The following is a 57,671-nucleotide window of genomic DNA, read 5'->3' on the forward strand; positions in this document are numbered from 1 at the left end:
GGAGAAACATTATCAATTAAAACGAAAAAACCCATTTCTTCTAATACTCGATGTACTTCCTGAATGAACTGAGATGGATTTTGGAAATGATGTGCTGCAATACGACATACTACTGTATCAAATGACGCATTAGAGAATGGTAAATTCTCAGCATTTCCAGCTACAAATGAAACGTTATCATGTCCATTAGAATGAATAAATTCTTTTGCTTTTTCCAACATTTGTTCCGTTAAATCAAGAGCAACTACACTTTTGAATAATGGTGCTAATGTATTCGCTACATGTCCACCTCCTGTAGCAATATCAAGAAGACGAGCATTTTTATGATCTTGAACTTGCTGCATTAAGTATTGCAAATCTGACCCTTCTGCATGAATTTGACTTTTGACATACTTTTCAGCGTTACTACCAAATTGAGTCTTTATAAGTTCTTCATTATTCATTCTGGATCAACTTCTTTCAACATATATTTACATATTCTTTTTCAGCAAGAATATATAAATATCCTCTTTTCATCGTAGTATAGAAGTTTATTTGTACCTTCTCTTTTTAACTTCGCCAAAATTCCCTCTATATTTTTATCACGCTAAGCATACACTCTTTACGCAACGAAACACCGTTTGAATAATAAAAAAATCCTGAGAAATAACGATTCTCAGAATTTTTACTTTAAAAATATTCTTAATTCAAATCTGTAAGCAGTTCGTTTTCCCATGCAATTGTATTCACGTATGAGTCCTTACTTCTAAACATTCTAAGCGTATAATTAAGATTGTACTTGTCCTGATTTATAAATTCTGTGTCCAATTTATTAAAATGACTACCGATATGAAAAGCAAGAAAATACTCGTTCCAATCCGAATAGGAGTTTTGGGCAAGTTTTGCTGCTTGCACCATGTAATGATTCGCTTCCTTTTTGGATAAATAACCTAATCTCCTACCAATCCGGCTCAAACAAATACACCATGCATAATCAAATGCAGCAATCCCCGAATCCGGTAACATATGTAACCCATGATTAGCGACATAAAGTTTTTCATAGTCGGGTTGATCTTTAGGTAACTGTTTCCTCCTCGCTTCTGAAAGAGGGCTTAATTGATTGCGCATAGAATTAAATTCGTAACGCGACCCCTCTTCTAAAAACCACTCAATTCTCTCTTTTAGCGCTGCTGGTTCTTGACAACCACATTTTCTCAGCGCTTTTTTTAAATGCTTTTTACCAAGTATACGGTCTCTTATGAAAGTAAATTCATATTCAGTATAATAATTCATAAGAAAATGAGTATCCAAACATACTGTGGACAAGCAGCGAAAATATTGGTCAATCTGCTTTCTTTTCCCTAGAACTAGCACCCTGTCTCCTCCTTATGCTTTAATTTTCAGTCTGCAAAATTTCCATAATTCCCAAATAATTGGAAGGAGAAAGAAATATTGAAGCGGCAACCGGGTTACCATTGTAATAATGAATAATACAACATAAATCCAAGTACGTCTTAAAAACATGAAAGTATAATACAAAATATAACTCATTATATGTTTCTTTGTTAACTTCTGCTTCTCTTCTTTTCTTCCATTTCTAACAAATAATTCATTGATATATGAAGCAAATTCCACGCGGTTCAAATCGATTTCTCGCGCCTCTTTCGCCTTATCTTCGGCTTTTTCTAACTCCCCTATCTTAGCTAAACATTTCGTCATCATCAACATAGCATCCATATGCTCCGGTTGAATCGAAAGCAGATGTTCACAATCCTTAATGGCAGTGTCAAATTGGCTACGGTTATAATTTATACGAGCGCGATACAATAAAGCATCTGGATCATCCGCATCAATTAACAATACGTCGCTAAATGATTGCAGTGCACGTTCCTGATTTTCTGTACGTAAATAATAAATACCTTGCATACGTAACAACTCTGGATCCTTTTGATACATTGAATATGCACGAGTTAACACTTCATCTACGGCTTCTAGTTCATCCGCTATAAGTTGCCTTTGTACTTCTTCTCGTAAATAAAAATACGTTTCGAAATCGAAATGATTGTCCTTCTCGAAAACGTCATAACGCATCCCCTTTAATCCGCTAATTCTCTCTAATAAAAACTGCACATTTTCTTCACCATATTCACTTTCCAAATCCTCTTTTTGCTCACTAAAACGGAAAACATTGTCGAGCAACACCCAAATTGAATGTGGAAAATAATAATGATATAAGAGGAATTCTATTAATTGATCTTGAAGTGCTGCTGCGTATTGAACATCCCATATCACATCAGAACGCAATAATTCTTCCCAGTTTTCCGATTCCATTCGTGCAAAGAAATCATCATAAAGTGCCTCAATCCTTTCCATAAATGAATAAACTGGGTGCTCTGCAATAACGGTAGTAGCGATTTCGGCGTTGCTGTCAATCCATGGAGAGATTATAGGCTCTCTATCATGCTCATCCATTTCTTCTAGTTGAACGAGCGGCTTGTCTTTCATTTGCTTCGCACTTTTAATCGCTTGATCGTATGCCTCTCTCAACCGTTGATACCCTTCTGGATCATCTTCTGGATGATGTATTTTTAAACGTTTTGCATAAGCTTTTTTTATAGCTGAAATATCATCGGTAGATTCAATCTCTAACGTACTCCAAATACTCATTAACGATTGATCCACCTTTCTATACTCTCGATATGTTCTTTTAAAATACTAGCAGCTTCTTTAATCTTTTTATCATTTTGTGTCATAAGTACACTTTCAAATTGTTGTAGCAATATAGCAATTTTTTTCCGTTCATCACCAAGAAATTCTTCATAAAGTCGTTCACCTTTTGCTAGAAGCAATCGATTTTCTTCTCGATCTCGTGGATGAATTTTAATGTCTCTCAATTCTAAAAGTCTAGACTCAATTTCTTCATCTGTAAGATTTCCAGCATTTTGTTGAATAACGACTCTTTTCTTCTCTCCAGTTGTTGTACTTATTACCTCAACTTCAAGAATACCGTTAATATCGTATGTATATCGGACATCAATAGACTCTTTCCCTGCAGGAGCTGGGGGTACTTTAATTTTGAGTTCCCCAAGTTTTAAATTGTTTACTACCATACGGTTTTCTCCCTGATACACATCTACAAGTATATATTGTTGCTTATCCATAATAGTATAAAGTCTTTCCACTCTACTTACAGGAATCGGTGTATTCCGCTCAATTATTGGGAGGAAATACCCAGACTCTTTCTTTCCATCACCTAATTCTTGAACAACACTTGTTCCTAAGGAATATGGACAAACATCGGTTAAGATAACTTCTTCTAACGCCTTATTTCGTTCTTTTAGAGCAACTTGAATTGCAGCACCTAAGGCAACCGTTTCATCGGGATTTATATTCGCATACGGCATACGTCCAAACATTTTAGAAATAACAGATTTGATAAGCGGCATTCTCGTCGCCCCACCAATTAAAATAACAGCATCTAAATCCTTCGGGTCCAGTGAGGCATCACGCAGTGCACGTTCTATAGGATAACGAAGTCGTAAAAGAAGTGGTGTTACGATTTTTTCAAATTCGCCTCTGTTAATACGAGTTTCGTATGTCTTATTATTTATCATAACCTTCATATTTGCAGCATGTTCATCACATAAAGTAAGCTTACAACGTTCTGCCTGTGTATAAATTAATGATAACGTTTTAGAATCAAGAGAATCGGAATCAAGTTGATGTGACTCAAGAAAAAAATTCATTAAACTTCTTGTGAAATCTTCGCCTCCAAGATAATTATCACCAGCGATTGATTTCACATCCATTATTCCTTCAAACAATTCCAAAATGGAGACATCGAAAGTACCCCCACCCAAATCAAATACAAGAAATTTTGTTTCTGACTCTTCTTGATATAATCCATATGCAATTGCAGCTGCTGTTGGTTCACTAATGAGGCGCTCAACCTTTAATCCGGCAATTTCTGCAGCTCGCTTTGTAGCTTTACGCTGTGCATCATTAAAATATGCAGGTACACTAATCACAGCACCCGTAACAACTTCATTTAAATAATCCTCTGCATCTTGTTTCAAGGATTTAATAACAAAAGATGAGAGTTCTTCAGAAGAAAAAGTATATGTACCTAGTTCATATTTTTTCTCTGTTCCTATGAAACGTTTAAAAGTTGATGCTGTCAGTTGTGGATGAGTAATTAATCGTTCTTTTGCAATACGCCCTACTAAAATTTCACCACTCTCATCAACACTGACTACCGATGGTGTAAGAAATTCGCCAAGAACATTCGGAATAAGGGTCGCACCATCCTCCGACCAAGAGGCTACTAAACTATTCGTTGTTCCTAAATCAATTCCAATTGTTGCCATACTAATCCCCTCTCTTTTTTAACTATATTTTACTATATCATTAGAATTAGGAAAAGTATGTAAAAACAAGGAATTCCAAAGGGATAAAACATTATATTAGCTTAGTTAAACACAATCTTGTTACGTGTAACTACTCCTCCATATACGAATGTTGAACGCATATTCGTGTTATCGAAAGTCAGCCTAATAAACTACAGTTTCGTCTTTCTAAACGTAAAGAACCAAGTAAGTCCTCTCTATTCAATGAACTAAACACTCTACTTCCTTCCGATCTTCTTGTTTTATATATTTATATACATTTAAACCATATGCTTGTACGACGAAGGAAAGTGACAATACAAATAGTTCTTTTAACACATCCTCTTCGTACTCATCGACCCAATCCTTTGTTTCTGCGCAAAAATTAAAAATCAACGTATAGAAACTTCCGCATTCAATTTCTGTTTTGCCTACACCTATTTCTCTTAATAGCTCTTTACATAATAACGAATGTCTATCAATAAAACGCGGGGAGTAATAAGCATAAATCATTTCACGGCACTTCTCCCTAATTATTTCCTCAAATTTAATATAGTATATTCTACTTTCAAAATTGAGCGCTCCTCTTGTTTTCCCACTATACTCCCGTAAAAAATCTTCAATTGTATCATATGTATAGCTTTCGTGCGTTTGATTCATATGTACTAGAATACCACTAGAGTTCACCATATATTTTGGGACTGATATGTAATAATATGCAATCCAGAAACAAAGCTTTGCTATTATCTCCTCTTTCTGCTCCTGCAAAAACTCATCGAACAATTTTTTAAAAAATTGTTGAATCATGAGTATCCCTCCCTCATACATTTTAAATTTATTCCAATGTATTTTCTAATATGTAAATTTGATTTTTTAGCTTTATAAATTCAATTTTTCATCCCAAACAAAAAGATTGAATTTCCGTTATCAAACACGTAATATAGACTCTGATTCAAAAAATAACGATTGAAATATATGAATAAAAGGAGGGTTTATATACAATTTTCCTATTTTATAAGACTGAGAGGTTTTGTTATGTGGCGTAATAAAAACGTCTGGATTGTTCTAAGCGGTGAGTTTGTTGCAGGACTCGGTTTATGGCTCGGTATTCTTGGTAATCTAGAGTTCATGCAAAAACATATACCATCCGATTTTATGAAATCAATGATTATGTTTATTGGACTATTAGCAGGTGTTCTTGTTGGACCAATGGCTGGCCGAATGATTGATCAATATGAAAAGAAAAAAATCCTTCTATATGCAGGGTTTGGTCGCGTTATAAGCGTTGTTTTTATGTTTTTTGCTATTCAATATGAAAGTATTGCTTTTATGATTGCCTTTATGATTGCTATTCAAATTTCAGCTGCGTTTTATTTTCCTGCATTACAATCAGTTATTCCACTTATCGTTCGTGAACATGAGCTATTACAGATGAATGGTGTTCATATGAATATCGGGACAATTGCTCGTATCGTTGGTACATCCTTAGGTGGCGTTTTGCTTGTTATGATGAGTTTGCAATATATATACGCTTTTTCAATGATTGCATATGCACTGTTATTTTTATCAACATTTCTATTACAATTTGAAGATCAAAAAAACAATACCCCAAATAAAAAAACAGAAAAAGACAACAGTTTTATGGAAGTATTCCGTATTTTAAAAGGAATTCCAATCGCATTTTGTGCACTTATTTTAAGCGTCATTCCCCTTTTATTCATTGGCGGTTTTAACTTGATGGTAATTAATATTAGTGAGATGCAACATGATACAACAATAAAAGGATTTATTTATACGATTGAAGGGATCGCATTTATGTTAGGAGCCTTCGTTATTAAACGTCTGTCCGAGTATTTCCCACCAGAAAAATTGCTATACTTCTTTGCGTTCTGTACTGCTTTTGCACATCTTTCACTGTTCTTTAGTGATGTAAATTGGATGGCACTTGTATCATTCGGGCTATTCGGATTTAGTGTCGGTTGCTTCTTTCCTATCATGTCGACAGTTTTTCAAACGAAAGTTGAAAAAAGCTATCACGGACGTCTTTTCTCATTCCGTAATATGTTTGAAAGGGTCATGTTCCAAATTGTCTTACTTGGAACGGGATTTTTCTTAGATACAATTGGATTGCAGTATATGGTGCTTATTTTCGGTGTCATTTCATTATTCATTATCCTTATGTCGTTATCAAAACAAAAGCAACCAACTAAAAATACTTCCAAAGTATCAAACATGTAAAATCCATCTCAACATTGAGATGGATTTTTTCTTATTGTAAGAGTTGTCCAAAGTCTCCGGTTGTTATACTCCCACTATTTGCTTCATCTGTATCGATATGCATATCTAATGCGTAAGTATCTTTTACACGAATTAGTACTTGATTAAAAACCAATCCTCTGCTTCCTTCTACTTTAACACTTACATATTGTCCATCTTTCACTTGAAAGGTATCAGCATCTTGAGGTGTCATATGTATATGACGCTCAGCGATGATTACGCCTTTTTCAATTTCTAAAGAGCCCTTTGGACCAATAAGAGTAATTCCTGGCGTTCCATCAATATTACCTGACGCTCGAATCGGAGCATCTACTCCTAACTTACGTGCATCTGTTTTTGAAATTTCAACCTGTGTAAACTTTCGGATAGGACCAAGAATACGGACTTTTGAGATTTCTGCCTTTTCAGTCTTAATCGTTACTGTTTCTTTTGCTGCAAATTCTCCTGGTTGTGAGAGATCTTTTGCAACCACTAGCTCATATCCTTCCCCAAAAAGTTTTTCTAAATCTTCGTTTGTCAGATGGATATGCCGATTTGATACGCCGATTGGAATTTGTTTCACCTGAAACACCTCTTCATTATATAGTAGCATTCATACTCTTTAGTCTTTCCTTCTTTTTCTTTTTACACAACTACATTTTGAATTCTGGCTCAAAAGTGTTAAAATATAATTATGTGTTTTCAGAATAATAAAAGAATATAAAAAGTAGATCATTGAAAACACAGTTTTTTAGGAGGGGTTTTGATGACTTATACGTTAGCAACTAGAATGAAAGCATTCCAATCTTCTATATTTAGTGAACTAGCAGCTTATAAAAAAGAAAAAATTGCAGCAGGTCACAAAATGATTGATTTAAGTATCGGCAATCCAGATATGCCTCCTGCTGATATTGTAAGAGAAGCTATGGTACATACAGCAAGTGGAAAAGAAAATTACGGTTATACTTTATCAGGTATTCAAGAATTTCACGAATCAGTAACTGAATATTACGATAACAATCACCATGTTAAATTAGATCCAAACAATGAAGTTTTATTATTGATGGGTTCCCAAGATGGGCTCGTTCACTTGCCGATGGTTTTTGCAAATCCAGGTGATCTTATTTTAGTACCTGATCCTGGATATACAGCATATGAAACGGGTATTCAAATGGCAGGTGCAAAACCTTACTTCATGCCTTTAAAAAAAGAAAATGACTTTTTACCTAAATTACAAGACATTCCTGAGGAAATTGCTAAACAAGCAAAAATGATGATATTGAACTTCCCTGGAAATCCAGTTCCAGCAATGGCACATGAAGATTTCTTCAAAGAAGTTATTACCTTCGCCAAACAACACAAAATTATTGTGGTACATGATTTTGCCTATGCAGAATTTTATTACGATGGAAAGAAACCAATCAGTTTCTTATCTGTTCCTGGTGCCAAAGAAGTTGGTGTTGAAATTAATTCCTTATCCAAAAGCTATAGCCTAGCTGGTAGTCGCATTGGTTATATGATTGGAAATAAAGAAATTGTAGGTGCACTAACACAATTTAAATCAAATACAGACTACGGTGTGTTCTTGCCAATTCAAAAGGCAGCATCAGTTGCCTTACGTCACGGTGCCGACTTCTGCGCCCAAAATCGTATCATCTATCAAGAACGCAGAGATACTTTAGTCGATGGTTTTGCTTCTTTCGGATGGCATGTTGATAAACCTATTGGTAGTATGTTCGTATGGGCGGAAATACCAATAGGCTGGACTTCATTAGAATTTGCTTATGCATTGATGGATCGTGCGCATGTTGTTGTAACTCCTGGTCATGCTTTCGGACCACATGGTGAAGGTTTTGTGCGTATCGCACTTGTCCAAGATAAAGAAGTGTTACAACAAGTTGTTGAAAATATAAAAAAGAGTGGTATTTTTTCTCTTGAAAAAGCAGATGTATTAGTCAAAAATTAATTACAAATCCCCTGCTTGCTTTTAGCAGGGGTTATTATTTTCCCATTTAAAGATTAAAGATCGGAGACCTTTATGAATATCAAGAATATTAACGATATACTTCCTCATCGCTACCCATTTTTAATGATTGATAGAATCACAGACATTGAAGATGGAAAATCCGTTAAAGGATATAAGTTCATAACAAATAATGAATGGTTTATAACCGAGTCGCAAAATAACATGCCTCATTTGCTAATTGTAGAAGCACTTGCACAGCTTGGTGCGTTCGTAGGAACAAACAATTCTACTGGATTAGGATTTCTCTCTTCATTAGACGGTGTAACATTTAATGGAACCGCTACACCTGGTGACAAACTAGATTTGCAATATGAAGTTCTGCGAAACAAACGAGGATTTATTCTTGGAAAAGGAATTGCTTCTGTAAACGGTAAACCAATTGTTACAGTTGAAAAATTATTAGTTTACATTTCTTCATAAAGAGTCAATGATAGATGTTCATTATTATTACACAATGATAAGGGGTGCAAAAATGAAGAGCGCCGTCGGTATTGATGCTGGAGGAACACTAACAAAAATCGCTTATTTTGATGATGGCAATGAATTGCATTTCGAAAAATTTTACTCACATGAACAAAACAAAATTAAAGATTGGTTCAATAAAAATAAATATATAAATAGATTGTCTCTGACTGGTGGTAAAGCTGAACAGTTACAAACAATATTTTCAGAAAAATACAATATAGAGTATGTTGCAGAATTCGATGCCACACTTGCTGGTGTTCATTATCTCATTGACCAAGAAAAGCATTCCATAAACAACTTTATTTTAACGAATATCGGCACCGGTACGTCCATTCATTATGTCCATAACAACAAGTATATTCGCACTGGTGGAACAGGGATTGGCGGAGGAACTATCATGGGGCTATCAAAATTATTAACAGATATAGATTGTTTTGAAGAAGTCATTCAACATACAAAACTAGGATCTAGGCGGAATCTCGATATTACAGTTGGAGATATTTATAACGGCATTCTTTCCCCTATTGATAGTAATTTAACAGCCAGCAATTTTGGAAAAGCTGTTAGCAGTGAAGTGGATTATAACAAATCTGATTTACTTGCAACCCTTCAAGGTCTTGTCGGTGAAGTAGTTACTGCATTAAGCCTTCAATTTGCAGAAGCGAATGATGTAGCTCATATCATTTATATTGGATCTACCCTTTCAAACAATAAAAAACTACAAGAGATTATAGGTGATTATACCGTGTATCAAAATAAAAAACCTATCTTCTTGCAAGATCACGGTTTTTGCGGGGCTATTGGGGCCTTATTGCGTACAACAAAATAAATTTATTATTAAGGAAGAGCTAGAGATCGACTTCACGGCTTAATTTAGCCTTTAATGTAACTTACATAATAAAAAGGGCCCCTGAATAAATATCATGTCATCCATTAATATTGTGGATGACATGATATTTCCCATATAATTGAAATACATTATGTAAAGGAGTGAAATTATGGATACTTCTGCGTTTTACTCTATTGTGATCATAGTTGCTGCGTTGGTCTTATGGCGTAGAACTAGAGCAATGTATCGTCCTATTAAAGGAAACGGGATCCGCATTCTCTTACCCATACTATTTTTGTTATTACCCTGCATTCCCATCATCTTAAATCCAAAAGCACATGCCTCAGGTTGGGAATTGATTTGTGCAGTTATCTTTGGGTTCCTTTTGTCAATTCCACTTATTTGGACCACTAACTATGAAATTCGATCCGATCAGCATATTTATGCTGTAAGAAACAAGAGCTTTATTATTACCTTTCTCATCGTACTTATTATCCGGTTTTTACTTCGTGATTATTTAAAATGGCTAGATCCAGAAACAAAAGCATCACTATTTATGACTGTAGCACTGGGTTATATCTTACCTTGGAGAATTATCTCTTTCATCAAATTTCGTCAATTATACAAAAGTCGAATCCAAACGAACGACAATATTGACTTACGGTAACACTGAATACGTGCCCCTTCAGTACTTCTGAAAGGGCTTTTAAAGTTTTTTAAACCTAATTGGACTTACCATTAAGAGCGCGAGGATTAAAGTAATCCATGCATTGCTATATAAAAACAACCCCATTCCAGCTAATGGCAATCCAGCGGCTGGGATAGGTAATCCCTTAAAATATCCAATGGTTGGTTTAACGCTAAATTTAGCTAATCTTAAGGCACCCATCGTTGGAAAAAGGATAAATGCCAAAGAAGTTAAAATAGATGGTGCTGCTATCGAATGAAATAGAAGTGCAGGAGCAACTCCGAAACTAACAATGTCAGCTAAGGAATCCAATTCTACGCCGAATTCACTGTTCACTTTCAATTTTCTTGCAATCCTTCCATCAAGAAGGTCTAAAACAGCAGAAAAGAAAATAAAAATAGAGGCTGCTTCCAAAAGGCCACTCATATTCAAGGTAATTGAAAAAACACCACACAATAAATTTCCGATCGTAAATAAATTGGGTATAGCTTTTACTATGTGATTGAACAAGGTTGTCCCCCCTAAATTGATCAAACTTCCCATATATGTAGCATTTTCTATATATTCTTCTGTTATTCTTTAAAATAGATGACTACTGTACGCTAAGTAAATTTCGACAAGAGAAAAGTATCCAAGAAGGTTACAAACTTGAGGTTTATAAATTAAATACTGCATAATAAGCAGTATTTCTAAAGTGCGCTTAATCCCGACAACAGAGAGAATAAAAGGATTTTCGTTTGTAGGTGAGATTAGCGTAACTGCTTCGCATGCCAATTTCACTCATACATCTTCTTCGTTAATAAAAGGCTTTGAGTGAGATTCTTGTAGTGGTTCTTCTTGTGTGAGAACGTTTTGTTTAATGTGGATATTTTCATAAATACCCCGATATAAAAGCCTTTATTTTCGTAATATTATATACTATCTAAAGTAAAACGAGTGTTGTAGTAAAACTATTTTTGATGTGATAGTACATAAGGTCATATAGAGTTCTTCTAAATTGAACTACCCCCACCTACCGTTACGCGCTTGAGGTAGAGGTCTTCTCGCTAAATATGACAAAAAGTACACCACTCTCTAATAAGTGATGTACTAACAATTATATAATGTTACAGAGTAGCCTGTTTTCTATTGAACCTTTTCATTTTCTAACATATACGTATCTGTGGATACCGACTGCAAGAACGCATTCATTTCCCCTACAGAATAAATATATAACTCATGCATTGCACGTGTACAAGCAGTATAAAATAATTTTCGTTCACTTTCTCGGTTATATTTTTTCTTTGATGCATCATAGATGATAACCGCATCAAACTCTACCCCTTTCGATAAATACGATGGGATAATCAAAATACCTGTATCAAACGAACTCGTTTCTTTCTTAATGAGACGAACTTGTAATGATGTTTGAAGTGCAAGATAAGCTTCTTTACTTTCCTCAGCTGTTTTACAAATAACCGCAATTGTCTTATGACCTCTTTGCTTCAACTGCTCGATTTGATCCACAATCTTTTTATGATGCGCTTTTCCTTCTTTCACTTCCGTTATACTTGGTTGTTTACCGTCACGTTGAAACGGTTCAATTTCATGCCCATCTGTAATTAACTGCCTTGTAAATTCAATGATTTGTTTTGTAGAGCGATAACTACGCGTAAGTACGATTCTTTCACTCAGCTCTTCTCCATACAACGTACTTAACTGTGAAAATTCATTCTCTGATGCATGTTCATAAATGGTCTGATTAAAATCACCTAGTATTGTCATTTTTGTATGAGGGAATATTCGTTTTAAGAATGCATATTGAAATGCAGAATAATCCTGCGCTTCATCAATAAATATGTGCTGCACAGATGTATTTCTTTGCAACTCTTCCAGTTGATCTTTTAAATATAAATAAGGTGTTGCATCTTCATATGACATATAAAAATCTTGTATTTTTTCTATTGTTTCTTTACATATTTCATTCCATCTTTGCGGTAATTTACTTTCCTCTACAAGTTGCTTAGCAAACTGCGGATCTTTAAATATTTGTATATAAATTGCTGGTGTATGAATAAATTGTAATTTTTTCACACGTCTTCGGAGTGGTTTAAAATGTTCTTTCACAACGATAGCCGCCAACATATTTTGTTCTCGTTCAAATTCATCAAACGCATCCTGGGAATATTCTTGCCTTTGCTGTAATTTCTGATGAACTTTTGCATATGTTTCCTTATCTAATAACTGTACTTCTTCTTCCACCCAAAGTTTTTTTCTCTCTATTTTTTCTTGTTCTTTCAGCTCTTTTAGTAGCCATTCAGAAATTAATTTTATTCGATTTGGAATCCGTATTGAAGAATCAAATTCATAAAATCGTTCTTTTATTTGTTCTTTGGAGATTAATACTTCTCCTCTAAATTTAATATCTTTAAATAACATACCTTCTCGTTTTAAGTAAGATATATACCGATCTACTACTTCAATAAAATCAGAACTTGCTTTATATCTAATTCCTTCTAATCGTGTTTCATAACTCTTTTCTTCCATTCTTGTCAGTACATATTCCATTTGTGTAAATGGATCTTCCAATTCAAACTTCTTATCAACATGACGCTCTAAGTATTCTTGGAATGTCGTTTGTTTCATATTGTCCTCACCAAGTTCCGGTAGCACTGTGGAAACATAACTATTAAACATCGAGTTGGGAGAAAAAAGAACGATTTGATCAGCGTGTAGAGAATCCCGATATCGATATAATAAATACGCGACACGCTGAAGTGCTGCCGATGTTTTACCGCTTCCCGCAGCTCCTTGCACAACAAGCAAACGACTTCTTTCATTCCGGATAATTTGGTTTTGTTCCTTTTGAATTGTTGAAACAATGCTTTTCATTTGTGTATTAGCGTTATTCCCTAATACTTCTTGCAGTAATTTATCACCAATCGTAACACCTGTATCAAACATACTTACAATTTGGCCATTCCGAATAACATATTGTCTTTTTAATGTCATTTCACCCGAAATCGTATCATTAGGTGCTTCGTATTTTGCTCTTCCTACAGAATAGTCATAATACAAACTTGATATAGGGGCTCGCCAATCATATACAAGAAATTGTTCTGTATTTTCATCGTAGAATGAGTGAATACCAAGATAAATAGCATCTTCACTTTTTTCACCATCTTCTAAGAAATCTATCCTTCCAAAGTATGGGGACTGTTGTAATCTTTGTAGTCCTTTTAGTTTTTGATAAGCATGGCGATGACTTTGCTCTCGTTCGGATAATAACTCTGCTTGTTGTTTAATACTCGCTGCCGTTTCAATAGCCTCTTCTGTATTATCAACATTCACTGTTACATCGTCCCAAAAATGTTTTCGAATCTGGACAACATCTTTCATTGCTGCACCCGTATATCGCTCTAATGTATCAATATGATTTTTTATCTTTCCAACTACTTCTTTCAGACGATGTTGTTCCTGTTTCCATTCTTGATTTGTTTTTTCCATATCGCCACTCCTTATCAACTAATCGTTCTAATACTCATTGTTTGATGCTATAACAAATTCAATAAAAAGTTTGACAAACAAGTAATCGATTTGTTATAATTAAATTGGATAATTATTGAGTTTTATATAAAAATAAACAATGAGCGTTTTTCCATTCTAACACATATATATGAAAAATCAATAAAAAGGAGATACAAATTTGTATCTCCTTTTTATTTTGGAAGTTCCACTTCAAATTCTATTATTGATTCTCCATCTTCCCCAATACGTTCAACACTTACTTTTTCAATTACACATTTTAAGTTGATACTTAAATCCGGTAGCTCCTCTGCTATTTCTTTTGCTATTTCTTTTGCTATTTCTTTTGCTATTTCTTTTGCTATTTTTTCATTTTCTTTTCTCCCGACCGTCACATGCGGTATATAAGAAATATCGCTTCGGAAAAATGCCGCTAAAGGCCCTTTATATAACTTTTCATGTAATGTACTTACTTTTTCACTTCCCTTTTCAGTAAGTAAAAACAAGTACTCTCCTTCATTACTAATTCGATCTGTAAACTCGATTGCTATCGGATCAACCCCTTCTAGACTTTCAATAATGTGCTTTTTAAGTTCATCGTTAGTAATCATGCTTTCAAAAGGGAATACAAGTGTAATATGAGGATTAATCAGTCCGAATAAAGGATCATGTTTTTTTCTAACCACTTCAATTTCATCTATTTGCGCCTCATTTAGAAAAAGTAAAATAGTACGCATTTTCTATTCCTCCTTCACCACAACCAAAAACAGCAATTTTATGAAACTGCACGAAATACTTTTCTAAACTTTATATAACAAGCAATTCTCCAAGGGATGATATAAGAAGCAGCAACAACATAAAACAATAAGCCTATTGTTCGCTGATCCAAATCGATTATATATTTCCTAGAAACATACCTTAAAACTACAATCCCTATAAAAGTAATGAGAAATGCTACACTTTTTTTCGTATATATATTCCCATCTTCTCTTCTCTCATAGTTTGTAAGTATAATAAGCGGAAGCGCAAAAAGAATCCCAAATAATATCGCAAAACTAATGTATAATACAGCTGGATGAATAGGACCAAAAAACATTAAAATTCCTGGTGATAAAAAAAGTAGTAGTAATAAAATTCGCTTTCCATTTCCCTTTATCGGTTTATGCATTGATCGATAACGTCTCCATAAAATTAACATTACAATACATAAAAATAAGGTTGTTAGTGAAGAAGTATACTCCATAGGTTTTCTCTTCTCTCCCAAAAATATTTATCTAACAATCATTTACTCAAAGGAAACTTTACGAATAAGAATACTACTAACTATGATATAGACTACAGTTAATCCCATTGAAATCATAATAAAATATGGTACGTCTATTAAGGTTTCACTATTTATAAACATGAAACTTCTTATCCCTACTTCTCCATAGAGCACACTCGTTACCCCTAAGAAAATCGTCCCCCCTACAGCAAGACCAATCCACTGAAATCGTTGTTTAAAAATAACTACTACTTGAAAAAAACTCGCTATTGTAACGTAGAATAAAAACTGTGCAAAAAATCCCCCTAGTGAATGCCCCCCTATACGAGTGCTTTCTGAACTATATACTATATTCTGTAAAAAAATCAATTGAAGAGATGAAAATACTGCGGCTTGTAATGTTATATAACAAACTGCCCCAACAAAAAATTGTAGTCTTGTTACCCCAAACGAAACAACTAAACGAAATACTTCATCCTGTATAATAAAAGTGCTTACTACTATAAAAAATGTAATTGCAATCGAAGGATTATTTAAAATATCCTGTAAAAATCCTACTTTTATTCCGTTTAAATCCGCTGTACTCGTTGTTCCTTTTATAAGTAACGCCACAATCCAAAATATAAGAATCGCTTTGTAATGAAATTTCATATGTAACTTCAATTGTTTCATTAGCATCATCATTTCACCTCATCATCTGTTATATAAATAAATAGTTTTTGTAGTGTTACGCTATCAATTTCTAATCCTTCTTTTTCAATAAATTGATAATCTTTAGTAGAAAACCCCTCCCATATAACAGCAATCTCCTTATTTCCATATACCTCTCGATGTACAACGTTTTTATTTATTAGAAATTCATCCACTTTATCTTTTCGGCCTGATATGCAATAGGCTTCCTGTAATAAATCTTCAACGGCTGATTGAACAACTACTTCTCCTCCTTTCAAAATCAGCACATCTTCCACAATATGCGCTACTTCTTCTACTAAGTGCGTTGATAAAATAATTGTTCGAGGGTGATTACCATAGTCTTCTAACAACATATTGTAAAATAATTCTCGGTGCGCCGCATCTAAACCGGTAGTCGGCTCATCAAAAATTGTAATAGGTGCCCTACTTACTAATCCCTTAATAATTCCAACAACATTCTGCATACCATGCGATAATTTATGATATTTCTCTTGTACATTAAGCCCAAATTTCCTCGTAAGTTCTTCAGCATAGGCCTGGTCCCAATTTTTATAAAACATGTTACATAGATTAAAAATCTCTTTCACCTTATAGTTTAAATAAACTTCTTCTTTCACTTTTACAAAACAAATATTTTGCAGCGCTTTCCTATTTTCAAAAACATTTTCATCAAATACGGATACACTTCCACTACTTGAAACGATCTGTCCAGAAAGAAGATGTAATAATGTCGTTTTCCCTGCCCCGTTTCTACCGAGCAAACCGTATATTTTATGTTTTTCCATCGAAATCGTTACTGCATTTACAGCCGCTTTTCCCCTATATTTTTTCGATAAGTCTTTTGTTTCGAATGCAATCATGGTCATTCCCCCTCCTTCGTAATTTTTTGAATCATATTCATTAATTCTTCTTTTGAAATTTCAAGAACTTTTGCTTCTTCCCACACTTTAGGTAAAAATTCAGTCATAAAAGTATTTTGCCGTTTTTTTAATACAACTTCTTTTGCGCCCTTTGTAACAAACATTCCAATCCCTCTTTTTTTATATAAGATCCCTTCATCCACTAGTAAATTTACCCCTTTCGCTGCTGTAGCTGGATTGATTTGTAACATCTTAGCAAATTGATTTGTCGATGGGACTTGTTCTTCTTCAAGCAATATCCCCTTTAAAATATCAGCCTCAATTGTTTCCGCAATTTGTATGTATATTAACTTGTTCTGCTCAAGTGTTGGTTTCACGTTTTCACCACCTTAGGTTCATAGGTTCATTACTTATGTAATTAACCATATCACAGGAATATAGATTCATTCAATATTTTCCCATAATTTATTTCAAAAAAAGAAGTATCACACCTTACAGGATGATACTTCTCTAAAAACTATTTATAAAACGGTTGTATTTTCTATACATACTTTCAAGTTCTTTTCATTTAAACCATTTTGACAGAAATTCAGCTTCATTCCCTTTAATAATTTTGTACGATCTACCACTTGTCCTAAATGATAACCTGTATGCTCCACTAAATGAAACAGATCATGCATGTCTATCCTACTCATTTCCTTACAAGCTTTAACATAACTTTTTTCCCATTCATCAAATGTCCTCTGTACAGTTTCACATAACATTTCTGGACTCAATTGCACAATCGGAAAGTATTCTTCAATCCCATTTTCAAAATGTATATTTGGATTCGAATAACGGCTACTATTCCTTTTTATATGCTCACAAATATGTAATACGATGCCACCAATTGAATTCGCTGAATCCTCTTGCTTCCATAATTCTTCTGCATGTAAGTGCCCAATTGTTTGAATTAGTTTAGATAAATAATGGTCGTACATTCGATGATAGGCAATCTTATAAAACAGCTCCATCTTTCTCTCCCTCCTGTCTCTTGATGAAAAAGATATGACCCTCTAAAATTGACTGATTTATCTCATCTCTAAATCCTATCATGAATCATACAATTCCTTTCAAAAATATACGCACTTTAATCAAAATTAAAAATTTTCATTTTTTATGTTTACAATTATCCATTAATTGTATATACTTACTAACGTAAGAAAAAAATTCTAAAAGGAGGTCGAATGAAATGATGAAATTAAAATTACATGTTGCACCTGTTTTACAATTAAATATTAGTTCGACCACCCTAATGGAGAATTGAAAATCGTTCGATATTTTCTTTAATTAACACATTCGCCACAGGAGGTCGTATGCTTACCTGTGGCTTTTTCATGCCCTGCCACAGGAGAACCGTATCCTTCTGTGGCTTTTTTGTGCGATCTTTTAAATCTCTGACACCATTTCTTTAAGAAAGGAGCAAATATTCAATGACTTTTCACGTACTGTTTTTCAGTATTACAATTCAACGAAAGCAATTATCTGAAGTCGAAATTGTGCATGATCAACACATTCAAAAAGCTATGAGTGATATAAAGGAGCGTCAAAGTCCTTACAGTAGTCACCTGTAATTCCTTTACGAAAGGAGGAATTCGTTAATGACTTTTCACATTTTCTTTTTTACGATTACTCTTCAAAAAAAATCTTTATCTGAAACTGATATTTTACGTAAACAACAATTAAAAGAGATTATGGACGAAGTAAAAGATCGCAAGAGTTCTTATTATAATCAAATGTATTAAAAAATAATTTTCAAAAGGAGCAATCATCTTATAAAATTTCGCGTATTCTTTTTAACCATTACCATAATTTTCTGAAACTGAGATTTCACATGAACAGCAGATTCAAAAAATGATAAACGAAACAAAAGAACGTCAAGTTTCTTATTACAATCATATGTACTAAAAACTCATATAAATAGGAGGATTTACCTGATGAAATTCCAAGTATTCTTTTTAACTATCACAATTCACAAAAACAAAGTTTCTGAGTTCGAAATGTTACACGAACAACAAATTCAACACGCTATGAATGAAGTGAAAGAACGGCAACTTCCTTATTGCAGTCACCTATAATTCCTTTACGAAAGGAGGAATTCATTTATGAAATTTCATGTATTCTTTTTAACGATTACGATTCAAAAGAAGCGATTAACTGAAGCTGAAATTGTACAAAAAGAGCAATATAAAAAAGTTTCTGATGAAATTCGAGATCGTAGAAGCAAGTATTATACACATCTATAATGATGCAAATTTAAATATTATAAAAGGAGTGAATTAAGATGTTAATGGCGCGTTGTAAAAAAATGATTTGGATTATTGAGAGGGATTCCACATAGTTCGTTAACCTTTAAAAGGCCATATACTTCAAATAAGTATGCAAAAATCATACAATAAAAACGGCTAATTACATCTTAAAAACTAGACGTTTTTATTATTATTATATGTGTAAATTAACTTTAATCGTTATATATAACAAGGCAGCAATCCCCCTTCTTCAAATCTTTTTACATCACAATCAAAAAAAGATACATTGCTAAAAAGCAATGTATCTTTCTTGATTCTTATGAATTCTTTTTATTTCCGATTATTTCTTTTCATCTTAATCAATCTCACCAAGTTTGAAACAATCGTTTTCGTCACAGCGTAAACTGGTACTGCTAAAATCATTCCAATAATACCAGCGAAATTACCTACACCAAGGATTAACACAATGATTGTTAAAGGGTGTATATTTAATTTCGAACTCATAATACGCGGTGAAATAATATTACTTTCAAATTGCTGTACAATCGTTACGATACCAATTACCCAAACAGCTTGCATGGGCGATACAAATAATCCAACAATTACAGCTGGTGCCGCTCCAATAAATGGCCCTAAGTTCGGAATAATATTAGTAAATGCCGCTATAATCCCTAAAACGAAAGCATACGGCAAATCAATAATTATATATCCTACAAATGTAAATGCACCGACAAATAAACAAACGAGCGCTTGTCCCTGGATATAGGCAGACAACGTTTCGCCTGTTTCTTTTATAATATGAAGTCCTTCTTCACGATACGATTCTGGTAAAAAACCAACAGCTTTCCTCGGGAATGCATGACCATCTTTAAACATATAAAACAAAATAAACGGTACTGTAAAAATTACTAATGCAACGTTTGTAATAATACCAAACAAAGCCGTTGCACTCGACGTGATTGTATTTGGTATTTCTTTCAAATACTCCATTACATTTTTTTCAATCGTTTCAATTGATACATAATTTTGTGTAGCTAACCATTCAAATAGCCTATGATGAGATAATTCTTGTATGTATACTTTTCCCTCTTTGATATATGTTGGCATATTTTTCACTAAATCCATCAGCTGCTGTGAAATCGTCGGAACGACTACACCAATTGAGACTGCAGTTAGTGTAATGATAAAAACATATAACAACAATATCGCTAAATTTCTAGGAACCTTTTTCCCTTCTAAAAACACTAAAATGGGATTAAATATAAAGTATAAAAACAAAGCGATTAAAATTGGGAAAAATAAAGTTGAAATGAATATACCAATGGGTTGAAATAAAAATGATATTTTTGTGCAAATAAATATAATCCCTACAACCATTAGCACTTCCAATGTCCAAAAGTGCACTTTCGATTTCAAAAAAACAGCCTCCTTTAAATTAGCACTTCACTTTATTGTATCAAAACACTCATGAATTTTATACTCTATTTTCATCTTCAATGTTCCAAAATACTAATAAATACACTACAATAAGAATACATACAAATTTTCAGGGTAAAAGGTGATAAATATGACGCAATGTATCATTTGCAGAAAAGAAACGAAAGAACTTAGTGAACAACATGTTGTCCCAGAGATTTTATGTGGATATTATTTTACAAATTTAATTTGTGATACTTGTTATGAGCATCTCACAACAAACGTAGACCGACCATTAATCAGGCATAAACTAATCCAATACAAAATCGAACAAATGAAGCAACAAATTGATTCTCCTCTTTATACGAATGAATATGGTCAAGAATTAGCGGCAGCGGAAACGGAAGAAGTTGAAACGAACGACGAAGTATATTATTCTAATGCGTTAATTATGAAACTATGTAAAAAACATGATATTTCACTACATAATGAAATTTGGAAAGAAGAACGTGTAACGAAAGTAGCAAGCTCCATTCAACGTGAATTACTTTTAGATAACCGTAAATATAAAATGAGTATCTTAAAAATGGCTTATATATTCGCAGTACATACAATTGACGGTTATTTTAATGATCCTGATGCGATTGATATTTCTAGTATTATATCTAATGTTGACTTTATCGAATTAAAAGAACGAAGCATTGTTCGTGATTTAAGTAAAAGCTCATTGTGGAATACCCTCAATACGACTAGCGATAACCATTATTTTATTTTATTAAGTGATAAAGATGGTCTATTCTGCTTTATTCGTCTATTTGATATTTTCGATGTTGTTGTCCATCTTTCTCGAAAAAAATATCAACTTCCATCTCCAATTGTTGGAGTGAATGATGTAGAAAAGCAAGAATTCTATATTGAGAATTTAAAACAATACATGGATCAATTATTTAAACAAAAGAGTACACAAACGACTCGCGTTTAATAATCTTTGGATAACAAAGTTATTTTTACAGATTGAATCATAGTTAAATAACAAGAATTCGTAACAAGAACATACGGTCTCCTTTCTTGTTGAAAAGACACTATGTTATAATGAGTATGAAAAGAACAATACAATCACATAAAACAATTATAAATTGTATATAAATAAAAAAGACTAGTGTGCGGCTACACACCAGTCCATGTAACTTAGCAGATTGGATTGTTCATTTATCCTATTTGTTTCTTACAAACGAGACAACCCACATTCTATTGGCGTAGGTGGGTTGTTATTTTTTGAGCTTATCGATTAAAACGACAACAAACGTTAACAGTGCAACGAGAAATAATCCGCCTTGCAACAATAACGAAATTTCACCCATTTATTATCACCTCCCTTCAAGCCTGGAGAAGTGATAATTGAACAACCAACCGTACCATAAGTTACCTCTTAATTTTATCATATTTTCTAATTTTTTACGATGAAAACCGGCAAGTCTCTCGCTTGCCGGTTTTATTGATCCCTATTCTTTTATTCCTCATCTTTCTCTAGTTTTTCAACAATCGCTTCATAAAATCTCCGATTATCATCCACATTCACATGTACACGATTCACCTTTTTCGTAAATCCATATAGTAACTGCGCTGTTAACGGCTCTTTTAATTTGATTTCAAAGGTAGCCGGTTCTTTTATAAATTCCATTACCGTTGCTTCGAATATTTCTTTTCCTTCTTCCTTAGTTAATACTTCACCTTTGTAAAAGGAAATTTCTTCTATTTGAAAAAATGGCACAACAATTTTCTTACCAAATCCGACTTGAATGATCATTTCGGTTTCTGTCATAATATATGGATTTTTACGGACTGCTTGTATCTCAGCTAAAAAATAAAGGATTCCATATATATTTAAAATGAGTAAAATCCAAGCTAACACTGGATTCCATTGATGAAGTAAATAATGAAACCCAATTGATTCAATTAATGTTGCGTGAATCAGCATAATATAAAATGGAATTGCTCCAGTCTTTTTATGATATGAAAAAACATGCTGACTTTCTGGCATCTTTGTACGCCAAGAAAATAAAGCATAGTAAAATAACTTACATTCTGTAACGATCACATTTACTACAGTATTTCTTGTGAATGTGTTATCGAATGCCTTATCAATTGCAAAAGAAAATGATGGATATTCATTCTTATATTGCTTATAACATCGTATAATCTTCGGTAATGCTCTAGCAGTCTTATATAGAATAAATAACTCTAAACCGATAAACACAATTTCTCCTGCAACTAAAATATAAGAAACAAATGAAAACGACTGTAAATAATCGCTTGGAATTATGAATCTTGCGGCAATATAGCCTGCTATTACAACTGGAAATATATAAGTTAACGAATAGCGTTTTCGTATGATAAAGAAATACGTAATAACTGGAATTACAATAAGAAAATCAAACAAGGACCCTAGCACCATTTCCTTCGGTACAGCGGGTACAATAGGAAGTGTATATGCTAGATAATTTGATATTACAATTAAAGCAATAAGACCAATCGAAACATTTCTTCTTTTATGTGAAATTGAATCACTCATGCACTCTCTCCTTTTTATTTAAAAATCTTATTAAGATGGTCTTTATAGAACAAAATAGCTCTTTCATATTCGTTTACATCTTCTAGTTTCACAACAGTTTTAAGCAATAATTTCATTGCTTCTTCATATTCTTTAATATTATATTTTGCAATGGAAAGAACTACTTTCATGGTTTCATTGTCCGGAAACTTTTTGAGCCCAGCTTCTAATATAACAATCGCTTTATCGTATTCACCGATGCATCGATATGTACTTCCGAGTCCAATATATGCCCTACATAATGCTTCTCCTTTAAGTCCATTTACAATTGCTTTTTCGTAAAATGGAACAGCTTCTGTTTTAAGTCCCATTACATCATGTATATAAGCGCATTCATAGAGAACTTCTGGATGCTGGGTAAAGTTAGTTAACCCAATGAGTATATCCCTTACTTGTACATATTTTTTTATTCCGAAATTGAATCGCTTGCTCCAATAAGTGTTTCACCTACATCACTCCTTATCTGCTCCAGAATACATGCTATACCATCCTCTTCATTGCTATCTGTTATGCAATATGCTAATTCTTTTAGCTCCAAAATTGCATTTTCCATCGCAATTGGATAACCACATTCTTTGAACAAGCCGATATCATTCCAATCATCCCCAAATGCCATTACTTGTTTTGCACTTATCTCGTGCTTTTGGCACCAATTCAACACAGCATTTTCTTTCGAAACATTACGCCCCATTATTTGGACGAGCTGATTTTGATCTGTACAAATTACGTTTACTTTATGCCGAAATTGTTCTTCTAATTTTTCATAGTGAGAAAACGAGTGTAACAGTATTTTAGATACAGAACGTTGTTTCATTTCTTCATTTGTCATAACAATCGGCTTCGTCGCTGTTATAAAATTTGTTTTTATATTTTGATTAATGTAACATGTATCTTGTACCTCAATTGCAATGAAAGAAGCAGGTTGCGTTTGCATAACAAAATTGATAATTTCCGCTGTGTGAACAGCATCAATTGGGTAATGGTAATTCATTTTTGTTATTTGATCCCGTAATAGAGCGCCATTGTAATACACCATCATTCCAATACTCTGTAATTCCTTTGGAAGAAACTGTTTTACAGAACGAGGAGCTCTTGCTGTCGCAAAAATAATATGTATTCCTTTTCTATGACAATCCAAAACTGCTTTTATATTTCTCTCTGATACCTTCTTTTCATTATTTAACAATGTACCATCTAAATCTAATACAATGACTTTGATATTTTGAAAAAGCATGAACACCTCTCCCTTTTTATAAACGGCCCAAACTCCCCTCTTCTACACGATTGCATAACTGTTCTAATTTGGTTACAATCTCTTTTGCTGTTTCATCTTTCCCTTCACAAATACAAACATTACCATTTTCTCCGATTACATGATGGATGGCTGCATTTGAATATAATGAATGCGGAGAATTTGCTACCATAAAATTTGCTTTCGCCTGCCTCATTCTTTCACTCGCACGTTGAATTAATTCTACTTCATTGACATCGCTTTCAAGTTTAAATCCAACTAAAACCGTTTCTGGATCCCATTGTTTAATTTGTTTTAATATTTTTGGTGCTTTTTGAAAATGAATAATTGGTGCTATATCACTTGAAATCTTCCCATTCTTATCAAGTATATTTCCATCTTGATCACAAATTTTATTAACGATCCAATCCGATCCAGCTGCCGCCATAATTACTGCATCAATTTTCTCGTGTGTAATGATACTTTTCATCTTATCTTGTAAATCAACAATACCTTCGAATGGATGTAATTCCAATTGATCATTGGTAGTATTTGGCTTTTCAGCGAAATAACCATGTAAATATATAACGTGTGCTCCCTTTGTCATCGCTTCTTCAGCAAGCATTCTTCCGATTGTACCTTTTGCTAAATTTGTATGACCACGTACTTGATCCCATTTCTCTAAACAGCCACCACTTGTAATTAAAATCTTTTTCCCCTTCATCATAACCATCCCTTACTTATTTTTCGAACGAAACCATTGTACACCAAAGTCAACAATTTCTTTTTGTTTCATTAATCTACACGTTGCATTTCCTACTTTATTAGTTGTTACAGCATTTATACGTTCAAACTCTTTTCCAATCTCAACAAACAAGTCAGAATCATAATCCATTTCATCGAACTCTTTCCACACCCTTATGTTATTTTCTAAAACAGGTGCTCCAACTTTAATTAATTCACGTGCTCCTGTACGTATTTCAGATAGGTGAATCGATGTATTAGAATCATAGCCTACACCTATCAACAATACATATCCATCTAAATCATATATTTTCTTTAAAGGTGAGTGTTCTCCAAAACTAATGGAAAGTGAATGCTCAGCTATAATAGTCTCTGCATGTTTCCCCCATACTGCGAAGCTATTTAATGGATGATTACTCCGTTTTACATTCGGATATGTACGAAAACATTCTACAACTTTTCCCATCGCGAGTGTTGGGGTTATATCTGGATGGAATGCTGGAACGTTGTCTCGAATAATTTGCCACCAGCTTTCTGGGACAGGAGGTCTTGCCCAATTTTTTGGATCCGATAAATCAGACGTTTGTGTCGGCATAATGATCGTACCTTCTTCAGTAATTACATTCATTAACGCTTCTACAACCGCGACTGCCCCACCAGATACCCAACCAATTGAACTAAGAGAAGAATGAACAATCACTGTCATTCCTTTTTTAAGTCCTAATGCCTGTAAATCATTCGATATCGTTTCAATTGTATTTGGTAATTGCGTTTCCGCCACTATGTCGTTTATTTTCATGATTACTCCCCCGTTTGTTCTGTGTTAAGATTTTATAAACTACCAATTTTCACTTTGAATTCACTCTCAATATTTTATCATATTTTTCTCAATTTTTAATCTAAACGAACACGTTAAGTACTAAATCTATAAATATAAGATTAAAAATCCAAAATAGTAAATTTATGGTATAATTATATGAATCATATTCTTTTTAAAGGGGGATAAAATGAAAAAATTCATATTCATTTTTGGAGTACTGTGTATGATCGGATTAAGTGGATGTACTCTATTTACAAGCGATTATGAAAGCTATTGGGTTCTAGAAAAATCTAGATATAATGAAGGTGAATTCGGACCAATTAATCTGTATGAAAAAGCACAAGAAGATCCAACACTTGTTCATCACTCAATTGAAAGAATTAGCGAAGGAAAAATGATGATATTTTTAGCATTTGGCGAAAAATATCAGAATGATAAAATTACAGTAAAAGAAGTGAAAGATGAAAAAGATAAATCAGTTATTGTATTACATGTGGAAAAAGATAAAGGTAGAGATAAAAACCCTGTTATGTATATTGGCGTAAATAAATTAAGAGACTCTGTAAACATTGTAAATGAAGATGGTAAAAAAATTTTTGAGATAAAACAGAATGAAGGAGTTACGTCACAACAATAAAAACACAATACTTCATAACTAAAAAAAACCAAAGAAAAAGACGTCCTTATCCTCATAAGAAATCCGTCTTTTTCATTCTATTACTTTATACAAACTATCACGATTTTACAATCTCGCTACCTTTTTCAGCATAACTCATATCGCCAACAGACTCAATTTTATACGTCCCATCTTGATAGAGAATTTTAGTTACACTTGCATTTTCTACCCCCATTTTTGTTTTACTACTATCAAGCATTTCTACTAATGAAGTGATCATCAGTCCATGAGATACGATTAAAACGTTACCTCCTCCATTTTTGGCGGTGTCTTCACTAATTTTATCAATTTCTTTTTTGATACGAGTTGAAAATACTTCCCAATTTTCAGCTTGTTTTGTAGAGTCTGCTTCTACAATGAAATTGGTAATCTCTTTAATAGAGAACTTCATTAATTCAGTCGCTGATTTCACACCAGCAAGGTTTTTAATAGCCTCCCACATATTTTCAATCTTTTCACCTTCATAAATCCCAAAATTTAATTCACGTAAATCTTTCCTTTGTTCAAGTTTTAAATTTGATTGTCCACTATACTTTAATACTAAGTTAGCAGTTTCAATTGCACGCCCACTATCACTACTATAAGCATCAACAAAAAGAATATCTTGTAATCCATTCCCTAAACCTTTAGCTACTTCAATGCCTTTCTCCACTAATGGAGAATCAGCCCAGCCTTGTACACGTTCATTTGTGTTTAATATTGTTTTGCCATGTCTAGTAATATATAACGTAACGATATTATCCATGTTTTTATCTGTTATATTTATATCTTTTTCCATATTATTCATTTCTTTCTCTCCCTTTAGCCTAATCTATTTGTTCTATCCTTACTATGCGAAAACACGTCTCAGTAAACAGGAACTCCCACCTTTATTATATGTTACATATAAAGTTAGTATATATCAATTCATATGATTAAAACAAAAAAGGATCAGCCCACTATAATTATGCATCCGTTCCTTTCTCTTTACTTAATCACTATAATCTGCAACTAGGAATTCAATTGCCCATCGTTGCCTTAGTACAGCCACTTCCACCATAATGCTTTCCCTTCTCACTTTACTTATCTTATAGAATATATGATTGTCTTCTAATCTATTTAGAAAATGAATGAATCCTTTTAATTCCATGTAAATTCCTACATATAAAAAAATATTAGCTCCTTATTTTCAAAGAGCTAATATTCATTCACGCCGTTATTTTTTCTTCCTTTTTCACGACAACCGCAACATAGCTATGCAAAATCATTCCAACCACCACTAAACTCATTCCAATCCATGATAGCGATGATGGAAACGGAGCAGATAACCATATCAACTCCCCTAATAGCGCAAATAAAACCTCACCAGATTGCGTCGCTTCTACAGTAGCTAATTTCTGCGGATCATCCTTTACAAGGTCAGTTGCAAAGAAAAATAATACAGTAGCAATTAAACCAGAACTAATTGCTACGATGAAGCATTGGAAGACTTGGTCACTTGATGGCAAGCCATTTGTAGAAACCTCATAACCTGATAACAAAAACCAAAATGGTAAACTTGCGAGTGTCATTCCAAGAACTCGCTGAAAAACATCTATCTCACCTTTACATATTTGCATCATTTTCCGATTACCAAGTGGATAAGCAAACGCTGCAACTATTACAGGAACTACACATAAAACAGTTTCACGAATCCCTAAAGAAGAAGCTTGCTCTACTTGCATGAGAAGAACACCTAATAATATGACAGCAGACATCATCAATTCTTTCATTGGAATTTTTTTATGTAGCGAATTCGTTGCGAAGAATGATGTTAATAAAATTCCTGCTATAATCGTAATTTGCCATGTTGAGGCAACGAGCCACCCTGGTCCAAATGCACCTGCGAAACTAAGTGGTGCATAAAAAAGACCGAAGCCCACAATACTCCATAACAACCACTCTTTCGGATTATTTTTCATATATTGAAAGAGTTGCTTTAAGTTTCCTCTATACATGACTATCATGACAAGTAGCGGAACCATAAAGTAATATCGTAACGATGCACTCCAAATCCAGCTTCCCCCTTGTAAGTCCATCGCACGGTTCAAAATAAATGTAAAGGCAAAGAAAAACGATGCCAAAACTCCGGCTGCAATTGCTTTCATCCTAAAACCCCTTATACCGTTTTCCCTCTACTATATAACAAAATATAATCAATTTGAAATAAAATTCGGAAATTTCACGCTTGAATTAGTGCTTTTATATGTTTATTTCTTGTCGATACAATTTCCGTAATCGGCTTATGTGAGCTTGATGATAGCGGCTATGATCAGCTATATGCCATATCCCCCACCTAATCGTAGCTGTTTCAGCTTTTTCATAATAGACTTCGCGGGTTAAGTCGGTTTCTATTAGTTTTATACATTCATTATAAAACATATTATGAACATCTTGATAATCGTGCATGAGTTCTTGCAAAGAACCTTTTGTTATATTGGGCAATTCTCCTTTTTCATCAAGCATAGGACCATATTTTTCTTGTAATACTAATGGAGCCTGCACACCTTTCAAACGATACACCCAATGTAAATCTACAACTGCTAAATGCTGAAGAAGCTGTCCGATGCTATTTTCATCATTAGAAGGACCTTTGTAATACAATTCTTCTTTTCCTACACCTTCAACTAGATCTCTTAATCTTTTGAATGTGTCACTTACAGTAGCATATAATATTGCAACATGAGGGTTCATGTCCCTTTCTAAATATAAATCTTTCACTGTAATTCTCCCATCTAACTCTTTATCTTTTCATTGATCTCAGTTGCCTGTTCATGATGATTATAATGAATACGCCTCTTGTTTTTAAACATCTTCAACCCTTTTGAAACATTCTCTTAGAGAAATAAAACCATGTGCTCCTCATTACGATATACATCATTCATTTTCAACGCTCTTCTTTCTACACCATACGTTGTAAAACCCATTGATTGATACAATGTTTTTGCTGCTTCATTATCTGAAACAACTCCTAAATTAATTTGCTCAATTTTCAGCTCTCTTGCTTTTTCAATTACTGCTCCAATTAAACATTTTGCGAATCCTTTCCCTCTACTTTGAGCATCTACATACATAGCAACAAGATGTCCTTTATGCTTAAAGGCTGCCTTTTGCTCTGTCAGTAATGTTACTACACCTAGCAGTCGATTTTCATTATTAAAAGCTCCAAATGTGTAACTAGTTTTTGAATTTAAATTTTGAGCAACTTCCTCTACAGGATTTTCTTTTTGCATCGCTTCTTCATACGTGGTCACAAATGCATCTGGATTTACTCGTAATGCCTGCAAACGTAAATCCCAATATTGCACTGCGTTAAGGTCAGATAAAATTCGAATCATTTTTATACATCCTTTCATAATTAAAAAGAAAAACCTGCTCTTTTAGCAGGTTTAACTCATATTTTTATTTTCTCTCTATATCGTCTTTAATAAATTACCGTGTTCTAAATAATATGTTTAATTAATTGATTCATACATCATTTCATAAAAATACGATTCATACTTCCAGCAGATGTAGAATTTAATTTCCATTGATTTTTACCATGTTTCTCCATCTCAACTTCAGCCTTTTCTTCAATGCTAGAAGTTGTTACCTCTTGTAACAATTTCTCATAAACAGCAAATACCTGATTAACAATTTGTTCATCTGTGGCATTTGGATTTGTTGAAGCAAAGTTCATCATTTCACTTTGCATTTTAGATTCTAATGCACTATTATCAATTGGTTTCCCTTTAATTTCAACCTTTGCTTTTCCATTTTTATTTGAAATTACTTTCGTTTCATACTTTACATTTTTTTGAATAGCTAACTTTATTTTTCCTAATAAACTTTTTAATAAATCGTCATTCACCTTTTGACCGATTTCTCTTTCCATCGTTTGCTTAAATGCTGCTTCAAAATCATTTAAAAATTGAGTACTATCTTCACCAGTTAAAGTTTTTAATTTTCCCGCATCTTTGTCATAAAATGCTGCATTTATGTAGGCATTTAACGCTTCTGCTGGCTTTTGTAAATCCTTCGCCTTTTCAGCTAATTTTTTGCCATCAATCTTATATCTTACTTTTTCATCTTTATCTTTTTTCGGATCTGAAATGAACTTTGTATACACTAGTTCATACTTTTCTCCAGCTTCTACATCAAAAAATATATTACCAGTAATTGACTTACCCTTATCCAACTCTCCCGGATTTAAGTTTCCTTCTGATCCAAAATAGGTTTTCATTTTCTTATCATCAAGATATAGAGCGAAATCATTTGGAAGAATATTTAATGATTTATCACCTTTATTTTTCATTGTCACTTCTACTTTTAATACTTGCTCATTTTCTAGTTTAGCGTATTGATCAGGTAAGACAAATTCAGCACTTTCTAATGTCATCTCGACATCTTTTAATTTGCTTGTGTCCCCTACTTCACTTACTTTTGTTTCCTGAGGTTTAGATTCTGTCTTCTTTGAGTTACAACCACTTAGAATACCTGCTGCTAAAATAGTTGCAAAGCAAATAGACATGACTTTCTTGTTAATCAACTATGCCACTCCCCTTTGTAAAATAAAAACAATTCATTAACTAATCTTAATTATATACAATAATACGACAATTTGTGTAGCTAAAATTTTAAATTTACATTATTTTTATATTCATCTCTTAATATACTAAATCGATATCTATCAATAAACATTCCATTTCGTACTCTATCTCTCCTCATAATTCCTTCACAAACAAATCCAGCATTTTCATAACTTTTTATTGCTTTTATGTTATCTACGTCTACACGTAGCCACACTTTCTCCAGACCAAATTCATAAAATCCAATTTGTAACATGCTGTATAACGCTGCGATACCATATCCGCACCCCCAATATTCTTTATTTCCAATTGCAATTCCTAATTCAGCATTTTTATTCGTTTTATCAAAGTTTTTTAGATCGACCCAACCGATATGCACACCATCCTCAGAAACGATAGCTCGTTGTTCATACCCATTTTCCCGGTTCATACACATTTCAATCCATCTTTTTGTCTCATCACGTGTAAATGGTGGGTATTGATCTGGTACCACTAAGTGCTTTGTTACTTTTGTATCCAATGACCATTGATATCGATCTTCTACGTCGTCTAATGTAAGTTCTCTTAATACAATAATTGGTACACTCATTTTTTCATCTCCCTTTTATTTCCCTATGGAAAAGCCTTCAAACAACCTGCCACCATAGTTTTCTAAAGTTTTCTCGACAAAAATAATCAGTCTCTTTTTCTCTCCAGTTTTATAAAAATGATCAAAAGCTGCAACAAACTCTTCTGCAAATAATTCATCGTATTTTCTTAACACTCTAATAAACCATTTTGAATTTCCAACCCATTGCCCATTTACTCTAAGTACAAATTCATGAACCAACTCAGCCAAAAGATTAGCAATAAACAGTTCTTCTTCTCTCTTTGTCGCACCAATAAAATCATCTAATACATCCGTAATAAAGTAACGTTTCTGTCTAGTCAATTCTTCTGTCCACTTTTCAGGACCTTTATCTAATAATTGCCGTGCTTCCTGTTTTAAACTAGTTATAATTTCTTCCTTCCCCTTTAAAATAATCCCTTCCGAAACTAATTGTGGTAAACTAGGTCTCCCGCGCTTGCAGTCACTTTTAAAATATTCTTTATATGTTTTAAAATTATGTACAAACACTTCAACAGGCCAACCATTGCTAAAAAAAGATTCACGATAACAATGAGATAGACTATCATCCCATATTACAATATCAAGGTCAGATGTTTTTGTCGCTTCTCCTCTTGCAACACTTCCTCCTAATAAAGCGGCATTACAATGTGGAAATTGCGATTCAATAAATTTGTGTGCAGCGTCAATTGCTTTCATGCCGTTCTCCTTCTTTCATTTACTTTTTTTATTTCTTTCTCTATCTCGGGCTTTTTTCATATACGCTTCTGCCTCAGATGTCTTACATGAAGTGACACCATGATCAACATCAGCTTTTCCAATTTCGCGTACAATTGTGATTGCTTTTTGCTCAAAGTCATCATTTCGAATTCCAATCGTAATAAGTGTATGTATCGCTTCCTTTTTCCATTTTTTTCGTATGTATATGCATCTGAACCTCTTTTAAAAATGGAAGAAAAAATTCATCTTCTAACACTTTATCCTTTATAGCAATATTAGCGAGTAATGACCAACCTACTCTAGCAATCCATTCATCCTGATAGATTGTCCATTCCTTCAATTTGCCTATTACAATCGAAGACAACGATACAGATGACATAAGTACATCCATTAAACAATAATTATCAACCTCTTGTTCATAATTTTCTTTACTTTATACATGTACTTACGATATATTCGACACTATTTCTTATTTTCCTAGTTTTTTCTTCAAATACGGTATGTGAAATTTACAATATTTAAAAACAGAATCCTGTTATATATCCCCCCTCCATCCTCTACTGTTGTTATCCTGACCACCCAAGCTTTTATCGGCCGTTTTTAATAAAAAAGATGTACGAAATAAACACCTTATCTCACTAAAGAATGGTTCATCAATTTTCAATATAGGTTTTATAATAGAATATAAATTCTTTAAATATGTAAATTTTTGTTTTTTACCCACTTCTTTTTTTTATTTTTAAAAACCTGCTAAACAAGAGTAATCCCCTCAGTAAAACAACAATATCTTGCATACTTTTCCACAAATTTTTTTGTACTTGTAAAAATCTTTTTTTGCATTTCTCTACCTAAAATTGCTAATATAGTAGAGTAGAACTATTATAGAGAGAAGGAAAATTATGCACAATAGAATTCGAATGACAACTTTAGTAAAGAGAGCATTGTTGATTTGCGTCGGGGTATTATTTTTGTACGAAGCAGTTTATGGATCAACTCATATTGCTTTAGCAAGTACGGAAGATGAAACGAAGTCCGTTCAACTTGTAAGTGAAATTCAAACTGCTCTTGCCCCCAAAGAAGCTCCAAAGCAATATAACGGGCAAGTCAGAAAAGTTGCTTACTTAACATTTGACGATGGGCCTGGAAAATATACTGCTGAGCTGTTAGACATGTTAAAAAAAGAAGATGCAAAAGCTACATTTTTCCTAATTGGAGCAAATGTTAAAGCATTCCCTGATCTTGTAAAACGCGAAGTTGCAGAAGGACATTATGTTGGTATGCATAGTATGACACATAACTACAAAAAGCTTTATACAGAAGGTCATTATGTAGATGAAATGAAAGAAGACCAAGGCTTAATCGCTGGGGTTATTGGAAAATCACCAATATTAACTCGCCCGTCTTACGGATCAATGCCAGGATTAAACGAAGCCCTTCGTAACAAGGTTGTAGAAAACGGCTTGAAAGTTTGGGACTGGACAATTGACTCTTTAGACTGGAAATATAATAAGATGCCAGTCGATGCTGCCTCAGCACAAATTGCGCAAAATGTTCTTGCTGGTGCAACAGACTCAACAGAAGTTGTACTTATGCATGATATTCACCCACAATCAGTAAAAGCAGTACCTGCCATCATTAAAGGTCTGAAGGAAAAAGGTTATGAACTGGAAAGCTATCATGAGGATGAACACTTCCCATTAAATTTCTGGCATGACAAACGTATTTAATTTAAAAAGACTTGATTTTCTCCTTAGAAAAATCAAGTCTTTTTTTGTTTCTAAAGACTTTTTTCGTATACGCGAAGTTGATTATCATTCATGATTTCGATGTATGCTTGTAATGAGTACTTCTTGTTGAAAAGATGGGAGTATTACTGCCCATTAATACGGGGTAAAATCATTTCATTTCTGTAGTATGCAATAATTATACACTTTTCATACATTCACTATACTCTATCCATACGGTATGTGAAATTACCTTGAGTCTCCTAAATAAAAAAGCCTCCTTACAAGGAATATTTATCCTTATAAGGAGGCCGGCATTGATTTATTTTTTTACGTTTAACCTTCTTGTTCTTGCTTTGTTGTTTTTACCTGCGTTTTATTTTTATCACGATGATTATAATTATATTTCGAACGATCTACAGGTGTAAATCCTTCTGGTGTGTAGAATCGGAGTAAATCACCATTTACAACTTCGTCAGAAAGCTTAAGTTTCTGTTGAACCATTTTTTCATTTTGTTTGATTTCATTCGTTGCTTCTACTGATTTTCCAGTGGTTGTATCATAATACTTTCCATTAAGCGCAGTAACGGTCGGACTTACATAGTTACCATTACGGAAAGGAACAACTTGTTGATGCTGTGTTGATAATAAATCTGTACCAAATTGGATATAATTCTTTGTATCTGTACCTAATAAGTGTAACAGTGTTGGGAGCACATCGATTTCTCCACCATATTGGTGTTGAACTCCGCCTTTCATTCCTGGAACATGAATGATTAAAGGTACACGTTGCAGTTGTGCATTTTCAAATGAATTAATTTCTTTACCCATAATTTGTGACATTGCTGCGTTATGATTATCTGAAATACCATAATGATCTCCATACATCACAATGATTGAATTGTCATATAAACCAGATTGCTTCAAGTAATCCATAAAACCTTTTACAGATTCATCTAAATAATGTGCTGTTTGGAAATACGTATCTACAGATGTATCACCTGTTTTTGCTGGTTCAATTGTCGCTTCTTCCTTATTAATCGGATAAGGGAAGTGGTTTGACAATGTAATAAATTTCGCATAGAACGGTTGTTTTAATGTTTGTAACAATGGAATAGACTCATTAAAGAATGGCTTATCTTTTAGTCCATAGTTTACAACATCTTTTTCATTCATATCATAGTATGTTGCATCAAAGAATTTATTAAATCCAAATGATTTATAAATATCATCGCGATTCCAGAATGTTTTATAATTACCATGGAATACTGCAGATGTATAGCCCTGCTGCCCTAAAATAGCTGGTGCTGCTTGATACGTGTTATGAGCTTTGTTTGTAAATACAGATCCTTGTGGCAATCCAAATATTGAGTTTTCTAACATAAACTCCGCATCAGATGTTTTACCTTGTCCTGTTTGATGGAAGAAGTTATCAAAATACAATGTATTTGCATCATGCGTAAATGAATTTAAAAATGGTGTAACTTCTTGTCCGTTCAACTTGTAATTAATTAAAAAGTTTTGGAACGACTCTAAATGAATATAGATAACATTCATACCTTTCCCCTTACCAAAATACTCTGGGTTAGGGCTTGCATAGTTCGATGCAATATAATTTCTTACACCTGTCATACTATCTCCATCTGCTAAAGCTCGTTCTGTTGATGCTTTCATGCTTTGAATCCCATCATAAATCGTATAATTATATGCACCTAAATATTTTACAATGTAGTTTCTGTCAAATGTTCTTGTCAGTAATTCCGGACGATCAGATTCTGCTAAACCTAAGTTGATGCTAAACAACAAAATCCCTGTAATAAATACAAGTGACAATTTATGTTTTGCAACACGAATTGGTTTTGGATTTGCAAATTTTGTTATGACTAACACAAGTAGAATAATTGTATCTAAGAAATATAATGGGTCATATAGGTGTAATAACGCTAAAATACTACCACCTAAATCTCCAAAATTATTTGTTTGTGTTAATGTCGGAAACGTAATAAAATCACTGAAAAAGCGGTAATATACCACGTTTGAGTATAAAAGAATTGACAATAACAAATTAATAATAATTAACCAGATATAAGATCTTTTCCCTTTTGCAAATAATGCAAGTCCTAAAAATAGGACAGCTGAGCTTAACGGGTTGAAAAATAGCAAGAATTTTTGAATTGTGTTTGATATCCCTAGGTCAAATTCTGTAACATATGCTGCATATGTTTTTAACCAGAATAAAACAACTGCAAAAATGAAAAATCCAAAATGGTTACTTAACACACGTTTGCTCTTTAACAATAATTGTTTCATCTCTCCACCTCTTTTTAACCATCCAAGGCTTATTTTTTATAAGTCTATCTCTGTTTTTAATTTACTTCCCCAAACAACCCTCTCTTTTCTTTAACCTTATGAAGAATATTAGTAATTATAAGTTTAAGGTTGTATTTATTCAACTATTTCTTACGAAACATGTTGACCTAGATATATATTTAATGAAATACATTTGTAACATTTTTTATGACTAAAATCTAAAGACCATCCGTTTAACAAGACTCACCTACTATAAACCTTTATGCACTACTTCGCAAACATTCTTATTTCCAAAATTACCAATTGGATTTGTTGTTACTAAATTATTCATGTATTAAGAGGTCTCGACTACTTTTTATTCCCTATAATTATTCATAGTTATAAGGAAATAATATAATTTACATCCAATATTCCCCTTATTATTCTTTATAAAATGCTCATTAAAAAATAAAAACCCTCAATCTTATAATAAGATTGAGGGTTTCATACTGCAGATTATTTTTGGTTATACATTGCATTTATTTGCTTTTGAAGTTCTTCATTTTCTAAGAACTCATCGTATGTTGCTTCTTTATCGATTACACCGTTTGGCGTTACTTCGATAATACGGTTTGCAATTGTTTGTACGAACTGATGGTCATGAGATGTAAATAGTAATGTTCCTTTAAATGCGATTAAACCGTTGTTTAATGCTGTGATAGACTCAAGGTCTAAGTGGTTCGTTGGATCATCAAGTGTTAATACGTTCGCTCCACTTAACATCATTTTAGAAAGCATACAACGAACTTTTTCTCCACCTGACAATACAGAAACATTTTTCTTTACTTCTTCACCAGAGAATAGCATACGACCTAAGAAACCACGTAAGAAACTTTCCGTTTCATCTTGTGGAGAGAACTGACGTAACCATTCAACTAAGTTATATTCACTGTTCTCGAAATACTTAGAGTTATCTCTTGGGAAGTAAGCTTGAGATGTTGTAACGCCCCACTTAAATGAACCGCTATCTGGCTCCATTTCACCCATAAGAATTTTAAATAATGTTGTCATTGCAATATCATTACGTCCGATAAATGCAACTTTATCACCTTTATTTAATGTGAAGTACACATTATCTAACACTTTTTCTCCATCAATCGTTTTTGAAAGACCTTCTACAGTTAATAAGTCATTTCCTACTTCACGCTCTGGTGTGAAGCCAACGAATGGATAACGGCGTGATGATGGTTTAATATCATCTAATGTAATTTTATCTAATAACTTTTTACGAGAAGTCGCTTGCTTCGCTTTAGACGCGTTTGAACTAAAGCGTGCGATGAAGTTTTGTAACTCTTTTACTTTCTCTTCTTTTTTCTTATTTGCATCTTGTGTTAGTTTCAATGCTAACTGGCTTGATTCATACCAGAAGTCATAGTTACCAACATATAATTGAATTTTACCGAAATCAAGATCCGCCATGTGTGTACATACTTTATTTAAGAAGTGACGGTCATGGGATACAACGATAACTGTATTTTCAAAGTTCATTAAGAAGTTCTCTAACCATTGAATTGCTTTTAAGTCTAAATGGTTGGTAGGCTCATCAAGTAATAAAATGTCAGGTTGACCAAATAAAGCTTGGGCAAGTAATACTTTTACTTTCTCTGCCCCTGTTAACTCAGACATCTTTTTATCATGAAGGTCTTCTCCAATGCCTAGTCCTTTTAAAAGGATAGCCGCTTCAGATTCAGCTTCCCAACCGTTTAGCTCAGCAAACTCACCTTCAAGTTCTGCCGCGCGCATACCGTCTTCATCACTGAAATCTTCTTTCATGTAAATTGCATTTTTTTCTTGCATTACTTTATAAAGACGTGTGTGACCCATTATTACTGTTTCTAATACAGGAAACTCTTCATATTCGAAGTGGTTCTGTTTTAACACTGCTAAACGCTCACCAGGCGTAATATTTACATCGCCTGTTGATGGGTCAATTTCTCCAGATAAAATCTTTAGAAATGTTGATTTACCAGCACCGTTTGCTCCGATTAAACCGTAGCAGTTACCTGGTGTGAATTTTATGTTAACATCTTCAAATAATTTTCTGTCCGCAAAGCGCAATCCTACGTTACTAACTGTAATCATGTGGTTCCTCCAATTTTAATACTTTTATATATATATCTCACTAACTATAACATATTTAGCCATCTAAAGGTATATCTAATCATCTTTCTATTTCAGCAACCGCAATTTTCTATTCAAAACCAAAAATGAAATCACTTAAAAGAAATCATAAATAAACGGCTTATGTAATGGAATCAAATGTTCTAACTCTTTCACTTCTTCCTCAGTTCCTGAAACAGAGCCAATTTCGTATAACTCTAGCGGACGTTTATATCCGAATAACATTGCTGATAAATCATTTATATTTAAATGAATTCCTCCACTGTTCCATTTTTCTGTTTCTTCTTTACTAATAATTACTACTTCTTTACTTTGTAATTTAACCGTCACATTATTCCATGGGGCAAATGAATCTGAAATATGCAAAATCACTTCGTTTTGTTGATTACTCCAAACAAATGAATATTGATTTAAAAACTGCTCCACGTCTACAATTCGAACCATAAAATAAGGAGTAATTTCAGCCTTAATTCGAGGCTCTTGCAGAGTATAAAGTAATGGCTCTGTTTCACTTAGTATCATCTTAAGTTCTCTTATCATAGAATCATGTTGGCAAATAAAATTCCAAAGTCCCCTTCTAGCTTCATTATTTAGCGGTACAAATTCTTCTACTGTCATTTTTGAATCATTTATTTTGTACAGTATGTAACCAGTAGCTTCATTTTCTTCATTGTAATAGACTGCTGCCGCCTTGTCATGATAAACTGCTTGCCCCCACCAATCTGTACTTCTAACTAGCATACCAGCGAATCGCCTCGCAAATTGCTCATATACTGCTTCTATTTCTTTTGGATGTGAATCTTTATTAAAACGTCTCACATTCCCTTTCACATGCTTTTGCATCACTAAATCACTCTTCGTCATTGAACATACGAAACGATTGGCAAATAGTTCCCATCCAAACTTCCTGTAAAATGAAACTGCGAATGGATGTAACATTGATACACTAAATCCGTCTTGTTTCATTTTTTGCAGTACATGTTTCAATAGTTCTTTTACATATCCACTACGTCTATACTCTGGGTATGTTGCCACCCCTGCAATTCCACCCATTTTAAATACCTTATCACCAATATTTATTTCTAACGGAAGAAGATGCAGTTTTGCTGCGAGTTGATCTCCTTCTAATATCCCAAACAATTGATGGTGCTTTTTCATTAATGTTAGACGCTTTTCAATCTGATCTTCTGGTACTTTATATTGGAAAGCATATTCGGATAATGTAATTGCTTCTCTATATTGTTGCCCTGCTAATTCAACTACTTTCATGACTTTTCTCCTCCTATTCCCTTAATACATTCGTACTCATGCGGATAAAATCCTATGCAAAAATGAGAAAGGGCGATGAAATATACATCGCCCTTTCTAAAATCGTTATATATATTGGTGTAACAAAAAACATCTTCCACATAAAGTGAAACTTTAATCAGTGGGGTTTTCTTCATCCCCCACTGATTATTAGCCCTCACCAATTGGGCTTTTACGGGCAGTTTATCTCCCACCTAACTTCTTAAAGAAAAGCGGAAGCGGCTCGCACAGAATCGCAGGACGCCCAAACACCCGACAACAGAGAGGCGCTTTTTGCCTCGTCCGAGGGGGCGAAACGGCCGGAGATTCTAGCCGCTAGAGCTGGACAATACTTTCGCTGACTTTTGAGGTAGGAGTGTTACTGCTCGTTAATATGAGATAAAGATTTTCCATAAAACAAAAGGTTCTTTGTACTAATCACTTTCAGCACGTCCTTTGTATATCATATAAAGTGAAACTTTAGTCAGTGGGATTTTTCCTCATCCCTACGGATTATTAGCTCCACCGATTAGACTTTTACGGGCAGTTCATGCAAGATAAAATATGCAAAGCAAATAGTGCCCTTGTTCGATCTTACAAATCGTTCGTTTAGATAATTTGAATACCTAGATGCATAAATTATCCAATTACTCCTCTATTCTTAACTAATAAATAAAGAAGGGAAGAATAAATGATTATGAGTTCTTATTATGACAAATTAAATAGATTGAATGGAAATCGAGATTCCCTTTCTCAAAGAACAAATGGCGACCTTAGAGGAGAGAGTTGTGAATCTACAAGGCCATCAGCATTTAGAGCAGTCAACATATCTTCGCTTCAACAAATACCTGCTAATACTACTGTTAAAGTTTTATATCCTAACATTCAATTTGATTTGGCCAATGAATTCAATTCAGCTGCCTCCATGTTCATCCCTAACACAAGGGGTGTATACTCATTGATTGCCAGCCTTCTTTTTTCACCTAATAATTGTAATTCATCTTACAGAGGAAGAATAAACATTCAAGTAAATGGTCATGAAATAGCTGCTGATAATGATTTCTTTGGAGCAAATATCCAAATTAAAAATATTATATCCGTTTCTACCATTGCTCAATTAAAATGCGAGGATATTGTTGAGGTATTTTTCCTCTCTAACGTAGCTGGTACAATTAATATATTTAATAGCATTTCACGTTTTGAAGGAGCTAGATTTCCCTCTCCAGCAACCTAATCTAAAACGTCTATAACAAATGTTTCACTAATGTTATAGACGTTTATTTTATGACTTTTCCAATTCAGTTTGTAGTTTGTTTAGTTCTTTAAAGAATGTAGGATACGAAACTCCAACAGCTTCTGCATCTTCTAGTATTGTGTTACCATCTGCTATAGCGCCCGCAATCCCAAGCATCATACCGATTCGGTGATCACTATGACTATTTACTTTATTCCCCTTTAACGAGGACTTACCGTAAATAATCATTCCATCATCCGTCGCTTCAATATGTGCTCCTAATTTAGTTAATTCATCTACAACTGTATCTATTCGGTTTGTTTCTTTTACTTTCAATTCATGTGCATCCTTAATAACTGTATTCCCTTCTGCTTGTGTTGCCGCCAGCGCAATGATTGGAATTTCATCAATAAGTCTTGGGATAATATCTCCACCGATTTCAATCCCTTGAAGTGATGATGTTTCAATTGTAATATTCGCAGCTGGTTCTGACGCAGAATTATGAATAGGATGTATTTCTAAATTAGCACCCATTTTCGTAAGAACATCAATAATCCCTGTACGAGTTGGATTCATTCCAACATTTTTTAATACAAGTTTACTATTTGGAACAATCGCACCCGCAACTAAGAAAAATGCTGCTGAAGAGACATCACCTGGAACTTGGATATCCGTCCCGATTAAATGTTGCCCACCCGCAATTTTTACAGTTTTGTCCTCACGAATTACTGTAACACCAAACGCTTCAAGCATTTTTTCCGTATGATCTCGTGAAATATGAGGTTCTGTAACAGTTGTTACACCTTCAGCCGTCAACCCCGCGAGTAGAATGGCTGATTTCACTTGCGCGCTTGCTACAGGTGAAGTGTAGTCAATTGCTTTTAAATTTCCACCCCTTATTGTAAGTGGGGTAAATGTTCCTTCTTCTCTACCGCCAATTTTTGCTCCCATAAGCCTAAGCGGATTCGTTACGCGTTTCATTGGCCTTTTTCCAATTGATGAATCCCCTTGAATACAGGAGTGGAAAGGCGTATTTGCAAGTATTCCAGACATTAACCGTATCGTTGTACCTGAATTACCAACATCTAAAACATTTTTCGGTTCGTGTAATCCTTCTATTCCTTTTCCAATTACAACTACTTCATCACCATTTTGCGAAATTTCTACTCCCATTTCTCTAAAACAAGAAATTGTACTTAAACAATCTTCACCAGGTAAAAAACCCTTAATTGTTGTTTTCCCTTGTGCAATTGCCCCGAACATAACCGCACGGTGTGAGATAGATTTATCACCAGGAATTGTAATTGTCCCTCTTAATCCACTTTTGACAGTTTGTATCATTACTTCTTTCACAGTGTCACCCTCTCCCTATCATATTGTTTCATACGTTTGGTACTGTTCTTTCTGAAGTACTATCGTCGCTTTTAAGCGATCTTCTTCTCTTTGGAAACTAATACGAAGCACACCAAGTAATCCTTCTCGCGCTTCTATAATTTGCAGATTTGTAATACTAATTTCTTCATAGGCTAAAATACTCGTAATATGAGCTAATGCCCCTACTTTATCTAAAACATCAACATATAAGTCATGGAAAGCTGGAATCGCTCCGCTTTTTCGAACGGGTAAAGAATCACGATACTGTTTCGCATTTTCAAAGTAGTTTTGTAATTCAACAGAATCACCTACAGAAACCGTCTTGTACAGCTCTTTCATCTCACTAATCCACTCTTCTAGTAATTGTAATAAATGACTTTGATTCTGTTTTACGATATCACTCCACATTTTCGGACTGCTCGAGGCAATACGTGTAATATCCTTAAACCCACCTGCCGCAAGTTGATGGATAAGCGGATTGTCCCCTCCATGTTTTTCAACTTGTTTCACCAGCCCCGCCGCAATTAGATGTGGAAAATGACTCACAATTCCGGTTACATAATCATGCTCTTCTGTATTTAATACAAGAAAATGAGATCTTGTTCCTTTTAACCAATCTTTTAATTCTTCTACTCGATAATCTGACACATGACTCCTTGGTGTTAAAATATAAAATGCATTTTCAAACAAGTGAGCCTTTGCACTTTCAACACCCGTTTTATGCGAACCTGCCATCGGATGTCCCCCAATAAAAGCCACTCCTGCAGGTAATAGATCTTCAGCTTCATTCATAATCTTGCCCTTTGTACTACCTACATCTGTAACAATTACATCTTCACGTAAATCATATAATGCAAGCTGACGTAATAACTTTATTGTTTCTTCAACTGGAGAAGCAAAAATAATTAAATTTGCCTCTTCACAAGCAGCCTGTAAATCTCCTGCAACTTTATCAATTACATGAAATTCTTTCGCGCGCTCCATTTGTTCACTATGAATATCATAACCTGTAATCATCACTTCATGTTCCCTCTTTATTGCTAATGCAAGCGAACCACCTATTAAACCTGTCCCAATTAATACAACTTTTTTACACATTTGCCTCATCTCGAAACTTATTCTTTCTATTTATAAAGTGCTGTTTTAACACTGAAATCACTCCTTCATTCTGTTCACTCGTTCCAATCGTAATCCGGACACCATTTGAAAACGGACGAATAATAAAACCTGCGTGTGCACACCGTTCATAGATTTCCTCTGCATCGTCTACTGGTAAAAAGATAAAGTTTGTTTGAGATGGATAAAACGGAATCCCATTCTCGGTACAAAAACTCTCATATCGCTCTAATCCTTCTCGATTTACACGAGCGATCTCCTTTATAAATCCATCATCATTACAAGCGATTGTTGCCGCTCTTTGCGCAAATAAAGAAACATTAAATGGCAAACGAACAATATTTAATTTCTCAATCAATTCTGCCTGTCCAATTGCATACCCTATGCGAAATGATGCTAAACCATATGCTTTGGAAAATGTTCGTAATACAAGAAGGTTTTTATGTTTTTTCAATAATGGTATTGTTTCTGGAAAATCTTTCGCTGTTACATACTCATAGTACGCTTCATCAATTACAATTAGCGCATCATCATGTACACTATTTATAAATTTATTTAATTTTCGGTCATCAATATATGTGCCCGTTGGATTATTTGGATTACAAATCCAAATTATTTTTGTCTTTTCATCTACAGTTAAAACAATTTCCTCTAAGTCATAAATCCCTTTCTTTAATGGAACTTCTCTTACTTCACAACCTTCAATCACTGCATGATGACGATATTGCGGAAAAGTTTCTCCTGCTGTTACTACATTATCTCCCTTACAAAGTACCGCACGACTTATAATTTGAATAACTTCATCAAGTCCACTTCCGCATAAAATTTGTTCCTTTTGAACTTGCAGTTTTTCTGCGATTGTTTGACGAAGCTCTAATGCCCCTCCATCAGGATATAAAGCATGGTCATGCCATGTTTTTTGTAATTCTTCTTTAACACGTGGTGAACAACCAAATGGATTTTCATTTGATGCTAATTTTACAAATGAATGATCCCCATATACTTCTTTCATTTGCTCCGCTGATTTGCCTGGCTTATATGGCTGTAATGATGATAATTGCTCTTTCATCTTCATTTGTAATCCATCCTTTTTAAAATTCTTTTGCATATTTGTTATGCTGCGTTATATTTTGCTTGATTAATTCCATGCGATCTTTTCCGAATTGTTCAACTAATGCATCCGCAAGTTCCCATGCAACAACAGCCTCTGCAACAACACTTGCAGCTGGTACTGCACAGCTGTCAGATCGTTCAATACTTGCTTGGAATACTTCTTTCGTATCAATATCTACACTCGCCAGTGGTTTATATAATGTAGGAATCGGCTTCATTACACCTCTTACTACAATTGGCATTCCTGTAGTCATACCACCTTCTAATCCACCTGCATGATTCGTTTTTCTCGTATATCCTCTTTCTTCGTCCCATAGAATTTCATCATGTACAGAACTTCCTGGCTGCCTTGCCGCCTCAAATCCAATCCCGATTTCAGCACCTTTAAAAGCATTAATACTCATAATTGCTCCTGCAAGCTTTGCATCTAATTTTCGATCATAATGGACGTAACTTCCAACGCCAATTGGCATTCCTTCCGCAATGACTTCTACAATTCCGCCAATTGAATCACCGTTTGCTTTCGCAGTATCAATCGCATCCATCATTGTTTGTTCTACCTCTTTATCTAAACAACGAACAGACGAATTTTCTGTGATTGTTTGAATTTCTTCTATTGATAACTGCCCTACATGACTTGCTTTGACACCGCCAATTTCAAGAACATGCCCAGCGATCTGTACATCTAATTCTTTTAAAACTTGCTTTGCAACTGCACCAGCTGCTACTCTTACGGTTGTTTCCCTTGCAGAAGAGCGCTCTAGAACATTTCGTATATCACGGTGCCCATACTTAATTGCACCGTTTAAATCTGCATGTCCCGGACGTGGTTTTGTAATCGTGCGTTTCATTTCTTTACTTTCTTGCTCAGAAATCGGTTCAGCTCCCATTACTTTCGTCCAATGTTTGAAGTCATCATTTTTTACGATTAATGTAATTGGGGAACCAAGTGTCACTCCGTGGCGTACACCACTTACAATCTCTACTGTATCTGTTTCAATTTGCATGCGTCTCCCGCGACCATGCCCTTTTTGTCTTCTTAATAATTCCTTATTAATATGTTCTGCTTGTAACGATAACCCTGCAGGTACACCTTCTAAAATAACAGTTAACTGTGGACCATGTGATTCTCCAGCTGTAATGTATCTCATTTCTCTTACCCCTTTATTATTTTTTTGTACAAAAAAGTCCCTACTGAGCAATCAGTAGGGACGATTATTATCGCGGTACCACCCTAATTGTAGACTACCTTCGTCTACCTCTTATCATTTTTAACGATCTATAAGACCGTCTTTCCCTTCGTAAAGACCATGATCTTTACTACGAAAAAGATGCTCTAGGGCTGTAATTCATGCTTATCTTTGTACTGATTCTCAGCGTCCATCAGCTCTCTATAAACAGGGAGATAAGCACTACTGTTTCCCTTTCAACGCATATTCAATATGAAATTAAGATAATTTATTTTTGAATCCTTTTAACTCTTCCATGAATTTATGGAACTCTGGAATATCCATTTGTTGTGCAGAATCAGATAATGCAACTGCTGGATCCGGATGTACCTCAGCCATTACTGCGTCTGCTCCAATTGCCAGTGCCGCTTTTGCAGTAGGTAATAATAAATCTCTGCGTCCTGTAGAATGTGTTACATCTACGACAACTGGTAAATGTGTTTCTTTCTTTAAAATTGGCACTGCTGAAATATCTAACGTATTACGCGTCGCTCTTTCGTATGTGCGGATACCACGCTCACATAGAATAATTTGATCATTCCCTTGCGCGATAATGTATTCAGCTGCATGAATGAATTCGTCAATTGTTGCTGCTAAACCACGTTTTAATAACACTGGTTTATTTACTTTACCTACAGCTCTTAGTAAATCGAAGTTTTGCATGTTTCGTGCTCCAACTTGAATGACATCAACGTAATCAAGAGCCATCTCTACATCGTTTGGATTTAAAATTTCACTAATAATCGCTAAATCGAATTCATCAGCTACTTGACGTAAAATTTGTAAGCCTTCAATCCCTAATCCTTGGAAGTCGTATGGTGATGTTCTCGGTTTGAAAGCACCACCGCGCATTAATTTTAATCCTTGTTCTTTCATCGCTTGCCCTACTTGGCGAACTTGCTCTAAGCTTTCTACAGCACAAGGCCCCATAATGAACGTTTGCTTTCCATTTCCTAATAATTCACCTTTTACATCAACAATTGTATTTTCTTTTTTCTTTTTACGTGAAACAAGTAACGCTTTACGATTGTCATCCTCCTGCAATTCTAAGCTTGCTTTGAAAATTGTTTTGAAAATGTGTTGAACTGTTGAAGTTTCGAATGGACCTTCATTATGCTCCGCAATCATATCCAGTACTTCACGCTCACGAACTGGATCAAAACGTTTCGTACCTTGCACTTGTTTTTGTTTTCCAATCTTTTGAACGATTTCTCCACGTTTATTTAACAGTTGTAATAATTGTAAATTGATTTCATCCACCTGTTTACGTAATTGTTCTAACTCATGATTTGCCATTTTAAAATCCTCCTTTTAATGTTCAAAACTATTTGAAGAGAATAAAAATTCCCTATTTTCTGAATTAAAATTCTATAAAAACTTATTGTGAGATCGATTCCGCCTTTTTTGTGTACAAAAAATCCCTACTGATCTACTCAGTAGGGACGATATTTATCGCGGTACCACCCTAGTTGTAGACTACTTTCGTCTACCTCTCTTCACTGTTAACGATCGTTTGACCGTCTTTCCCTTCATAAAGACTATCATCTTTACTACGAAAAAGATGCTCCAGGACTGTAATTCGCACTTGTTTTTGTACTGGTTCACACCAACCACCAGCTCTCTGTTACAGGGAAACAACTACTACTTCTTTTCCTTTCACTGCATGTAATATTCAATTTTCAAGTTGGACCACAAAAATACAAAAAGTCCCTACTGATCCAATCAGTAGGGACGATATTTATCGCGGTACCACCCTAGTTGTAGACTACTTTCATCTACCTCTCTTCACTGTTAACGATCATTTGACCGCTTTTCCTTCATAAAGAACATATATCTTTACTCGAAAAAGATGCTCCAAGACTGTAATTCATGAGTATCCCTGTACTGATTCACACCAACCATCAGCTCTCTGTTACAGTAAGATCTTCACTACTGTGATCTCTTCATTGCACTTTGTTTATTCAAATGTTTGTGAAATTGAATAAGTATGATTCGTATTATAGAATGCTTTTTAAAATACTGTCAATACTTTTTTAGTTATTTTTTTAAAATTCCACTCTTTCCCCACTATCAATCTTGTAAATTTGTCATCACAAGTCCAATACGAATCATTTCGTTTTGAATAGATATTAATAATTGTTTCTCCACTTGGTAATCTGTTAACAATTGTTTAATCTCAATGATTTCATTTTCAAAAGAATTTGCCTCATGAAGGTTTTGCAGTAGCGAAAAAAATAATTCACCATAGGTTTCCACATGATATTTCATGTTATTTTTCTTTTCCAAAATAACCAAAAATAGTTGTTTCATTTCCGCTTGGTCGTAACGTTCTGATATGGGAGAGAAACGAGTAAGAATTGTTTGTATTCCGTTTTCTGCAACTTCATCCATACATAATACAAAACGTAAAAACATGACATATTCTCTACCAGTTACAGAACTCATTTTTGGACGTTCCATTAAAAAACCAGCTAACCAAGCCTCCCAAAATTTTTGTTGTTCTCTTACGCTTAATGTTTTCACATAATAACATAAGTATTCCATAAACTTAATTTTGTCATTTTCCGTTTCCTGTATAAAAAGTGGATATAACCAATCGGCTCGTTGATCCCAATATAATACACATTTAATAAAAACAAAGCTGAGCCACTTTAAAAATACTTTCTTTGTATGTGGATGTAATACATATAAATGTTCGACTGCATATTTAATATATCGCTTTATCTCTGTAAATAGCGGTAAATTTATTTGTGTATAGCAAAGGCCTGACCATGCATATTTTATTACCTTATCTTGTTTTTTTAAGTCGAGATAAGGTAGCAAATTTTTTCTACACCATTGTTTCTCAATATGGTACAAAAATGTTATGTCTGCCGTTAATCGTGCAAGCATGAAATGTGTACTCTGTGACAACGTTCGCATTTGTTCTTCAAATAAAAACAAGTATTCGTGAATGTTCCGATCGTATAAGTGATCATATGCTAGCAGCTTTAATAATACTGACGTCATCTTTCCAATAGGATGTTGAATAGACTCATTATAAAAGTCATGTTCCCCTATCTTGAAATTCGGATCACTTTTCATTACTTGGGGAAATAAAGAAAAGGCAAAACGTTTCACAACACGTATACTATCCTCTTGAAATTCTTCTAATCGATTGCTGATTTCATAAAGAAAACTACTAATTAACCATTGAAAAGATGTATTCCTTACAAATTGTTGTAAGAGTGGAATAATTTTTTGTATCTGTTGATTAGTAAGCTTTCGATTATTCCCCCATGCCCTAATACAGACAAACCATACTTCATTACTTACCATACTTTCCCCTAATAATTGATAAGCAAGCGAAATACTCCACTCTGTATTCAATTTACATGCTTTTGATAACATTTCTAAAAAATGACGCTGTTCAAAAATACCGTCATGAGAAAAGAGCTTAACTTGTTTCATCATTTCATGCTCTTTCAATTGCAATAACCCATCAGCAGTTACGTTACATGTAATGCTTTGTACAGCATCCTCTACTCGCTTTTCACCATAACTCTCTGGGGAAAAATGCGGATGTTTTTGTTTCATTTTTTTATATGCTTGTACTGTACAATTACCATTCGGATCACATGTGTATAGTAAATCCATAACAAGACAAGCATCAAAAGCTCTCTCATTAACAAGGTGTTTCATCACCCTTTGTAACACCTCTTGTTTACTTTGTTCCGAAGCACAGGAATAATGCTTCTTTAAAAAATTAAATACTTCATGCCTATATGTAACATGTAAAAGTAAATTTTGTTCTAGCAACCATTTGACTTTTTCATCGTCAGTTGCAAATGAATTTCCACTCATTGCCTCTACCGCAATTCGTTTTTGTAATATACTATCTGTTTCAATCATTTGAGCGATATAGTAGTTTGCCTTTCTCTTATGATTCGCACATAAATATGCGAGGGATTCTTTTACAATACGAATTAAAAATGTAAAATCTTTTGGCTGTAAATCATGTTCAGAAAACTCGACTCTATTATATGTCACACCGTCCTTTTTCTCTAATGCAGCCTGTCTTAAAAATAACATTTGGATTTTTTCTAATCCCATAACCATAATTTGGTCAGCAAAATATGCGATATGCGGTTTCATTCTTTCATCCCAAATCTGTTGTACAAATGAAAATACAGGAACTGGCAAACGACTTGTTTCCTCTAATTCAATCGAATCCTGCATATCGTGTTCCCATCTTCTGACACGTTTTAATTTAATCTTTCCATCCAAAATAAACGCCAACAATAAGATGAAAATTTCTTTATGTTCAGGGAAAGAACATCTATGTAACAAATGTGAAACAAGTTCTATAGAACTGCTATTTTTTTCTGCTGTTTCTAGTAAAAGTAATGTCCATTTTGCAAATAATAGCGGTTCAACCTGCTCTTTTGTTTCGTTTAAATACGTACAAATGGTTCGCCATAACAAAGGAGAAATTTTTGAGTGATTTTTATAAATAAGCTGAAATAATTCTTTTTGATGACTAAAAAGAAATTGTTCGACAAGCCAATCGGCCAGCAATTCATCCTCTTCATTATGAATGGTGGAAAGTAAAAATAAATTTTGGAGTTTCCCTTCTGCCTCTAACCATTCTACCCACTCGTAATCACGAGCAAATTCTATAAAATACCGGAGTGTTTCGATCTTTTTTACTGATTGCTTTATATATGATAATTGCTCTTGTTCAACTGATGGTGGAACTGTCACAATATCACGAATCCGCATTCTTTTTGTAATATAGTTATCCCCCATTAATTCAGCCCAGCGCCTCACAGCTTGCACAAGTGCCTGATGATTGTTCACCTTATTTGGATAAACAATGGGGCGTACTCCCAAATGCTCCCAATGATATGTATTATCTCCTTGAGCAACAAATGCATAACGTCTTGTACTCGGTGGTAAACCTGTTGCTAAATATTTCATAACAGGATCATTATGGCTATATCCGATGAATAGTACCGTATAATTCGAAAATAAATCAACTAAAAATCTTCTTGCCCATCCCTCTGTTAAGTAAGCCCTTCCAAAATCACCGTCCGTTAATATTAAATTTTCTTTCTCCTGCTCTATATTGCCATGTATATATGCTAAACCTTTGAACGCTCTACCTGTTGGAAGTGCAGGTGCGTAATATATATTAATATCTCGATTCATTTGTCTAATTACACTTGTAAAATGTTGATCAAAATTTGTAGTGACGATGCGAACATCAATGTCATCTGAAAAAAGCCGCGGAATCGCATAGTGTAATGGATTCGGCTTTGAATCTTTCACATCAACAAGATCTTGTGCAACTTGATGTACATCTTTCGTCTTCGCAACTTTTCCAAGATAATAATCATGCGGTTCGTTTTTTTCACGCTTTTCAACGTATAAAGTTTCCGCAATTTCATCAACTAAATCATCGAAATTTGGTAAGTTTGATTTCCCTTTCATAGAAACCCCTGCTCCGACAAATAATACAAGCCTTCCTTGCTCAAGATTATCAAATAGTTCATCTGGAATTTCTACTTCTGAAGTAATCCACATCTGGATCCCCCCTTACCTAAAAATGTCATATACTCTCATTTTACTATAACATTTTTTGTTTATTTTTTTAATATTTCGACAAGATGTTTAACATGAAAAAAATTTTTTTACACTCATGTACATACATAAGGAATGTATGAACTTCTTGTTTTATACCAAAACTATGTAAAAACAGGAGGTGTGCACTGTGAGCAATTTTACTAATGTGCTTATCAAATTTATATCGTGTATCATTGCTTTTGCTATCGGACTTGATTTGTTTTTTGATGCAACAATTGTTGATGTTATTTCCTTTAGCCTGTTTGTAACAATCGTTTCCTATATGTTTGTTGATAAGATTCTATTGGAGCACATCGGCAATTCCGCCGCTATTATGGCCGACTTTTTGTTGACATATTTAAGCGTATGGATTTTCGGTAATATTTTATTGGACAATTATATGCAGATCGCATGGGGTAGTATTCTGTCCGCTATTCTCTTTACGTTATCTGAAGTATTTGTGCATCGCGCCTCTCATACGCATGAAAGACATAAAAATGAACGAATTAATATGAATGGTCGATTCGCGTATGGAACTGAGTTTGCTGAAGAACAAAACATCTTAGATAAAGATAAGAAAAAATAAGAAAAGAAGGATGTCACAATCTATATCATGACATCCTTCTTTTTCATAAACTTTTCTTTTGATAATATTGCTCCATAACAGATTGCGGAACCATTCCGCTACCTGCTGTCACTACTTCCTTTCAATTCGATTTTATACTTCTATCTTTATATTTTTGAAATCCACAACATCAGCAAATGCACCCAGTACTGCATTATGATGCTTAACAATTTCTTCCGCGCTCAATTGCTCCGAGTCAAATGTACTATGTGCATCGCGAATCAAAGTTACTTTATATCCTTCACTAAAAGCTCTGCGAGTTGTTGTGTCCACACAATATTCTGTTTGCATTCCTGATATAATTACATGTTCGATTTCCTTATCTTCTAATACTTTACGAAGATTTGTTTTATGGAAAGAATCTGGTGTTTCTTTTTCGATAATGGTATCACCATCTTTCGGTGCAATGTCAGAATGAATATTCCAGGCCGGTTTTCCTTTTTCGAAAGGATGACCTTTAGGCCCATTATGCTGTACATATATAACAGGAATCTCATTTGAACGACATTTTTGAATTAATTCTTGTAAGGTTTCTAATAATTTCTGTCCATTATGTACTGGTCCATTTGCAGTATACATACCTTCTTGAACATCTATTACTACCAAAGCTTTCTTCATCACACATCGCTCCCTTTTTTTCTATACTCCATCATCCAGCAATCTTCTAATTTCCCTTCGTGTAACTCATGTGCTTTTAATCTTTTCACCTTTTGAAATCCACATTTTTCATAACACCGAATGGCACGTTCGTTACTTACTCTTGGATCCATTGCAATTGCTTCTGCCCCTAATTCGTTGATGATATATGTAATTGTAGCTTGGACGAGTTCTGTACCAATTCCTCTATTCCAATATGTTGGTTCACCAATAAATTGGTCCATGCCCCATATATCCTGATTTTCTCTATATCCATATAACTTGTTCCATTCTGATTCTATCGGGTACATTTGCACATAACCAATTTGTTCTCCTGCATATTCTACTAGACACCTTTTTTCATCACTCTTTGGATTTTGGATAAAATGCATACGTACTTTTTCTGGAGATTGCGGATTATCTCTGCCTTCGTAATACTGTAAAACTTCAGGATTTGTTAACCATTTTGAAATTGTATTCACATCTTCTTCTATAACATATCTAATCGATACATCCCCTTTTTGAAATAACATATTTCACCTCTTTATTCATAGCCTTATAATATTCTATACTCATTGAATTAAGTCCTCTTATTAGACAGTGAATACGATACACCGCCTTGTCATCATACCTTCGTATAAGTTTCACCTCAAAAAATACTACTATTGCTGGATGTTATAAAACCTTTACTTTAGTAATCTATAGATATCAAACCAACATAGGAGGAATAAAAATGTCTAAAGGTTATGATTCAAAAGAGCAGCAACAAGAAGAAATACATGCAATCCAACAAACGATCACCGAAATGGAAATTGCATTTAATACACATGATGCGAATGAATTAGATCGACACTTCACCTTAAATGCCACATGGGTCAATGTGCTTGGCAAGCGGCTTTCAGGTTGGAAGCAAATCAATAAGACGCACAAAGTTCTTTTATCAGGACCTCTTCGTAATTCATACGCTCGTTATACAATTGAAAGCATTAATTTCATACGTTTCGACGTAGCTATCACACATATTAGACAATATCCAACAACCTCTGACGGGACAATAATAGAAAATGAGCAAGGCAGTCTTGCTGTTTATGTGATGGTCAAAGAAAAGGAAGCGTGGAAAATTGCTGCCGGGCAAAATACGCTCATTCAATAATACTTCACATATCCCCTATTTGAACTGGAGGTTACGACTCATGTCGCACGTAAATCTGAAAAAAATAACTTCTACAAACTGGCGAGAAGCTCTAAACCTTTCTGTAAATATTGAGCAACAAAAATTCGTTTCTGAAGTTACACCAACTGTTGCTATTGCACTTGCAAAAGCGTATATTAAGCCAGATGATAGAATGATTGAACCTTTTGGAATTTATCATAACGAGAAAATAGTTGGTTTCTTTAAACTACATTACGAACCGGATTGTCAAAAGGACTTTTGGCTATTTCATTTTTTTATCGACAAAAGATATCAAAGAAAAGGATTTGGGGGCGCGGCAATGAAAGTGTTAATTAACCATATAAAAACCATTCATCCATCTTGCCATCGCATTCGCTTAACTGTGCACCCTGAAAATGATTCGGGTCAAAAATTCTATTCAAATCTTGGGTTTACCGATGATGAAATTCTCACATACGGTGAACAAACCTATTCCTTGTACCTCTAGAATTTTTTTATCTTAGCATGATAACGAACAAAGAGTGCCATGAAAAGTTCTAAAGACACTCTTTGTTCGTGTGAAGTACTATAGGTTATATCGGACTGTCTTAAAATCTCAAATACCAATATATTGCAACTTCATCACTTTGCTCATTTATCCCTTTATATACAAGAAAATCAAAGCCCCCTATAACAAATCCACAACTCTCATAAAAGTTGCATGCTCTAACGTTATTGCATTGTGTCTCCAGCATGATTCCTGGCATTTCACAAGCTTGCGCCCATTGCTTTGCTCGCTCAATTAATTTTCTACCTACTCCAAGCTGTCTAAACTGCTTATCTACTGTTATATCTTCCACGTAAGCAAAACCATTCCAATTCCTCTTTAATATAATCATTCCAATTATTTGGTGATTCATAACCGCCAAAAAGATTATTTGATCTGGATTATTAACATATTCACTATAGTCTATCTCATCCCCTTTATATATATCGTCTGAATAATTTTTCTCATAGCTTGGTATTTCTTGCACTGTGTATTCTATTTGTTGATTTATAGCTCCTAATGAAAGAACTAGCTTAGAGTCAACCGTAAAACTATCATCAATTTCAGGAAATTCATTCAAATCTTCTAATTCTAGTTTCCTAATAACAATGTCCATCTTTCTCTCCTCTAAGTAAAATATAATATATTCCCCATACTAAATATTTATAGCGATTCCTGCAATGAATAAACTAACAATTATGAGAAAAGGCGGACCAATCATTGCACCTCTTAGATGCATCTTATCATTGTTATACCCCTTCATTCCTTCAGTACTTGAAATAACAACAAACCTCAGATTAATCTGGCAAAGTATAAACCAATCTATAAATGTAAATAGAAACCACCTAAGAACTGTCTAGCGACACAAAAGCATCAACTGTTTTTGTGAACAGATAACGACTAATGTTAAGTTAACGTAATAATAAAACAGTAAATCAAAAAAGATGTAATATTCATGAAACAAACTCCTTTTCAAGTTTCTCTCATTGAATTATTACATCGATTGTTTAAGTCCCTATAGTACAAAATTGCACATCTATCTTATTTGATTTTTCAACCCTGTTAAAAGCTATGGATTAAAGAATTCTGCCTGAGAAACTTCCTTAAAGCTACTGATTGCAAAAGTCAAATCATATCCATTCCATTCATAATTTTTTCAGTTCCTTTAAAATAAAGTTTTCTCGGTGTATTCATCTATTCTGCTCGCATTGGTTAACAATTTTTTGATTTTGATTAATTGCGTTACTAAGCTTCACCCATGTGTCAGTAATTTAATTTATTCTAATAAATGCCGTTTACTACTCCTTTATATAAAAATACTTTGTTTTTACAAATAATACGCAAACATTTTTGCAACCTTTTCTTTCATTTTTTCTTTTATCGATAATTGATTGACGTCAGAGGATGTTACTTGCTTTGAATTTTGTAAATCTGCATGAATGACTGGCTTTATTTTCGAAATATAGTCAGGGTCATGGATATAACAGTTCATTTCTTCATTTAAATGAAACGAGCGCGAATCAAAATTCACGGTCCCAACCATCAATATTTTTTCATCAATCAAAAATACTTTACCGTGTAACACTCCCTTTTTATAACCATATACTTCCATTTCCTGTTTTAATGCTTTTCGGATATATGGATACGCTGCTTCTTTCACTAACAGTGCATCCGAATGAGGTGAGAACAGAATTTTGACACGGACTCCCCTCTTTCTTGCATCTACTAATGCATTCCAAATCGTTTTGTCTTTTGGTATAAAATAAGGCGTTAATATAATGATGGACTTTTTTGCTTGTTGAAACAGCATTGCATAATCTTGTCCAAGTTTTTCTCCGCTATAATATGCAGTAAATCGATGCGAGGTTGCTCCCTTTTCCTTTATCGCGCTGTGTTTCGGAATCGGTTTCTCTGAGTTTTTCTTCCAGTCTAACACAAATTGGTTTTCTAGATCTCGAACGCCTTCTCCTCGTATTTGAAGGTGATAATCTCTCCAGTAACCAAGTTTTTCTTTTTCCCCCAAATACTTCTTGCCAATGTTAAATCCGCCAATGTACCCTATCTTTCCATCAATAACTGAAATACGACGATGATTCCGATGATCCAAAGAAGAAGAAAGATAAGGGAAAGCAGGCTTATTGTAATATGTAAAATGCACTCCTTGTTTAACTAATAATTCTCTTTCCTTTTTCTTTAGTAAAATTCCACCTAGCCTGTCCAACGCATAGTATACTTCTACACCTTCCTGACTTTTTTGCCTCAATAACTCTAGAAACTGATGACTTACTTTATCATCAGCAATAGAGAAAAAGTTAATATGCACGTAATGTTTTGCTTTCTTTATATCTGAGAATAATTGATTGTTTAACTGTTTCCCGTCTGTATACATAGTAATATCACTTTGACGAATAGGGTATTGGCTAGGCTGCTGGCCAAATCTCCCACTTTTTTCAGCTGCTGTTCTGTCAATTTCATCCCACACAAGCAAAACAAAACATACCCCGATAAATACAAAGAGGAGTACCAGGAAAGTTTTCCCTATCTTTTTCAACATATTTAATCTCCTTTATATCTTATCGTTTTCTTTCTGTTAGTTTTTGTTATCGGTACAAAACTATTCCATACCCATCCATGAATCTAATCTTCACCATAGAATATATAAATAAATTACGTTCTTACATGGTAGATTTTTCTTATGAATATTCTATTCACGTTAAGTTAACATAACACCACTTAACGGTATTCCATGTAGCTATTAGCTAAAAAAATCCTCCCTCAAATAATTAACTGTAAAATTTCTCATTCACATAACCCTAAAATTGGAAATCGTACTATAATAACAAAATAGGCATTCTATATTTTGAAGCACATTTACAAGGAGGAAATACTACATGACAGTAAGCACTAAACT

The 57,671-nt window shown here is 34.0% G+C and carries 60 protein-coding genes, 3 pseudogenes and 3 other annotated features (2 of these 66 only partly in view); of the genes and pseudogenes, 18 read left to right on the forward strand and 45 right to left on the reverse strand.

The genetic code is table 11. From position 1 onward, the window contains the following. The 5 genes from BLV40_RS10995 to BLV40_RS11015 all read right to left on the reverse strand — a co-directional run. Positions 1–443, reverse strand: the 5' portion of a protein-coding gene (locus tag BLV40_RS10995; RefSeq protein ID WP_090689790.1) for a class I SAM-dependent methyltransferase. The gene continues 343 nt to the left of window position 1, outside the view; the window shows 443 of its 786 coding nt (coding positions 1–443); its start codon is at positions 441–443; the stop codon falls past the left edge of the window. Positions 444–681: 238 nt separating this feature from the next. After that, positions 682–1,353 carry a DUF1266 domain-containing protein gene (locus BLV40_RS11000; RefSeq protein ID WP_026591063.1) on the reverse strand — a complete coding sequence of 224 codons (672 nt, stop codon included), beginning with the start codon at positions 1,351–1,353 and terminating at the stop codon, positions 682–684. Between the two features lie 12 nt (positions 1,354–1,365). After that, entirely contained in the window at positions 1,366–2,646 is a 1,281-nt protein-coding gene (locus BLV40_RS11005; RefSeq protein WP_090689791.1) for a J domain-containing protein, read from the reverse strand. Beyond that, the gene (locus tag BLV40_RS11010; RefSeq protein ID WP_026591065.1) at positions 2,646–4,346 is read right to left on the reverse strand and encodes a molecular chaperone HscC; all 1,701 of its coding nucleotides are present in this window, start codon (positions 4,344–4,346) and stop codon (positions 2,646–2,648) included. The genes BLV40_RS11005 and BLV40_RS11010 overlap by 1 nt, the downstream gene beginning before the upstream one ends. A 240-nt stretch (positions 4,347–4,586) precedes the next feature. Then, positions 4,587–5,171: a hypothetical protein gene (locus BLV40_RS11015; protein WP_090689794.1), complete on the reverse strand. Its 585-nt coding sequence runs from the start codon at positions 5,169–5,171 to the stop codon at positions 4,587–4,589. 228 nt (positions 5,172–5,399) lie between these two features. Here BLV40_RS11015 and BLV40_RS11020 point away from each other — a divergent pair, with 228 nt between their 5' ends. Further along, the gene (locus tag BLV40_RS11020) at positions 5,400–6,602 is read left to right on the forward strand and encodes an MFS transporter (RefSeq protein ID WP_090689797.1); all 1,203 of its coding nucleotides are present in this window, start codon (positions 5,400–5,402) and stop codon (positions 6,600–6,602) included. Positions 6,603–6,633: 31 nt separating this feature from the next. Here BLV40_RS11020 and BLV40_RS11025 read toward each other — a convergent pair whose 3' ends face one another. Next, positions 6,634–7,203 (reverse strand): phosphate propanoyltransferase, encoded by a 570-nt coding sequence (locus BLV40_RS11025; RefSeq protein ID WP_090689800.1) that lies wholly within the window; start codon positions 7,201–7,203, stop codon positions 6,634–6,636. Positions 7,204–7,386: 183 nt separating this feature from the next. Here BLV40_RS11025 and BLV40_RS11030 point away from each other — a divergent pair, with 183 nt between their 5' ends. The 4 genes from BLV40_RS11030 (at position 7,387) to BLV40_RS11045 (ending at position 10,607) form a co-directional block, all read left to right on the forward strand. Then, complete coding sequence (locus tag BLV40_RS11030) at positions 7,387–8,586, forward strand: LL-diaminopimelate aminotransferase (protein ID WP_139265515.1); 1,200 nt, start codon at positions 7,387–7,389, stop codon at positions 8,584–8,586. A gap of 72 nt (positions 8,587–8,658) precedes the next feature. Beyond that, on the forward strand, positions 8,659–9,066 hold the full coding sequence (locus tag BLV40_RS11035) for a 3-hydroxyacyl-ACP dehydratase FabZ family protein (RefSeq protein ID WP_090689804.1): 408 nt from the start codon (positions 8,659–8,661) through the stop codon (positions 9,064–9,066). 52 nt (positions 9,067–9,118) lie between these two features. Then, entirely contained in the window at positions 9,119–9,940 is an 822-nt protein-coding gene (gene coaW / locus BLV40_RS11040; RefSeq protein ID WP_090689807.1) for a type II pantothenate kinase, read from the forward strand. A gap of 169 nt (positions 9,941–10,109) precedes the next feature. After that, positions 10,110–10,607 (forward strand): cytochrome c biogenesis protein CcdC, encoded by a 498-nt coding sequence (locus tag BLV40_RS11045; protein ID WP_026591072.1) that lies wholly within the window; start codon positions 10,110–10,112, stop codon positions 10,605–10,607. A gap of 39 nt (positions 10,608–10,646) precedes the next feature. Here BLV40_RS11045 and pssA read toward each other — a convergent pair whose 3' ends face one another. The 9 genes from pssA to BLV40_RS11090 form a co-directional block, all read right to left on the reverse strand. Then, the gene (gene pssA, locus BLV40_RS11050; protein WP_090689808.1) at positions 10,647–11,138 is read right to left on the reverse strand and encodes a CDP-diacylglycerol--serine O-phosphatidyltransferase; all 492 of its coding nucleotides are present in this window, start codon (positions 11,136–11,138) and stop codon (positions 10,647–10,649) included. Positions 11,139–11,207: 69 nt separating this feature from the next. Beyond that, entirely contained in the window at positions 11,208–11,408 is a 201-nt protein-coding gene (locus BLV40_RS29280) for a hypothetical protein (protein WP_244525383.1), read from the reverse strand. Positions 11,409–11,753: 345 nt separating this feature from the next. Continuing rightward, positions 11,754–14,114 carry an RNA polymerase recycling motor HelD gene (gene helD / locus BLV40_RS11060; protein ID WP_090689811.1) on the reverse strand — a complete coding sequence of 787 codons (2,361 nt, stop codon included), beginning with the start codon at positions 14,112–14,114 and terminating at the stop codon, positions 11,754–11,756. A 212-nt stretch (positions 14,115–14,326) separates the two neighbouring features. Next, positions 14,327–14,869, reverse strand: a complete 543-nt coding sequence (locus BLV40_RS11065) for a 2'-5' RNA ligase family protein (protein WP_090689813.1) — start codon at positions 14,867–14,869, stop codon at positions 14,327–14,329. 38 nt (positions 14,870–14,907) lie between these two features. After that, positions 14,908–15,375, reverse strand: coding sequence for a CcdC family protein (locus BLV40_RS11070; protein ID WP_090689815.1), 468 nt, complete (start codon positions 15,373–15,375; stop codon positions 14,908–14,910). A gap of 42 nt (positions 15,376–15,417) precedes the next feature. After that, a complete protein-coding gene (locus BLV40_RS11075; RefSeq protein WP_090689817.1) occupies positions 15,418–16,080 on the reverse strand; it encodes a DUF4052 family protein in 663 nt (220 codons plus the stop codon). Beyond that, positions 16,077–16,949 (reverse strand): ABC transporter ATP-binding protein, encoded by an 873-nt coding sequence (locus tag BLV40_RS11080; RefSeq protein WP_026591078.1) that lies wholly within the window; start codon positions 16,947–16,949, stop codon positions 16,077–16,079. Before BLV40_RS11080 ends, BLV40_RS11075 begins: the two co-directional genes overlap by 4 nt. A gap of 2 nt (positions 16,950–16,951) precedes the next feature. After that, positions 16,952–17,326 carry a GntR family transcriptional regulator gene (locus tag BLV40_RS11085; protein WP_090689820.1) on the reverse strand — a complete coding sequence of 125 codons (375 nt, stop codon included), beginning with the start codon at positions 17,324–17,326 and terminating at the stop codon, positions 16,952–16,954. Positions 17,327–17,470: 144 nt separating this feature from the next. Further along, a complete protein-coding gene (locus BLV40_RS11090) occupies positions 17,471–17,962 on the reverse strand; it encodes a hypothetical protein (RefSeq protein ID WP_026591080.1) in 492 nt (163 codons plus the stop codon). 459 nt (positions 17,963–18,421) lie between these two features. Between BLV40_RS11090 and BLV40_RS11095 the strand changes: the two genes are divergently transcribed. The 5 genes and pseudogenes from BLV40_RS11095 to BLV40_RS11115 all read left to right on the forward strand — a co-directional run bounded on the left by BLV40_RS11095 (position 18,422) and on the right by BLV40_RS11115 (position 19,234). Continuing rightward, positions 18,422–18,562 (forward strand): YrzI family small protein, encoded by a 141-nt coding sequence (locus BLV40_RS11095; protein WP_026591081.1) that lies wholly within the window; start codon positions 18,422–18,424, stop codon positions 18,560–18,562. Between the two features lie 27 nt (positions 18,563–18,589). After that, positions 18,590–18,733 (forward strand): YrzI family small protein, encoded by a 144-nt coding sequence (locus BLV40_RS11100; protein ID WP_090689822.1) that lies wholly within the window; start codon positions 18,590–18,592, stop codon positions 18,731–18,733. A gap of 30 nt (positions 18,734–18,763) precedes the next feature. After that, a pseudogene (locus BLV40_RS11105) lies at positions 18,764–18,896 on the forward strand (YrzI family small protein). A 29-nt stretch (positions 18,897–18,925) separates the two neighbouring features. After that, positions 18,926–19,066, forward strand: a complete 141-nt coding sequence (locus tag BLV40_RS11110; protein WP_026591084.1) for a YrzI family small protein — start codon at positions 18,926–18,928, stop codon at positions 19,064–19,066. Positions 19,067–19,093: 27 nt separating this feature from the next. Beyond that, entirely contained in the window at positions 19,094–19,234 is a 141-nt protein-coding gene (locus BLV40_RS11115; RefSeq protein ID WP_026591085.1) for a YrzI family small protein, read from the forward strand. A 333-nt stretch (positions 19,235–19,567) separates the two neighbouring features. Here BLV40_RS11115 and BLV40_RS11120 read toward each other — a convergent pair whose 3' ends face one another. Further along, entirely contained in the window at positions 19,568–20,653 is a 1,086-nt protein-coding gene (locus BLV40_RS11120) for an AI-2E family transporter (protein ID WP_026591086.1), read from the reverse strand. A 151-nt stretch (positions 20,654–20,804) separates the two neighbouring features. On the opposite strand from BLV40_RS11120, the gene BLV40_RS11125 reads away from it, so the two are divergent. Continuing rightward, positions 20,805–21,635 carry an HNH endonuclease gene (locus BLV40_RS11125; protein WP_090689824.1) on the forward strand — a complete coding sequence of 277 codons (831 nt, stop codon included), beginning with the start codon at positions 20,805–20,807 and terminating at the stop codon, positions 21,633–21,635. 286 nt (positions 21,636–21,921) lie between these two features. Here the strand turns inward: BLV40_RS11125 and BLV40_RS29285 are convergent, their stop codons facing one another. From BLV40_RS29285 to BLV40_RS11155, 6 genes are all read right to left on the reverse strand, one after another. After that, complete coding sequence (locus tag BLV40_RS29285) at positions 21,922–22,014, reverse strand: putative holin-like toxin (RefSeq protein WP_090689827.1); 93 nt, start codon at positions 22,012–22,014, stop codon at positions 21,922–21,924. A 149-nt stretch (positions 22,015–22,163) separates the two neighbouring features. After that, positions 22,164–23,225 carry a hypothetical protein gene (locus BLV40_RS11135; RefSeq protein WP_090689829.1) on the reverse strand — a complete coding sequence of 354 codons (1,062 nt, stop codon included), beginning with the start codon at positions 23,223–23,225 and terminating at the stop codon, positions 22,164–22,166. Positions 23,226–23,239: 14 nt separating this feature from the next. After that, complete coding sequence (locus BLV40_RS11140) at positions 23,240–23,575, reverse strand: tetratricopeptide repeat protein (RefSeq protein ID WP_090689832.1); 336 nt, start codon at positions 23,573–23,575, stop codon at positions 23,240–23,242. Positions 23,576–23,670: 95 nt separating this feature from the next. After that, entirely contained in the window at positions 23,671–24,498 is an 828-nt protein-coding gene (locus BLV40_RS11145; RefSeq protein ID WP_090689836.1) for an HAD family hydrolase, read from the reverse strand. Between the two features lie 16 nt (positions 24,499–24,514). Further along, entirely contained in the window at positions 24,515–25,228 is a 714-nt protein-coding gene (locus tag BLV40_RS11150) for a phosphopantothenoylcysteine decarboxylase domain-containing protein (protein WP_139265516.1), read from the reverse strand. 3 nt (positions 25,229–25,231) lie between these two features. Further along, entirely contained in the window at positions 25,232–26,038 is an 807-nt protein-coding gene (locus BLV40_RS11155; protein WP_090689842.1) for an AAC(3) family N-acetyltransferase, read from the reverse strand. 208 nt (positions 26,039–26,246) lie between these two features. Between BLV40_RS11155 and BLV40_RS11160 the strand changes: the two genes are divergently transcribed. Further along, complete coding sequence (locus tag BLV40_RS11160) at positions 26,247–26,696, forward strand: hypothetical protein (protein ID WP_090689844.1); 450 nt, start codon at positions 26,247–26,249, stop codon at positions 26,694–26,696. Between the two features lie 97 nt (positions 26,697–26,793). On the opposite strand, the gene BLV40_RS11165 is transcribed toward BLV40_RS11160, so the two are convergent. The 9 genes and pseudogenes from BLV40_RS11165 to BLV40_RS29770 all read right to left on the reverse strand — a co-directional run. Next, positions 26,794–27,513, reverse strand: coding sequence for a histidine phosphatase family protein (locus BLV40_RS11165; RefSeq protein ID WP_139265523.1), 720 nt, complete (start codon positions 27,511–27,513; stop codon positions 26,794–26,796). Between the two features lie 192 nt (positions 27,514–27,705). Then, positions 27,706–27,864, reverse strand: a complete 159-nt coding sequence (locus BLV40_RS28535; RefSeq protein ID WP_170833616.1) for a hypothetical protein — start codon at positions 27,862–27,864, stop codon at positions 27,706–27,708. Positions 27,865–27,922: 58 nt separating this feature from the next. Next, positions 27,923–28,861 carry a DMT family transporter gene (locus BLV40_RS11170; RefSeq protein WP_090689846.1) on the reverse strand — a complete coding sequence of 313 codons (939 nt, stop codon included), beginning with the start codon at positions 28,859–28,861 and terminating at the stop codon, positions 27,923–27,925. 94 nt (positions 28,862–28,955) lie between these two features. Then, the gene (locus BLV40_RS11175) at positions 28,956–29,474 is read right to left on the reverse strand and encodes a DinB family protein (RefSeq protein WP_026591094.1); all 519 of its coding nucleotides are present in this window, start codon (positions 29,472–29,474) and stop codon (positions 28,956–28,958) included. A gap of 116 nt (positions 29,475–29,590) precedes the next feature. Beyond that, entirely contained in the window at positions 29,591–30,091 is a 501-nt protein-coding gene (locus BLV40_RS11180; protein ID WP_026591095.1) for a GNAT family N-acetyltransferase, read from the reverse strand. A gap of 137 nt (positions 30,092–30,228) precedes the next feature. Next, a complete protein-coding gene (locus BLV40_RS11185) occupies positions 30,229–31,281 on the reverse strand; it encodes a DUF5105 domain-containing protein (protein WP_090689848.1) in 1,053 nt (350 codons plus the stop codon). Positions 31,282–31,361: 80 nt separating this feature from the next. Continuing rightward, complete coding sequence (locus tag BLV40_RS11190) at positions 31,362–31,910, reverse strand: GNAT family N-acetyltransferase (protein WP_026591097.1); 549 nt, start codon at positions 31,908–31,910, stop codon at positions 31,362–31,364. Positions 31,911–31,925: 15 nt separating this feature from the next. Beyond that, a complete protein-coding gene (locus BLV40_RS11195) occupies positions 31,926–32,627 on the reverse strand; it encodes a nucleotidyltransferase domain-containing protein (protein ID WP_090689850.1) in 702 nt (233 codons plus the stop codon). Positions 32,628–32,642: 15 nt separating this feature from the next. Next, a pseudogene (locus BLV40_RS29770) lies at positions 32,643–33,069 on the reverse strand (DNA alkylation repair protein); the annotation flags it as partial. A gap of 478 nt (positions 33,070–33,547) precedes the next feature. Between BLV40_RS29770 and BLV40_RS11205 the strand changes: the two are divergent. Next, positions 33,548–34,375 (forward strand): peptidoglycan-N-acetylglucosamine deacetylase, encoded by an 828-nt coding sequence (locus BLV40_RS11205; protein WP_090689852.1) that lies wholly within the window; start codon positions 33,548–33,550, stop codon positions 34,373–34,375. A 333-nt stretch (positions 34,376–34,708) separates the two neighbouring features. Here BLV40_RS11205 and BLV40_RS11210 read toward each other — a convergent pair whose 3' ends face one another. The 3 genes from BLV40_RS11210 to BLV40_RS11220 form a co-directional block, all read right to left on the reverse strand. Then, entirely contained in the window at positions 34,709–36,682 is a 1,974-nt protein-coding gene (locus tag BLV40_RS11210; protein WP_026591101.1) for a lipoteichoic acid synthase, read from the reverse strand. Between the two features lie 495 nt (positions 36,683–37,177). After that, complete coding sequence (locus BLV40_RS11215; protein ID WP_026591102.1) at positions 37,178–38,803, reverse strand: ABC-F family ATP-binding cassette domain-containing protein; 1,626 nt, start codon at positions 38,801–38,803, stop codon at positions 37,178–37,180. A gap of 135 nt (positions 38,804–38,938) precedes the next feature. Beyond that, the gene (locus tag BLV40_RS11220) at positions 38,939–40,111 is read right to left on the reverse strand and encodes a GNAT family N-acetyltransferase (RefSeq protein WP_090689855.1); all 1,173 of its coding nucleotides are present in this window, start codon (positions 40,109–40,111) and stop codon (positions 38,939–38,941) included. A 709-nt stretch (positions 40,112–40,820) separates the two neighbouring features. Here BLV40_RS11220 and BLV40_RS11230 point away from each other — a divergent pair. Further along, positions 40,821–41,363 carry a hypothetical protein gene (locus tag BLV40_RS11230; RefSeq protein ID WP_244525385.1) on the forward strand — a complete coding sequence of 181 codons (543 nt, stop codon included), beginning with the start codon at positions 40,821–40,823 and terminating at the stop codon, positions 41,361–41,363. A gap of 48 nt (positions 41,364–41,411) precedes the next feature. Here BLV40_RS11230 and aroA read toward each other — a convergent pair whose 3' ends face one another. The 6 genes from aroA to BLV40_RS11265 all read right to left on the reverse strand — a co-directional run bounded on the left by aroA (position 41,412) and on the right by BLV40_RS11265 (position 51,760). Continuing rightward, positions 41,412–42,716 (reverse strand): 3-phosphoshikimate 1-carboxyvinyltransferase, encoded by a 1,305-nt coding sequence (aroA, locus tag BLV40_RS11235; RefSeq protein ID WP_090689860.1) that lies wholly within the window; start codon positions 42,714–42,716, stop codon positions 41,412–41,414. 18 nt (positions 42,717–42,734) lie between these two features. After that, the gene (gene tyrA, locus BLV40_RS11240; RefSeq protein WP_090689862.1) at positions 42,735–43,835 is read right to left on the reverse strand and encodes a prephenate dehydrogenase; all 1,101 of its coding nucleotides are present in this window, start codon (positions 43,833–43,835) and stop codon (positions 42,735–42,737) included. Beyond that, positions 43,828–44,928 (reverse strand): histidinol-phosphate transaminase, encoded by a 1,101-nt coding sequence (gene hisC / locus BLV40_RS11245; protein ID WP_090689865.1) that lies wholly within the window; start codon positions 44,926–44,928, stop codon positions 43,828–43,830. The genes tyrA and hisC overlap by 8 nt, the downstream gene beginning before the upstream one ends. A 16-nt stretch (positions 44,929–44,944) precedes the next feature. Further along, a complete protein-coding gene (gene aroC / locus BLV40_RS11250; protein WP_090689868.1) occupies positions 44,945–46,117 on the reverse strand; it encodes a chorismate synthase in 1,173 nt (390 codons plus the stop codon). 53 nt (positions 46,118–46,170) lie between these two features. After that, positions 46,171–46,405, reverse strand: a binding site (T-box leader). A gap of 9 nt (positions 46,406–46,414) precedes the next feature. Continuing rightward, entirely contained in the window at positions 46,415–47,491 is a 1,077-nt protein-coding gene (locus tag BLV40_RS11255) for a bifunctional 3-deoxy-7-phosphoheptulonate synthase/chorismate mutase (protein ID WP_026591109.1), read from the reverse strand. 139 nt (positions 47,492–47,630) lie between these two features. Then, positions 47,631–47,864 (reverse strand) — a binding site (T-box leader). A 55-nt stretch (positions 47,865–47,919) separates the two neighbouring features. Continuing rightward, positions 47,920–48,151, reverse strand: a binding site (T-box leader). A 114-nt stretch (positions 48,152–48,265) separates the two neighbouring features. Then, a complete protein-coding gene (locus BLV40_RS11265) occupies positions 48,266–51,760 on the reverse strand; it encodes a DUF4020 domain-containing protein (RefSeq protein WP_090689872.1) in 3,495 nt (1,164 codons plus the stop codon). Between the two features lie 187 nt (positions 51,761–51,947). Between BLV40_RS11265 and BLV40_RS11270 the strand changes: the two genes are divergently transcribed. After that, complete coding sequence (locus tag BLV40_RS11270; RefSeq protein WP_026591111.1) at positions 51,948–52,385, forward strand: YndM family protein; 438 nt, start codon at positions 51,948–51,950, stop codon at positions 52,383–52,385. Between the two features lie 132 nt (positions 52,386–52,517). On the opposite strand, the gene BLV40_RS11275 is transcribed toward BLV40_RS11270, so the two are convergent. Together BLV40_RS11275 and BLV40_RS11280 are read right to left on the reverse strand one after the other, a co-directional pair. Beyond that, positions 52,518–53,042, reverse strand: a complete 525-nt coding sequence (locus BLV40_RS11275; protein ID WP_026591112.1) for a cysteine hydrolase family protein — start codon at positions 53,040–53,042, stop codon at positions 52,518–52,520. Continuing rightward, positions 53,042–53,593 carry a GNAT family N-acetyltransferase gene (locus BLV40_RS11280; protein WP_090689875.1) on the reverse strand — a complete coding sequence of 184 codons (552 nt, stop codon included), beginning with the start codon at positions 53,591–53,593 and terminating at the stop codon, positions 53,042–53,044. Before BLV40_RS11280 ends, BLV40_RS11275 begins: the two co-directional genes overlap by 1 nt. A gap of 200 nt (positions 53,594–53,793) precedes the next feature. Between BLV40_RS11280 and BLV40_RS11285 the strand changes: the two genes are divergently transcribed. After that, on the forward strand, positions 53,794–54,213 hold the full coding sequence (locus BLV40_RS11285; RefSeq protein ID WP_090689878.1) for an SgcJ/EcaC family oxidoreductase: 420 nt from the start codon (positions 53,794–53,796) through the stop codon (positions 54,211–54,213). Between the two features lie 40 nt (positions 54,214–54,253). After that, positions 54,254–54,721: a GNAT family N-acetyltransferase gene (locus BLV40_RS11290; protein ID WP_090689881.1), complete on the forward strand. Its 468-nt coding sequence runs from the start codon at positions 54,254–54,256 to the stop codon at positions 54,719–54,721. A 100-nt stretch (positions 54,722–54,821) separates the two neighbouring features. Here BLV40_RS11290 and BLV40_RS11295 read toward each other — a convergent pair whose 3' ends face one another. From BLV40_RS11295 to BLV40_RS11305, 3 genes and pseudogenes are all read right to left on the reverse strand, one after another. After that, positions 54,822–55,376: a GNAT family N-acetyltransferase gene (locus tag BLV40_RS11295; RefSeq protein ID WP_026591115.1), complete on the reverse strand. Its 555-nt coding sequence runs from the start codon at positions 55,374–55,376 to the stop codon at positions 54,822–54,824. A 39-nt stretch (positions 55,377–55,415) separates the two neighbouring features. Further along, a pseudogene (locus tag BLV40_RS29295) lies at positions 55,416–55,586 on the reverse strand (nitroreductase); the annotation flags it as partial. A gap of 501 nt (positions 55,587–56,087) precedes the next feature. Next, a complete protein-coding gene (locus BLV40_RS11305; RefSeq protein WP_090689884.1) occupies positions 56,088–57,314 on the reverse strand; it encodes a phospholipase D-like domain-containing protein in 1,227 nt (408 codons plus the stop codon). A gap of 337 nt (positions 57,315–57,651) precedes the next feature. Here BLV40_RS11305 and BLV40_RS11310 point away from each other — a divergent pair, with 337 nt between their 5' ends. After that, on the forward strand, positions 57,652–57,671 hold the start of the coding sequence (locus BLV40_RS11310; RefSeq protein ID WP_003198197.1) for a DUF1657 domain-containing protein. The gene runs 181 nt beyond the window's last position; 20 of the gene's 201 nt are visible here — the first part of the coding sequence; it begins with the start codon at positions 57,652–57,654; its stop codon lies beyond the right edge, outside the window.

The organism is Bacillus sp. 166amftsu (genome assembly GCF_900107445.1).
In the GTDB taxonomy this organism is placed as follows: Bacteria; Bacillota; Bacilli; order Bacillales; family Bacillaceae_G; genus Bacillus_A; species Bacillus_A arachidis.

Bases quoted from the DNA above. Each gene is read 5' to 3' on its own strand.
- BLV40_RS11005 (WP_090689791.1), bottom strand. From the start codon at position 2,646: ATGAGTATTTGGAGTACGTTAGAGATTGAATCTACCGATGATATTTCA.
- BLV40_RS11010 (WP_026591065.1), bottom strand. From the start codon at position 4,346: ATGGCAACAATTGGAATTGATTTAGGAACAACGAATAGTTTAGTAGCC.
- BLV40_RS11015 (WP_090689794.1), bottom strand. From the start codon at position 5,171: ATGATTCAACAATTTTTTAAAAAATTGTTCGATGAGTTTTTGCAGGAG.
- BLV40_RS11020 (WP_090689797.1), top strand. From the start codon at position 5,400: ATGTGGCGTAATAAAAACGTCTGGATTGTTCTAAGCGGTGAGTTTGTT.
- BLV40_RS11030 (WP_139265515.1), top strand. From the start codon at position 7,387: ATGACTTATACGTTAGCAACTAGAATGAAAGCATTCCAATCTTCTATA.
- BLV40_RS11035 (WP_090689804.1), top strand. From the start codon at position 8,659: ATGAATATCAAGAATATTAACGATATACTTCCTCATCGCTACCCATTT.
- coaW (WP_090689807.1), top strand. From the start codon at position 9,119: ATGAAGAGCGCCGTCGGTATTGATGCTGGAGGAACACTAACAAAAATC.
- BLV40_RS11045 (WP_026591072.1), top strand. From the start codon at position 10,110: ATGGATACTTCTGCGTTTTACTCTATTGTGATCATAGTTGCTGCGTTG.
- helD (WP_090689811.1), bottom strand. From the start codon at position 14,114: ATGGAAAAAACAAATCAAGAATGGAAACAGGAACAACATCGTCTGAAA.
- BLV40_RS11065 (WP_090689813.1), bottom strand. From the start codon at position 14,869: ATGCGTACTATTTTACTTTTTCTAAATGAGGCGCAAATAGATGAAATT.
- BLV40_RS11070 (WP_090689815.1), bottom strand. From the start codon at position 15,375: ATGGAGTATACTTCTTCACTAACAACCTTATTTTTATGTATTGTAATG.
- BLV40_RS11075 (WP_090689817.1), bottom strand. From the start codon at position 16,080: ATGATGATGCTAATGAAACAATTGAAGTTACATATGAAATTTCATTAC.
- BLV40_RS11080 (WP_026591078.1), bottom strand. From the start codon at position 16,949: ATGATTGCATTCGAAACAAAAGACTTATCGAAAAAATATAGGGGAAAA.
- BLV40_RS11090 (WP_026591080.1), bottom strand. From the start codon at position 17,962: ATGGAGCTGTTTTATAAGATTGCCTATCATCGAATGTACGACCATTAT.
- BLV40_RS11095 (WP_026591081.1), top strand. From the start codon at position 18,422: ATGACTTTTCACGTACTGTTTTTCAGTATTACAATTCAACGAAAGCAA.
- BLV40_RS11100 (WP_090689822.1), top strand. From the start codon at position 18,590: ATGACTTTTCACATTTTCTTTTTTACGATTACTCTTCAAAAAAAATCT.
- BLV40_RS11110 (WP_026591084.1), top strand. From the start codon at position 18,926: ATGAAATTCCAAGTATTCTTTTTAACTATCACAATTCACAAAAACAAA.
- BLV40_RS11115 (WP_026591085.1), top strand. From the start codon at position 19,094: ATGAAATTTCATGTATTCTTTTTAACGATTACGATTCAAAAGAAGCGA.
- BLV40_RS11125 (WP_090689824.1), top strand. From the start codon at position 20,805: ATGACGCAATGTATCATTTGCAGAAAAGAAACGAAAGAACTTAGTGAA.
- BLV40_RS29285 (WP_090689827.1), bottom strand. From the start codon at position 22,014: ATGGGTGAAATTTCGTTATTGTTGCAAGGCGGATTATTTCTCGTTGCA.
- BLV40_RS11135 (WP_090689829.1), bottom strand. From the start codon at position 23,225: ATGAGTGATTCAATTTCACATAAAAGAAGAAATGTTTCGATTGGTCTT.
- BLV40_RS11140 (WP_090689832.1), bottom strand. From the start codon at position 23,575: ATGGGACTTAAAACAGAAGCTGTTCCATTTTACGAAAAAGCAATTGTA.
- BLV40_RS11145 (WP_090689836.1), bottom strand. From the start codon at position 24,498: ATGCTTTTTCAAAATATCAAAGTCATTGTATTAGATTTAGATGGTACA.
- BLV40_RS11150 (WP_139265516.1), bottom strand. From the start codon at position 25,228: ATGGTTATGATGAAGGGGAAAAAGATTTTAATTACAAGTGGTGGCTGT.
- BLV40_RS11155 (WP_090689842.1), bottom strand. From the start codon at position 26,038: ATGAAAATAAACGACATAGTGGCGGAAACGCAATTACCAAATACAATT.
- BLV40_RS11160 (WP_090689844.1), top strand. From the start codon at position 26,247: ATGAAAAAATTCATATTCATTTTTGGAGTACTGTGTATGATCGGATTA.
- BLV40_RS11165 (WP_139265523.1), bottom strand. From the start codon at position 27,513: ATGGAAAAAGATATAAATATAACAGATAAAAACATGGATAATATCGTT.
- BLV40_RS28535 (WP_170833616.1), bottom strand. From the start codon at position 27,864: ATGGAATTAAAAGGATTCATTCATTTTCTAAATAGATTAGAAGACAAT.
- BLV40_RS11170 (WP_090689846.1), bottom strand. From the start codon at position 28,861: ATGAAAGCAATTGCAGCCGGAGTTTTGGCATCGTTTTTCTTTGCCTTT.
- BLV40_RS11180 (WP_026591095.1), bottom strand. From the start codon at position 30,091: ATGATTCGAATTTTATCTGACCTTAACGCAGTGCAATATTGGGATTTA.
- BLV40_RS11190 (WP_026591097.1), bottom strand. From the start codon at position 31,910: ATGAGTGTACCAATTATTGTATTAAGAGAACTTACATTAGACGACGTA.
- BLV40_RS11195 (WP_090689850.1), bottom strand. From the start codon at position 32,627: ATGAAAGCAATTGACGCTGCACACAAATTTATTGAATCGCAATTTCCA.
- BLV40_RS11205 (WP_090689852.1), top strand. From the start codon at position 33,548: ATGCACAATAGAATTCGAATGACAACTTTAGTAAAGAGAGCATTGTTG.
- BLV40_RS11210 (WP_026591101.1), bottom strand. From the start codon at position 36,682: ATGAAACAATTATTGTTAAAGAGCAAACGTGTGTTAAGTAACCATTTT.
- BLV40_RS11215 (WP_026591102.1), bottom strand. From the start codon at position 38,803: ATGATTACAGTTAGTAACGTAGGATTGCGCTTTGCGGACAGAAAATTA.
- BLV40_RS11220 (WP_090689855.1), bottom strand. From the start codon at position 40,111: ATGAAAGTAGTTGAATTAGCAGGGCAACAATATAGAGAAGCAATTACA.
- BLV40_RS11230 (WP_244525385.1), top strand. From the start codon at position 40,821: ATGATTATGAGTTCTTATTATGACAAATTAAATAGATTGAATGGAAAT.
- tyrA (WP_090689862.1), bottom strand. From the start codon at position 43,835: ATGTGTAAAAAAGTTGTATTAATTGGGACAGGTTTAATAGGTGGTTCG.
- hisC (WP_090689865.1), bottom strand. From the start codon at position 44,928: ATGAAGATGAAAGAGCAATTATCATCATTACAGCCATATAAGCCAGGC.
- aroC (WP_090689868.1), bottom strand. From the start codon at position 46,117: ATGAGATACATTACAGCTGGAGAATCACATGGTCCACAGTTAACTGTT.
- BLV40_RS11255 (WP_026591109.1), bottom strand. From the start codon at position 47,491: ATGGCAAATCATGAGTTAGAACAATTACGTAAACAGGTGGATGAAATC.
- BLV40_RS11265 (WP_090689872.1), bottom strand. From the start codon at position 51,760: ATGTGGATTACTTCAGAAGTAGAAATTCCAGATGAACTATTTGATAAT.
- BLV40_RS11275 (WP_026591112.1), bottom strand. From the start codon at position 53,042: ATGAAGAAAGCTTTGGTAGTAATAGATGTTCAAGAAGGTATGTATACT.
- BLV40_RS11280 (WP_090689875.1), bottom strand. From the start codon at position 53,593: ATGTTATTTCAAAAAGGGGATGTATCGATTAGATATGTTATAGAAGAA.
- BLV40_RS11285 (WP_090689878.1), top strand. From the start codon at position 53,794: ATGTCTAAAGGTTATGATTCAAAAGAGCAGCAACAAGAAGAAATACAT.
- BLV40_RS11290 (WP_090689881.1), top strand. From the start codon at position 54,254: ATGTCGCACGTAAATCTGAAAAAAATAACTTCTACAAACTGGCGAGAA.
- BLV40_RS11295 (WP_026591115.1), bottom strand. From the start codon at position 55,376: ATGGACATTGTTATTAGGAAACTAGAATTAGAAGATTTGAATGAATTT.
- BLV40_RS11305 (WP_090689884.1), bottom strand. From the start codon at position 57,314: ATGTTGAAAAAGATAGGGAAAACTTTCCTGGTACTCCTCTTTGTATTT.